The sequence below is a fragment of the Actinoplanes cyaneus genome, assembly GCF_016862095.1.
Lineage (GTDB): Bacteria > Actinomycetota > Actinomycetes > Mycobacteriales > Micromonosporaceae > Actinoplanes > Actinoplanes cyaneus.
Map to the genome: position 1 here is coordinate 57,672 of NZ_BOMH01000006.1, position 56,067 is coordinate 113,738.

At 72.0% G+C, this 56,067-nt stretch carries 52 protein-coding genes and 1 pseudogene (2 of these 53 running past the window's edge); 23 read left to right on the forward strand and 30 right to left on the reverse strand.

Annotated features, from left to right (window positions below):
* Both Acy02nite_RS04175 and Acy02nite_RS04180 read left to right on the forward strand, forming a co-directional pair.
* Positions 1–347 carry the 3' portion of a molybdenum cofactor biosysynthesis protein gene (locus tag Acy02nite_RS04175; RefSeq protein ID WP_203738441.1) on the forward strand. 154 nt of this gene lie to the left of the window's left edge, so only the last 347 of its 501 coding nucleotides appear in the window; its start codon lies beyond the left edge, outside the window; it ends in the stop codon at positions 345–347.
* Between the two features lie 73 nt (positions 348–420).
* Positions 421–2,475, forward strand: a complete 2,055-nt coding sequence (locus Acy02nite_RS04180; protein ID WP_239174194.1) for a sensor histidine kinase — start codon at positions 421–423, stop codon at positions 2,473–2,475.
* A gap of 28 nt (positions 2,476–2,503) precedes the next feature.
* On the opposite strand, the gene Acy02nite_RS04185 is transcribed toward Acy02nite_RS04180, so the two are convergent.
* Positions 2,504–2,698 carry a hypothetical protein gene (locus Acy02nite_RS04185; protein WP_203738442.1) on the reverse strand — a complete coding sequence of 65 codons (195 nt, stop codon included), beginning with the start codon at positions 2,696–2,698 and terminating at the stop codon, positions 2,504–2,506.
* 501 nt (positions 2,699–3,199) lie between these two features.
* Between Acy02nite_RS04185 and Acy02nite_RS47135 the strand changes: the two genes are divergently transcribed.
* Entirely contained in the window at positions 3,200–4,489 is a 1,290-nt protein-coding gene (locus Acy02nite_RS47135) for a methyl-accepting chemotaxis protein (protein WP_264653226.1), read from the forward strand.
* On the opposite strand, the gene Acy02nite_RS04195 is transcribed toward Acy02nite_RS47135, so the two are convergent.
* From Acy02nite_RS04195 to Acy02nite_RS04215, 5 genes are all read right to left on the reverse strand, one after another.
* A complete protein-coding gene (locus tag Acy02nite_RS04195) occupies positions 4,486–5,118 on the reverse strand; it encodes a TetR/AcrR family transcriptional regulator (RefSeq protein WP_203738443.1) in 633 nt (210 codons plus the stop codon). The genes Acy02nite_RS47135 and Acy02nite_RS04195 overlap by 4 nt on opposite strands.
* Positions 5,119–5,202: 84 nt before the next feature.
* Positions 5,203–5,931, reverse strand: a complete 729-nt coding sequence (locus Acy02nite_RS04200; protein WP_203738444.1) for an ABC transporter permease — start codon at positions 5,929–5,931, stop codon at positions 5,203–5,205.
* Entirely contained in the window at positions 5,928–6,650 is a 723-nt protein-coding gene (locus Acy02nite_RS04205; RefSeq protein WP_203738445.1) for an ABC transporter ATP-binding protein, read from the reverse strand. Before Acy02nite_RS04205 ends, Acy02nite_RS04200 begins: the two co-directional genes overlap by 4 nt.
* A gap of 68 nt (positions 6,651–6,718) precedes the next feature.
* Entirely contained in the window at positions 6,719–7,429 is a 711-nt protein-coding gene (locus Acy02nite_RS04210) for a phosphoribosyltransferase (protein WP_203738446.1), read from the reverse strand.
* A 6-nt stretch (positions 7,430–7,435) separates the two neighbouring features.
* Entirely contained in the window at positions 7,436–8,137 is a 702-nt protein-coding gene (locus Acy02nite_RS04215; RefSeq protein WP_203738498.1) for a dienelactone hydrolase family protein, read from the reverse strand.
* A gap of 143 nt (positions 8,138–8,280) precedes the next feature.
* Here Acy02nite_RS04215 and Acy02nite_RS04220 point away from each other — a divergent pair, with 143 nt between their 5' ends.
* A complete protein-coding gene (locus Acy02nite_RS04220) occupies positions 8,281–8,673 on the forward strand; it encodes a hypothetical protein (protein ID WP_203738447.1) in 393 nt (130 codons plus the stop codon).
* A 20-nt stretch (positions 8,674–8,693) separates the two neighbouring features.
* Here the strand turns inward: Acy02nite_RS04220 and Acy02nite_RS04225 are convergent, their stop codons facing one another.
* Together Acy02nite_RS04225 and Acy02nite_RS04230 are read right to left on the reverse strand one after the other, a co-directional pair.
* Positions 8,694–9,398: a GAF and ANTAR domain-containing protein gene (locus Acy02nite_RS04225; protein ID WP_203738448.1), complete on the reverse strand. Its 705-nt coding sequence runs from the start codon at positions 9,396–9,398 to the stop codon at positions 8,694–8,696.
* A 178-nt stretch (positions 9,399–9,576) separates the two neighbouring features.
* Positions 9,577–9,900, reverse strand: coding sequence for an STAS domain-containing protein (locus Acy02nite_RS04230; protein ID WP_203738449.1), 324 nt, complete (start codon positions 9,898–9,900; stop codon positions 9,577–9,579).
* A 193-nt stretch (positions 9,901–10,093) separates the two neighbouring features.
* Between Acy02nite_RS04230 and Acy02nite_RS04235 the strand changes: the two genes are divergently transcribed.
* Entirely contained in the window at positions 10,094–10,705 is a 612-nt protein-coding gene (locus tag Acy02nite_RS04235; RefSeq protein ID WP_307872272.1) for a GAF and ANTAR domain-containing protein, read from the forward strand.
* A gap of 378 nt (positions 10,706–11,083) precedes the next feature.
* Here the strand turns inward: Acy02nite_RS04235 and Acy02nite_RS04240 are convergent, their stop codons facing one another.
* The 3 genes from Acy02nite_RS04240 to Acy02nite_RS04250 all read right to left on the reverse strand — a co-directional run bounded on the left by Acy02nite_RS04240 (position 11,084) and on the right by Acy02nite_RS04250 (position 14,514).
* Positions 11,084–12,154, reverse strand: a complete 1,071-nt coding sequence (locus tag Acy02nite_RS04240) for a hypothetical protein (RefSeq protein ID WP_203738450.1) — start codon at positions 12,152–12,154, stop codon at positions 11,084–11,086.
* Positions 12,155–12,239: 85 nt separating this feature from the next.
* On the reverse strand, positions 12,240–13,157 hold the full coding sequence (locus Acy02nite_RS04245; protein WP_203738451.1) for a PrsW family intramembrane metalloprotease: 918 nt from the start codon (positions 13,155–13,157) through the stop codon (positions 12,240–12,242).
* 70 nt (positions 13,158–13,227) lie between these two features.
* Positions 13,228–14,514 (reverse strand): jacalin-like lectin, encoded by a 1,287-nt coding sequence (locus Acy02nite_RS04250; protein ID WP_239174197.1) that lies wholly within the window; start codon positions 14,512–14,514, stop codon positions 13,228–13,230.
* Between the two features lie 156 nt (positions 14,515–14,670).
* On the opposite strand from Acy02nite_RS04250, the gene Acy02nite_RS04255 reads away from it, so the two are divergent.
* Positions 14,671–16,518 (forward strand): phosphatase PAP2 family protein, encoded by a 1,848-nt coding sequence (locus Acy02nite_RS04255; RefSeq protein ID WP_203738452.1) that lies wholly within the window; start codon positions 14,671–14,673, stop codon positions 16,516–16,518.
* A gap of 106 nt (positions 16,519–16,624) precedes the next feature.
* Positions 16,625–18,064, forward strand: coding sequence for an alpha/beta hydrolase family protein (locus Acy02nite_RS04260; protein ID WP_203738453.1), 1,440 nt, complete (start codon positions 16,625–16,627; stop codon positions 18,062–18,064).
* 263 nt (positions 18,065–18,327) lie between these two features.
* On the opposite strand, the gene Acy02nite_RS04265 is transcribed toward Acy02nite_RS04260, so the two are convergent.
* Positions 18,328–19,230 (reverse strand): LysR family transcriptional regulator, encoded by a 903-nt coding sequence (locus Acy02nite_RS04265; protein ID WP_203738454.1) that lies wholly within the window; start codon positions 19,228–19,230, stop codon positions 18,328–18,330.
* 102 nt (positions 19,231–19,332) lie between these two features.
* On the opposite strand from Acy02nite_RS04265, the gene Acy02nite_RS04270 reads away from it, so the two are divergent.
* Positions 19,333–22,683 carry a bifunctional proline dehydrogenase/L-glutamate gamma-semialdehyde dehydrogenase gene (locus tag Acy02nite_RS04270; protein WP_203738455.1) on the forward strand — a complete coding sequence of 1,117 codons (3,351 nt, stop codon included), beginning with the start codon at positions 19,333–19,335 and terminating at the stop codon, positions 22,681–22,683.
* Here the strand turns inward: Acy02nite_RS04270 and Acy02nite_RS04275 are convergent.
* Together Acy02nite_RS04275 and Acy02nite_RS04280 are read right to left on the reverse strand one after the other, a co-directional pair.
* Entirely contained in the window at positions 22,680–23,303 is a 624-nt protein-coding gene (locus Acy02nite_RS04275; RefSeq protein ID WP_203738456.1) for a maleylpyruvate isomerase N-terminal domain-containing protein, read from the reverse strand. The two genes, Acy02nite_RS04270 and Acy02nite_RS04275, sit on opposite strands and share 4 nt — an antisense overlap.
* A gap of 45 nt (positions 23,304–23,348) precedes the next feature.
* Positions 23,349–23,792: a WapI family immunity protein gene (locus Acy02nite_RS04280; RefSeq protein WP_203738457.1), complete on the reverse strand. Its 444-nt coding sequence runs from the start codon at positions 23,790–23,792 to the stop codon at positions 23,349–23,351.
* 45 nt (positions 23,793–23,837) lie between these two features.
* On the opposite strand from Acy02nite_RS04280, the gene Acy02nite_RS04285 reads away from it, so the two are divergent.
* A complete protein-coding gene (locus Acy02nite_RS04285) occupies positions 23,838–24,440 on the forward strand; it encodes an HAD family hydrolase (protein ID WP_203738458.1) in 603 nt (200 codons plus the stop codon).
* An 11-nt stretch (positions 24,441–24,451) separates the two neighbouring features.
* On the forward strand, positions 24,452–25,066 hold the full coding sequence (locus Acy02nite_RS04290; protein WP_203738459.1) for an RraA family protein: 615 nt from the start codon (positions 24,452–24,454) through the stop codon (positions 25,064–25,066).
* Positions 25,067–25,081: 15 nt separating this feature from the next.
* Here the strand turns inward: Acy02nite_RS04290 and Acy02nite_RS04295 are convergent, their stop codons facing one another.
* Positions 25,082–26,059, reverse strand: a complete 978-nt coding sequence (locus Acy02nite_RS04295) for a DUF2804 domain-containing protein (protein WP_203738460.1) — start codon at positions 26,057–26,059, stop codon at positions 25,082–25,084.
* Positions 26,060–26,930: 871 nt separating this feature from the next.
* Here Acy02nite_RS04295 and Acy02nite_RS04300 point away from each other — a divergent pair.
* From Acy02nite_RS04300 to Acy02nite_RS04310, 3 genes are all read left to right on the forward strand, one after another.
* Positions 26,931–27,755, forward strand: a complete 825-nt coding sequence (locus Acy02nite_RS04300; RefSeq protein WP_203738461.1) for an aldo/keto reductase — start codon at positions 26,931–26,933, stop codon at positions 27,753–27,755.
* Between the two features lie 493 nt (positions 27,756–28,248).
* On the forward strand, positions 28,249–28,521 hold the full coding sequence (locus tag Acy02nite_RS04305; protein ID WP_203738462.1) for a YggT family protein: 273 nt from the start codon (positions 28,249–28,251) through the stop codon (positions 28,519–28,521).
* A gap of 205 nt (positions 28,522–28,726) precedes the next feature.
* Entirely contained in the window at positions 28,727–29,134 is a 408-nt protein-coding gene (locus Acy02nite_RS04310) for a nuclear transport factor 2 family protein (protein WP_203738463.1), read from the forward strand.
* Positions 29,135–29,295: 161 nt separating this feature from the next.
* On the opposite strand, the gene Acy02nite_RS04315 is transcribed toward Acy02nite_RS04310, so the two are convergent.
* The 3 genes from Acy02nite_RS04315 to Acy02nite_RS04325 all read right to left on the reverse strand — a co-directional run bounded on the left by Acy02nite_RS04315 (position 29,296) and on the right by Acy02nite_RS04325 (position 31,346).
* On the reverse strand, positions 29,296–29,949 hold the full coding sequence (locus Acy02nite_RS04315) for a hypothetical protein (RefSeq protein ID WP_203738464.1): 654 nt from the start codon (positions 29,947–29,949) through the stop codon (positions 29,296–29,298).
* Between the two features lie 96 nt (positions 29,950–30,045).
* Positions 30,046–30,312: a PadR family transcriptional regulator gene (locus Acy02nite_RS04320; RefSeq protein WP_203738465.1), complete on the reverse strand. Its 267-nt coding sequence runs from the start codon at positions 30,310–30,312 to the stop codon at positions 30,046–30,048.
* Between the two features lie 59 nt (positions 30,313–30,371).
* Entirely contained in the window at positions 30,372–31,346 is a 975-nt protein-coding gene (locus Acy02nite_RS04325) for an acetylxylan esterase (protein WP_203738466.1), read from the reverse strand.
* A 59-nt stretch (positions 31,347–31,405) separates the two neighbouring features.
* On the opposite strand from Acy02nite_RS04325, the gene recD2 reads away from it, so the two are divergent.
* On the forward strand, positions 31,406–33,598 hold the full coding sequence (gene recD2 / locus Acy02nite_RS04330; RefSeq protein WP_203738467.1) for an SF1B family DNA helicase RecD2: 2,193 nt from the start codon (positions 31,406–31,408) through the stop codon (positions 33,596–33,598).
* A gap of 50 nt (positions 33,599–33,648) precedes the next feature.
* On the opposite strand, the gene Acy02nite_RS04335 is transcribed toward recD2, so the two are convergent.
* A complete protein-coding gene (locus tag Acy02nite_RS04335) occupies positions 33,649–37,887 on the reverse strand; it encodes a caspase, EACC1-associated type (protein ID WP_203738468.1) in 4,239 nt (1,412 codons plus the stop codon).
* A complete protein-coding gene (locus Acy02nite_RS04340) occupies positions 37,884–38,264 on the reverse strand; it encodes an effector-associated constant component EACC1 (RefSeq protein ID WP_203738469.1) in 381 nt (126 codons plus the stop codon). The genes Acy02nite_RS04335 and Acy02nite_RS04340 overlap by 4 nt, the downstream gene beginning before the upstream one ends.
* A 357-nt stretch (positions 38,265–38,621) precedes the next feature.
* Between Acy02nite_RS04340 and Acy02nite_RS04345 the strand changes: the two genes are divergently transcribed.
* Complete coding sequence (locus Acy02nite_RS04345; protein WP_203738470.1) at positions 38,622–39,260, forward strand: DUF4360 domain-containing protein; 639 nt, start codon at positions 38,622–38,624, stop codon at positions 39,258–39,260.
* Positions 39,261–39,326: 66 nt separating this feature from the next.
* On the opposite strand, the gene Acy02nite_RS04350 is transcribed toward Acy02nite_RS04345, so the two are convergent.
* The 5 genes from Acy02nite_RS04350 to dhaK form a co-directional block, all read right to left on the reverse strand.
* Positions 39,327–40,595, reverse strand: coding sequence for a YibE/F family protein (locus tag Acy02nite_RS04350; RefSeq protein ID WP_203738471.1), 1,269 nt, complete (start codon positions 40,593–40,595; stop codon positions 39,327–39,329).
* Positions 40,596–40,657: 62 nt separating this feature from the next.
* Entirely contained in the window at positions 40,658–41,320 is a 663-nt protein-coding gene (locus Acy02nite_RS04355; protein WP_203738472.1) for an acetoacetate decarboxylase family protein, read from the reverse strand.
* Between the two features lie 23 nt (positions 41,321–41,343).
* Positions 41,344–42,912 carry a methyl-accepting chemotaxis protein gene (locus Acy02nite_RS04360; RefSeq protein ID WP_203738473.1) on the reverse strand — a complete coding sequence of 523 codons (1,569 nt, stop codon included), beginning with the start codon at positions 42,910–42,912 and terminating at the stop codon, positions 41,344–41,346.
* 59 nt (positions 42,913–42,971) lie between these two features.
* Complete coding sequence (dhaL, locus tag Acy02nite_RS04365; RefSeq protein ID WP_203738474.1) at positions 42,972–43,592, reverse strand: dihydroxyacetone kinase subunit DhaL; 621 nt, start codon at positions 43,590–43,592, stop codon at positions 42,972–42,974.
* Positions 43,593–43,594: 2 nt separating this feature from the next.
* Positions 43,595–44,587, reverse strand: coding sequence for a dihydroxyacetone kinase subunit DhaK (gene dhaK, locus Acy02nite_RS04370; RefSeq protein WP_203738475.1), 993 nt, complete (start codon positions 44,585–44,587; stop codon positions 43,595–43,597).
* Between the two features lie 66 nt (positions 44,588–44,653).
* Here dhaK and dhaM point away from each other — a divergent pair, with 66 nt between their 5' ends.
* From dhaM to Acy02nite_RS46325, 3 genes and pseudogenes are all read left to right on the forward strand, one after another.
* A complete protein-coding gene (gene dhaM, locus Acy02nite_RS04375; RefSeq protein ID WP_203738476.1) occupies positions 44,654–45,034 on the forward strand; it encodes a dihydroxyacetone kinase phosphoryl donor subunit DhaM in 381 nt (126 codons plus the stop codon).
* Positions 45,018–45,278 carry an HPr family phosphocarrier protein gene (locus Acy02nite_RS04380; protein ID WP_203738477.1) on the forward strand — a complete coding sequence of 87 codons (261 nt, stop codon included), beginning with the start codon at positions 45,018–45,020 and terminating at the stop codon, positions 45,276–45,278. Before dhaM ends, Acy02nite_RS04380 begins: the two co-directional genes overlap by 17 nt.
* A gap of 27 nt (positions 45,279–45,305) precedes the next feature.
* Positions 45,306–45,452, forward strand: a pseudogene (locus Acy02nite_RS46325) (transposase); the annotation flags it as partial.
* On the opposite strand, the gene Acy02nite_RS04390 reads toward Acy02nite_RS46325, so the two are convergent.
* The gene (locus Acy02nite_RS04390) at positions 45,449–45,814 is read right to left on the reverse strand and encodes a hypothetical protein (RefSeq protein WP_203738478.1); all 366 of its coding nucleotides are present in this window, start codon (positions 45,812–45,814) and stop codon (positions 45,449–45,451) included. The pseudogene Acy02nite_RS46325 and the gene Acy02nite_RS04390 overlap by 4 nt on opposite strands.
* Before the next feature lie 168 nt (positions 45,815–45,982).
* Here Acy02nite_RS04390 and Acy02nite_RS04395 point away from each other — a divergent pair, with 168 nt between their 5' ends.
* Complete coding sequence (locus tag Acy02nite_RS04395; protein ID WP_203738500.1) at positions 45,983–47,416, forward strand: alpha/beta hydrolase family protein; 1,434 nt, start codon at positions 45,983–45,985, stop codon at positions 47,414–47,416.
* Positions 47,417–47,423: 7 nt separating this feature from the next.
* On the opposite strand, the gene Acy02nite_RS04400 is transcribed toward Acy02nite_RS04395, so the two are convergent.
* The gene (locus Acy02nite_RS04400; protein WP_203738479.1) at positions 47,424–47,978 is read right to left on the reverse strand and encodes a TetR/AcrR family transcriptional regulator; all 555 of its coding nucleotides are present in this window, start codon (positions 47,976–47,978) and stop codon (positions 47,424–47,426) included.
* 85 nt (positions 47,979–48,063) lie between these two features.
* Between Acy02nite_RS04400 and Acy02nite_RS04405 the strand changes: the two genes are divergently transcribed.
* On the forward strand, positions 48,064–48,969 hold the full coding sequence (locus Acy02nite_RS04405) for an NADP-dependent oxidoreductase (protein ID WP_203738480.1): 906 nt from the start codon (positions 48,064–48,066) through the stop codon (positions 48,967–48,969).
* Positions 48,970–49,175: 206 nt separating this feature from the next.
* Here the strand turns inward: Acy02nite_RS04405 and Acy02nite_RS04410 are convergent, their stop codons facing one another.
* Together Acy02nite_RS04410 and Acy02nite_RS04415 are read right to left on the reverse strand one after the other, a co-directional pair.
* Entirely contained in the window at positions 49,176–50,036 is an 861-nt protein-coding gene (locus Acy02nite_RS04410) for a MaoC/PaaZ C-terminal domain-containing protein (protein WP_203738481.1), read from the reverse strand.
* A gap of 1 nt (position 50,037) precedes the next feature.
* Positions 50,038–51,378 (reverse strand): 3-oxoacyl-ACP reductase, encoded by a 1,341-nt coding sequence (locus Acy02nite_RS04415; RefSeq protein WP_203738482.1) that lies wholly within the window; start codon positions 51,376–51,378, stop codon positions 50,038–50,040.
* A 54-nt stretch (positions 51,379–51,432) separates the two neighbouring features.
* Between Acy02nite_RS04415 and Acy02nite_RS04420 the strand changes: the two genes are divergently transcribed.
* Entirely contained in the window at positions 51,433–52,710 is a 1,278-nt protein-coding gene (locus Acy02nite_RS04420; protein WP_203738483.1) for an acetyl-CoA C-acetyltransferase, read from the forward strand.
* A 58-nt stretch (positions 52,711–52,768) separates the two neighbouring features.
* On the opposite strand, the gene Acy02nite_RS04425 is transcribed toward Acy02nite_RS04420, so the two are convergent.
* Positions 52,769–54,124, reverse strand: coding sequence for a glycoside hydrolase family 10 protein (locus Acy02nite_RS04425; RefSeq protein ID WP_203738484.1), 1,356 nt, complete (start codon positions 54,122–54,124; stop codon positions 52,769–52,771).
* A gap of 305 nt (positions 54,125–54,429) precedes the next feature.
* On the opposite strand from Acy02nite_RS04425, the gene Acy02nite_RS04430 reads away from it, so the two are divergent.
* Positions 54,430–55,653 (forward strand): acyl-CoA dehydrogenase family protein, encoded by a 1,224-nt coding sequence (locus Acy02nite_RS04430; protein WP_203738485.1) that lies wholly within the window; start codon positions 54,430–54,432, stop codon positions 55,651–55,653.
* 1 nt (position 55,654) lies between these two features.
* Positions 55,655–56,067: the beginning of an AMP-binding protein gene (locus Acy02nite_RS04435; RefSeq protein ID WP_203738486.1), read on the forward strand. Its footprint extends 1,123 nt past the window's final position; 413 of the gene's 1,536 nt are visible here — the first part of the coding sequence; it begins with the start codon at positions 55,655–55,657; its stop codon lies beyond the right edge, outside the window.

The window sequence follows — 56,067 nt, forward strand, 5'->3', positions numbered from 1 at the left end:
CCCATCGGGACGCCTCGGTCACCGTCATCGCCCGCGAGTCCCTTCCAGACGGCGCCGGGCTGGCCCAGGTGCGGCGCAACATCCTGGTCGCGGGCCTGCGTCTCGACGACCGGACGATCGACGACCTGGTCGGGGAGACGCTCACACTGGACTCCGGGGATGGGCCGATCCGGCTGGCCGTGCGGCGGCGGGCGAACCCGTGCGCCTGGATGGACGTGACCGTCGGGCCCGGGGCGTTCAAGGCGTTGCGAGGCAGGGGCGGGGTCCGCTGTGTCCCGTTGGACGACGGCGTCCTGCGGATCGGGCCGGTCAGGGCCGCGATCGGGACGGCGACGGCCGTACCGTGATCGGCTTCTAAAAGCTCAGCGCGGGCGGGATCCGGCCGATAGGGGTAGGTCGGACGTCAGGCTGGAGGTCGCGGTGACGACGACTGGCTACCGGAGCTCGCTGGCCCGGACCCTGATGTTCGCCCTCCTGTACGCCGCAGCCGTCTATGCCGGGCGGCGCACCGCGATGGTCGCGGACGGCGTCACCCTGATCTGGCCCGCGGCCGGGGTCGCCGTCGTCTGGTTCTGCGCGCACCGCGACGCGCCCACGAGACGGCTCGACACGGTGCTGCTCGTGGTGATCCTGGGTGTGGGCAACTGGCGGACCGGCGCACCCTGGGACGTCAGCGTGGTCGCCGGGTTCGTCGGTCTGATCCAGGTCTCCCTCTTCCAGTGGGCGCTGCACCGATGGCGGCCGAACCTGTGGGGCGCCGGTGGTCACGAGCCGCTGCGCTCCCCGCGGGACCTGTGGGTGCTGTTCGCCGTGACCGTGTTCACCTGCGTCGGCACCCATCTCGCCAGCATGCTGGGACGGGTCCTGGTCACCGGGTCGCTGCCGGTCGCGGTCTCGGCGATGGCGCTGGCCCGGCACGTCGCGAGCATCCTGATCATCGGCGCGGCGGGGATCCACCTCGGCGCGCGGCTGAGCCGGTGGCGGGACGGGCCACCGCTGCGGCGACCCTCGTTCTGGCGGGCCGCGGAGATCGGCGGGATCTTCGCGCTCAGCATCGCCGGTCATCTCGGCGCCTTCGCCTACGAGCACGGCCTGCCGCTCTCGTTCGCGCTGCTGGGTCTGACCGTCCTGGCCGGCACCCGGCTGCGGACCCCCTGGGTCCTGCTGCACAACGCGGTGATCAGCACGATCGCGGTGCAGTGCACGCTGTCGGACAGGGGCCCGTTCGCGCAGGTCCCGGACGTCGGTCAGCGGGCCGTGATCGTGCAGCTCTTCGACATCCTGGTGGCGCTGGTCGGGCTCGCCCTGGCTCTCGGCCGCGACGAGCGGGTCACGCTGCTCACCGCGCTGGACGAGGAGAAGACCGCTCTCGACACGCAGAAGAACCTGCTCACCGCCGTAATCGACTCGATGGCCGACGGGCTCGCGGTGATCGGCGCAGACGGGCGGGTCACCCTGCGCAACCCGGCCGTGACCGAGCTGCTCGGCGGCTGCCGCAGCCCGGACGACGCGCTCGCCGGGTCGGACTGGTACGGCCTCTACCACGTGGACGGAACCCGGTACGCCGACGAGGAACTCGCCTACCTGCGGGCGCTCACCGGTGAGGACGTCCGCGGCGTCGACATGCTGGTCCGCAACCCCGCGGTGCCCGAGGGACGGGTGGTCCGGGTGACCGCCACCGCCCTGCCCCACCCGGACGGGACGCACAGCGCGGTGGTGCTGTTCCACGACGTGACCGCGGAACGCCGGCACCGTGACGAGCTGACCAGCTTCGCCGGGGTGGTCGCGCACGACCTGCTCAATCCGCTCGCCAGCGTCGAGGGGTGGACGGCGGCGACGCTCGACGCGCTGGACGGCGTGCCGGACCATCCGTGCCTCGACCAGGCGCACGCCGACCTCGCCCGGCTGACCCGCGCCTCGGCACGGATGCGAGGGCTGATCGACGGGCTTCTCGCCTACGCGACGGCCCGGGAGGCAGCGGTCGCGGCGTCACCGGTCGACCTCACCGAGGTGGTCGCGGACATCGCGCAGGCCCGCGCGGACGCGGCGGTCGCGGCCGGCAAGCCCGAGCCACGGTTCACGATCGCCGAGCTGCCACCGGTGCAGGCCGACCCGGTGCTGGTCCGGCAACTGGTCGACAACCTGGTCGGGAACGCGATCAAGTACACGGCGCCGGGAGTGGTGCCACGGCTGGTGATCACCGCGGCCACGACCGGCGAGATGGTCACGGTCCGCATCGTCGACAACGGCATCGGCATCCCGGAGGGCCAGCACGACGCGATCTTCGGGAACTTCCACCGGGCGCACGCGGGGAGCGCCTATGCGGGGACGGGGCTGGGGCTGGCCATCTGCAAACGCATCGTGGAGCGTCACGGCGGGGACATCTCGGCGGCGGACGATCCGGGCGGCGGGTCGTGCTTCACGTTCTCGCTGCCGGCTGCCGCGGCGGCTCATCCGCGCCTCGCACCGGTCTGACCACCTCGGTGGCACAGGGGCTCGGGGCTTACACCAGGATGTTGTCGCCACTGTTCGGGGCCATCCGGGTGGTCGCGTCGCGGCTCTCCAGGACGGCGGCCCCGTGATCCGCGTCCTCCAGGGCCTCGTCGAGCAGCTGCTGGCAGTCTCCCCGCAGGCGCAGCCAGGCGGCGTGCGTCTCCCAGGCGGAGGACGGGGTGGACGTGCCGATGCTGATGGTCATCTCGTCTCCTTGATCGTTGTGAGAGCCCCGACCATCGGCTGCTTCCGCTCGAGCTGAGGGTTTCGCCACACGAGTTCTCGCTCCGTTCCCGCAACCGGCTGCCGCGCGGGTCGCGCTCCCCGGCTGGCTCCCATGGTCGTTATGAGGCACGGATAACGATCATGAGAGCCAGCTGGAACCCGGCGGTGCGGGGCGGCCGGTGTGGGGGCGTGGCGGTGCGGAGGGCGTGGCGGTGCGGGCAGTGCGGGCGGTGCGGGGTGTAGCGGTGCAGGGCGGTGCGGGGGCGTGGCGGTGTGGGCAGTGCGGGCGGTGCCGGGTGTAGCGGGGCGGGGGCCGGGCGGGGCGGGGCTGCGCACGCGGAATCGGCTGCTGGGTGGTGGGCGGGGAGAAGCGCGTACGCGGGGATGCTTTGTCGGCTAATGTCAGCTCATCTGGTGATCGGGAAACTGCCGGGAGGGACCGTGGATCGATCGGCGCGTCCCGCGAAGCGCTGACCGTGGCGTGATTCCGGTGTGGTTCGCCCTGGTCGGTGTCCTCGTCCTGGCCGGTGCCGCCTTCGCGGTCCTCCGATGGCGGAACGCCGAGCCCAGCGCCGGTCTCCCGGTGGGCCGGCGACAGAACGCCGAGCCGGGCGCCGGCCTCCCGGTGGGCCGGCGACAGAACGCCGAGCCCGGCGCCGGTCTCCCGGTGGGCCGGCGGCGGAACGCCGATCCGGATGGCAGCGGCCCGGTGAACCTGGCCGACGCCCGGCGGGTGATCGCCGAGCTCACCGAGGCGCTGCGCGAGCGGGACGCCGAGCTCGACCGTCTCCATTCCGACCGGGACGTGCAGACGCAGGCCACCGCGCTGCAGCAGAAACAGCAGCAGCAGACGCTGCGCCGCCGGGCCAAGGAGGCGATCGACAGCACCGCCGCGGTGATCGGCGGCAAGCTGGAGGACGTCGTGACGCATGTCGGCGCGGCCCGGGACGCCGCGGCGGCGACCCACGAGCGGGTCACCGTCACCAACCACGCGGCCGAGGCGCTGGTGAAGCGGGCGCACATCGCCGGCGAGGCGGCCACCGCGCTGAACACCAGCCTGCATCAGGTCGCCGGGATCGCCAGCGTGATCTCCGGGATCGCGTCGCAGACCCGGCTCCTGGCCCTGAACGCGACGATCGAGGCGGTCCGGGCGGGCGCGGCCGGGAGCGGCTTCGCGGTGGTCGCCGACGAGGTGAAGGGCCTGGCGGACACCACGGCGGACTCGACCGAGCAGATCACGAGAACGATCGCGGCGCTGGAGTCGGACGTCGCGCAGATGGGTCAGACGCTCGCCGCGATCATCCACGACGTCGGGGACATCGAGGACGCGATGCGCCAGCTCGGCGGGATCGCGGACCGTCAGCACGACATCGTGCAGCAGCTGCACCGCAGTGTGGACGCGACGATGGCCCAGCTCGGCGACCTGTCCGACGTGGCCGAGCGCCTGGAACGCCGGCGCAGCGATCGGCTCGCCATCGAGGGCACGGTGACGGTGCGGGTGCCGTCCCGTCCGCAGCCGATCACGGCGCAGGTGGTCGACCTCAGCTCGGACGGCATGGGCTGCACGTTGCCGGCCGAGGTGCCGGTCGCGGTCGGGGATCTGATCCGCACCGAGTTCACGTTCGACGGGCTGAGCGGGACGGCGGACGCGAAGGTGATGCGCCGGACCACGCGGGACGGCCTCACCGAGCTCGGCCTGCAGTTCCAGAACCTGCCGGCGGTCACCCGGAACCAGATCGACACCTACCTGACCCGGCTGGGCACGGCTTAGGGTCTGTCCGGCGGGTCACCCAAGTGCGCGGCGAGGTCCAGGTCACCGGTCAGATACCGCTGCACCGACGGCCCGACCGCCGCCACGATCACCTCGGACGGCACCGACGCCAGCGGCTCCACCTTGATCACATAGCGCGCCAGCGCGACGCCCACCATGTGGCTGGCCGCGAGCGTGACCCGCAGCGGCCCCTGCTCGTCGTCGTCGAGACCGAGTTTCGGCACGGCCCGCCGCAGGATCTGGGTGACCACGAACTCGCGGAACAGCCGGGCCGTCCACTCCGTGCCGACCGCGGAGCGCAGCATCGCCACCCCGGCCGCGCCGCCCGGCCCGTCCCAGATGCGCAGGAAGAGCCGGACGAAGCGGACGCCCACCTCGTCCCGGTCCCCTTCGCCGACCGCGTCGATGATCTCCGCCGGGTCCATCGGGGCCTGCATCGCGGCCAGGAACAGCTTGTCCTTGGTGCCGAAGTAGTGGTGCACCAGCGCCGGGTCGACCCCGGCGCCGGTGGCGATGGCACGGATCGAGGCCCCGTCGTAGCCCTTGCCGGCGAACGCCTCTCGCGCGGCGGCGAGGATCGCTTCCCGGGTCTCCGGGTTGCCGGGTCGCCGACCGGTCCGTCGTGCCATTCAAGAGCCCCTTCCCGCGTACGGCCGTGGCCCCTTGCGGCGGCACGGCACGAACGGAACGCTAGCCGCCGTACGGGAAAATCGTCATGGTGTGCGACGGCGGAGTGTCGCGGCGCCCACCGCGAGCGCCACGATGATCGCGCCGAGGACGACGCCCAGGTCACGCCACATCGTGCCGGTCGGGTCGGGATGCGAGCCGACCTCGGTGAGCGCCTGCACCGAGTAGGACATCGGCAGCACGTCGCTGACTCCTTGCAGCCAGCCGACCATGCGCTCGCGCGGCACGAAGAGCCCGCAGAGCAGCAGCTGCGGCGCGACGACGAGCGGCATGAACTGCACGGCCTGGAACTCGGTACGGGCGAACGCGCTGCACAGCAGCCCGAGGGCCACGCCGAGCACGGCGTTGGCGACCGCGATGAGCACGACCAGGCCGAGCCCACCGGCGGCGCTCATGCCGAGCGCCCAGTAGGCGAACCCGGCCGCGACCGCGGCTTGCACGGCTGCCGCGCCGCCGAACGCCAAGCCGTACCCGAAGAGCAGGTCGAGCTTGCCGACGGGCGTGGTGAAGAGGCGCTCGAGCGTGCCGTTGGCGCGTTCGCGCAGCATGGCGATCGAGGTGATCAGGAACATCACGATGAACGGGAAGATGCCGAGCATCGTCAGCGCGACCCGGTCGAAGACGCGCGGCTGACCGTCGTACATGAAGTACATCAGGGTGATCAGGAGCGTCGGCACGACCACGATCAGCGCGATGGTCCGCGGGTCGTGGCGCAGCTGGGTGAGGATCCGCCTGATCGTGCTCAACAGGATCATGCCGGCACCTTCTCGTGGGCGCGGATGAGATTGAGGAATGCCTGGTCGAGGTCGTCGCTGCCGGCGGCCTTCTTGACCGCGGCGGGGGTGTCGTCGGCGATCAGCACGCCCTCGCGGATCAGCAGCAGCCGGTCGCAGCGGTTCGCCTCGTCCATCACGTGGCTGGACACCAGCACGGTCGCGCCGTCCGCGGCCATCCGGCGGAAGTGCGCCCACAGCTCGTCACGCAGCAGCGGGTCCTGCCCGACGGTCGGCTCGTCGAGCACGAGGATCTCCGGCCGGCTGACGATCGCGCAGGCCAGCGACGCGCGGCTGCGCTGCCCCCCGGAGAGGTCGGCGACGAGCTGGTGTGCGGCGCGGGTCAGGCCGACGGTCTCGATCGCCTCGTCGGCGGCGCTCGCGCCGAGGCGGTAGAGGGAGGCGAAGTAGCGCGCGTTCTCCCGGACGGTCAGGTCGGCGTAGATGCTGGGCGCCTGGGTCAGATAGCCGATCTTGCTGCGCAGGGCGGGTGAGCCGGCCGGGCTGCCGAGCACGGTGACCGTGCCGGACGTGACGACCTGCACGCCGACGACGGTGCGCATGAGGGTGGTCTTGCCGCTGCCGCTCGGGCCGAGCAGCCCGGTGACGCTGCCACGCGGGACAGCGCAGGTGAAGCCGTCGAGCACGGCTCTCTTTCCGCGGCGGACGACGAGGCCGGTGACCTCGATCGCGGTGTCCATGGTTCCTCCCCGGAACTCATCAAGTGTTGAAATCAACGCTAGATGAATTCCGGGGCGCGGTCGAGAGGCTATTTCAACGCATGGTGAAATCGGTGCAGCACCTCGTCCACGTCATCGTCGGTGAGTTGCCCGAAGTCCTCGTACCAACGGCCCACCGCCCGGAAATCCGCCGGAGCGTGCAGGCAGATCACGCCGTCGGTCTCCGGCGCGAGCAGGTCACGGGCCTGCGGCGCGCAGACCGGGACGGCGAGCAGCACCCGCGCCGGGTCCCGCCCGCGGATCCAGCGCAGGGCGGCGTGCGCGGTCACCCCGGTGGCCAGGCCGTCGTCGACGAGGACGACGGCCCGGCCGGTGACCGGTGGAGCCGGACGATCGCCCCGGTAACGGCGCACCCGCCGCCGCAGCTCCGCCCGCTCGTCCGCCAGCGTCGCCGCCATGCCCTCCTCGGTGACGCCCGCGTAGCTCAGGTTGTCCCGGTCGTAGACGGGCGGCCCGTCCTCGGCGATCGCGCCGACCCCGAACTCCGGATGACCGGGCGCACCCAGCTTCCGGGCGACCACGATGTCCAGCTCCGCGCCGAGCCGGGCGGCGACCGGCGCGGCGACCGGGAGGCCGCCGCGCGGCAGCGCCAGGACCAGGACCAGGTCAGTGTCGCCGGCCGCCCCGCCGAGACGGTCGGCCACCAGACGGTCCGCCACCAGACGGTCGGCCAGCAGACGGTCGGCCAGCAGACGGTCGGCCAGCAGACGCCCGGCCTCGGCCCGATCGCGGAAGATCACCCCGGCTCATCCCCAGCGCCGGGCGGTGGCGAGATGATCCAGGGCCGGGTGCCGCTTGAACGGGACCGGCGTGAGGAACGCCTCGAACCACTCCCCCGCCTGCTCGGCCACCGATTCCAGGGCGCCCGGCTCCTCGAACAGGTGCGTGGCGTCCGGGATGATCCGCAGCTCGGCGTGCACCCGCATGGTGTTGCGGGCCTCCTCGTTGAGCTCGAGCACCGCGTCGTCGCGCCCGCCGACGATCAGCAGCGTGGGGACGCGCACGTCGATCAGCGCCGGGCCGGCCAGATCGGGGCGGCCACCCCGGGACACCACCGTCCGTACGCCATCAGGCCGTGCCGCCGCCGCGACGAGCGCCGCCGCGCCACCGGTGCTCGCGCCGAACAACCCCAGCGGCAGTCCCGCCGTCGCCGGCTGCACGCGCAGCCAGTCCACGATCGCGACGAGCCGGTCGGCCAGCAACCCGATGTCGAACCGGTGCTCGCGGGTGTCCTCGCCCGGCGCGAGCAGGTCGGTCAGCATCGTGGCGAACCCGCGCCGGTTCAGCTCGCGGGCCACGGCCTGGTTCCGCGGACTGTGCCGGGAACTGCCGCTGCCGTGCGCGAACAGGACCACGCCCGTGGCGTGCCCGGCGAGAGTGAGATCGCCCTCCAGGCACACCTCGCCCAGGTCGATGCGTTCCGTTGTCGTCCAGGTGGTCACGTGCATCCCTTTCTGCTTGCCGAAGTGGGGCGTGCAGTCCGGGGAGACGCGTTCCACGGTACGCGTCCTGAGTTGCCCGGCGAGCGGTCCTCAGTTGCATTCACCGGTGGCCGATCGGGAGTACGAAGAGTGCAGGAGGTTCACGCCCGATGTCCGTTTCCCGGTTGAATCGCGCCCAGCAGGCGTACTCGGTGACACCGGCCCGGCCGTCCGCACGGGAGCGTCACCAGCACGCCCGGGACGACGCCGCCTCGCTCACCGAGCGGGACCGCGAGCTGATCTACCAGGCCACCGGCCAGCAGATCGGGGAGGGACAGCCGAACGCCGGGTGGATCAACTCACTCGCGGCGGCGATCGCGGCGGACCGGGCCGCCGGGCGGCTCGCACCCGGGCAGGAGGTGACCCCGGCGTACCTCAGAGATCTCTCCCGGCGCTGGGAGCAGGCCGCGCCGGGGCGCAACCCGGTGGCCGGCTACCTCGAACCGGCCCTGCGCTACCTCTCCCAGCGCGGCGACGGCAACCGCCTCGACGTGACGGCCTGACGGTACGCCTCAAAACCCGCCTAGCCGCGCTGGGTGCGTTCGACCAGCGCCGCGGCGACGTCGCGCACCTTGCGGTTGGTGTCCTGGGAGACCTTGGTGAGGATCGCGAACGCCTCGTCCGCGCTGCACCGCCGCTCGCCCATGATGATGCCCTTGGCCTGCTCGATCACCGCTCGGCTCTCCATCGCGGCCTGCATGTGCCCGGCCAGGGTGGCGGTGGTGTCGTAGAGGTGCGCGTTGGCGGCCGCGACCGCGGCGTACCGCCCGAACGTCTGCGCCAGCGCGATCACCTCCTCGTCGAAGGCGCGCGGCTCCTCGCCGTAGATGTTGAGCGCCCCGCTCACGTTCTCCACGATCGGCAGGCCGACCGACAGCATGCTGCCCACCCCGGACTTCGCGGCCCGGGCCGGCCAGTCGCCCCAGCGGTCGTCCTGCGCGGTGTCCGCGACGTACACCGTGGTCTTCGCGGCCGCCGCCTCCAGGCACGGGCCGCTGCCCTGCTCGTACTGCCAGGCGTCGAGCCGCAGCGCGGTCTCGCCGGTGTGCGCCGGCGTGTGGGCGGTGCCGCCCCGGATCAGGGTGACGGAGACCTGCGCGGCACCCGGAAGGGTCCGGCACGCCAGGTCGGCGACCCGGTCCAGGACACCGTTGAGATCGGTCTCGCCGAGCTTGATACGGCCGAACTCCGCGAACGCGGCGGTAGAGTCGGCCCAGTCGTGCGCCATCAACGTCAGTAGATTCCCCGCAGCGGAGCGCGAGCCCCCGGGGGGGCGACTCGCACGTGTTTAGCCGGTGGTGCTGCCCGGAGAGCCGCCGGACGACTCTCGGACCCGCGCCGCTGCTTGACGCTGGCAGGCCGCTGTCATTCCGACACCGGCCGCAGGAGGACGATAGTACCCAAACTCAGCCGGAGATCCGCAGCGTGGGGCCGAGTCCCGCGCCCAGCAGAAGGTCGCGGGCCGGGCCGTGCACCCCGGCGAGCTCCAGCCGGTGGCCCCGCGCGTTACCCCGTTCGACGGTGCGCGCGATCGCCTCCGCGCCGGCCGCGCCGAACGACGTCACCCCGCTCAGATCGCAGGTGACCAGCGGGTACGCCAGGATCGCGTGCTCCAGCGAGGTCATCAGCACGCTCATCGTGCCGGCGTCCACCCGGCCGCGCACGCAGACGATCGCGGAGTCGGGTGTGAGCTGCCGGAAGTAGACGGTCAGCGGCGGATCGGCAGGCACGGAACATCCCCAACCGTCGGCGGGCGAGGTTCGGGCACATGGCTTGACCCGCCGCCACCCTAACGCGTCGGCCTGCGGATTCCGGGTATCCGACCCCCATGACACCCGGGCAGGCAGATCCCGCCGCCGCTGCTCTTCGCGAGCTCGGCCGGATCAATCTCGGGCAGATCGACCTCGAGGGGTCCTCGCCATCGTGGCCGGCCTCGCCCGCCGCACCGTGCCCGGCGCCTGCGAGGTCTCCGTCACGCTGATCCACGAGCATCGCGCGCGCACCGCCGCCAGCACCGGCGCCGCCGCCGATCACATCGACGAATGGCAGTACGAGCGTGACTCCGGCCCCTGCCTGGAAGCCTGCCGCCGGCGGACCACCCTGCTCGTCGACGACGTCGGGGCGGAACGCCGCTGGCCCGGCTGGGAGACGGCCGCGGGAGCCGTCGGCGTCGGCAGCGCCCTCAGCGGCGGCCTTCCGATCCGCGACAGCGTCGACGGCGCCCTCAACATCTACGCCACCTCGATCCACAACTTCGACGACGACGCTGTCCGGCTCGCCGAGACGTTCGCCGGTTACGCCGCTGTCGCTCTCGCGAACGCGCACCTCTACGACACCACTGTCGCGCTCGCCGACCACATGGAGACCACGATGGCGAGCCGCGCCGTGATCGAGCAGGCCAAGGGCATCATCATGGGGCAGCGGCACTGCTCGGCGGACGAGGCGTTCACGATCCTGTCCCGCGCCTCCCAGGAGTCGAACCGCAGGGTGCGCGACGTCGCCGCCGACCTCGTCGACCGGACCCTGCGCGGCTGATCCGCGCTCCCCGCCGCCGGCTCTTCCTCCGGAAAAGGACGATTCGCCGTACGGCATGAGCCGCCCGCCTCGCGCCTGCCTCCGCGATGCCCGCGCCGCTCCCGGCCCTGCCGCGACTCCCGCCTCTCGGCTGGTTCTCATGGGCGTTATTCGTCCCGAATAACGCCCATGAGAACCAGCCGGCAACCGCGAGCCGCGCAACAAGCCCGGCCCGGCACCAGATCGCGCTCCGGCCGGTAACCGTGGGCGCGCGACACGGTGAGCCCAGCCCAGATCGCGGGCCGGCCGGCAACCGCGGGCGCGCGACAAGCCGGGCGGAGCCGCAGGTCGCGGCCCGGTCGGCGGGAGGCCCGGCGACAACCGCGGGCGCCGGCCGGGTCAGTGCGCGCGGTCGAGGAGGTGGCGCCAGTGCCGGATCAGCGGGGCGGGGCAGGAGATCTCGCGGACGCCGGCGGCGATCAGCTGCTCGTGCAGTTGCGCGCTGGGCCGCAGGTCGACGGCGACCCGGCACGGCAGCGAGCGGGCCGCGGCGACCGACGCCGACCATTCGACGAGCTGGATGACCACGTGCGGCAGGCGGTCCGGGGGCAGGAGCAGGTCGTTGCGGACGGTCCGGTCCCAGACCAGGATGTGCTGGGCCAGGTCACCGGTGCTGACGTGCAGCAGGTGACAGTCGTCGACCAGGTCGGCGACGCCGAGCGCGGCGGCCGGGGTGGCGATGTCCAGGCCCAGGCGCCACCGGCCGCCGGTGGCCGAGGCGAAGGCGGCGATCTCCGCGCGCACCGAGACCATCGGCAGGACGACCAGAGGATCGTCGTCCGGGGACTCGGCCACGAGGGCACGGAAATGATCGATGGCGTCCGGAAGCAGGACGCGGACGCCGCGCCGGCCGAACGAGGCAGCGGGCGGGCCGCCGACCGGCTCGTCGAAGTAGCGGATCGCCGGGAGCGGCCGGCCCGACTCGGCGAAGAAGCGCCACAGCTCGGCACGTTCCGCGGCGGGCAGGGCACGCAGGTCCTCGGCGCGCAGCGGCGACCAGCCGTCGGCGAGGTGCCCGGCCTCGTGCGCCTCGGCCAGATCGGAGACCTCGGCGTGCAGCCGCAGCTCGGTGGCGGCCGGGGGCGGTGGCGCGGTGGTCGCCGCGTCGAAGTCGACGATCACCTCGTGGCCGAGCCAGCTGTCGTCGACGCGGACGCCGGTGAGCACCGGCACCGGCAGGGACCAGAGCGCCCGCGCCTCCGGGGCATACGGGGTGACCGGCTCCTCGACGATCACCCCGGACAGGCGCGGCGCCAGCCCCCGGATCAGGTCCGTGTCGGGTTTCTCCAGGTAGAGCAGGACCCGGCCGTAGACGATCTCTTCGATGCCGTTGCGGTCCACGAGCAGGCCCCGGTGACGGCCGAAGCCGTACGCGATGCCTGATTGGTCTTTCTCGGTCCGGTCACTCATGCGCCCACCTCGCAAGTCCGCTACGGACAGTAGCCCGGCTGCGCCCGCACCGCAGCCCCCAAGGATGCCGGAACGGGCCGGGCGGTCAGTGGGCGATGGGGATGCGCCAGAGCGGGCGCTGCTCGCGGTCCGCGTGGCGGGCGACCGAGCGGAGCCAGAGCAGCGCGATCAGCGAGATCAGGATCAGCCCGCCCCAGGAGAGGACGGTGAACAGGTGCGTCTGGTCGGCCGTCGGCGTCGGCTGGTAGCCCTTCTCCAGCAGTGAGTACTGGTAGGGCGTGCCGGTCAGCACCAGCGTGACCAGCAGCGCGATGCTGTGCATGCTGTCCCAGAGCGCGTGCAGCACGGCGACCCCCAGGTAGGAGAAGAGCAGCCGCCGGGTCAGCGCGAAGTGCTGGCGTCCGCTGGCGGAGAAGAGCACGCCGCCGAGGATGGCGGTCCACAGGCCGTGGCCGAGCGGGGCGAGCAGCCCGCGCAGCAGTTCGGTCTGGACGAGCTGCATCAGCGAGAGGCCCTGTTCGGTGAAGAGGGCGGTGAACGCGTACCCGGCGGACTCGAAGGCGGCGAAGCCGAAGCCGACCGACGCGCCGAGGACCAGGCCGTCCACGGCGTACTTGTGGCTGAGCCGACGGGTGAGGAAGGCGAGCGCGGACAGCTTCGCGGCCTCCTCGATCAGGCCGACGCCGAGGAAGAAGACGGGCGACGGGTGCAGGAGGTACGTCTCGAGCAGCGACGCGGCGAGCACGCCCAGGATCCCGCCGGTGACGAACGTGCTGAACAGCAGTTCCGCGGTGACCTCCCCGGTGTGCCGGCGGCCGAACGCCCACAGCACGAACGTGACCGGGACCAGGAAGCTGCCGAGCAGGACCAGCGTGGGGATCAGGTTGGGGTTCCCGGTGAAGAGGGTGACCACCACGGTCAGGACCCAGAGAAGGAGCCCGGTGAGGAAGACCCGTAGCCAGGTGCGCTTACGGGTGGTGGGTGTCGCTGCTGCCTCGTACATGTCGCGCCTCCTGCGCCGATGGTGACGGCACCCGGGTACCCCGATCCCGGCGCCGTCCACACTGTGACGGTCAGCGCTCGGTATAGATGAACCCGAGCTTGTCCACCTCGTCGCCCGCGCGCCCGTGGAAACCGGCGATCTGCCAGCCCGTGGGGGCGGTCCGGGTCACGCAGTCCGAGGTGGTGGTCCCCCCGGCGAGCGTGTTGCCGAGATTGGTGGTGAACTTGGCGTAGAAGATGCGTGTTTGCGATTTGTAGCTGCCACGGCACAGATAGGCGCTGGTCACGTACTCGCCGGGCGCGAGCGTCAGCGACCTCGGTGTTCCGCCGGTGCCGCCGTGGGTCCCGACCCGGTCGACGCGCGAGCCGGCCCGCAGACCGAGCGACGTGGGCGTGGTGACCGAGTCGAGGTCGGTGAAGTAGGCGCCGTGCGGTCCGCCGAACTGCTCACTGAACCGGTACGCCGGATCGGTCGTCCAGCTGAACCCGGCGCTGACCGGGTCGTGGTCGCTGAGCATCAGCCCGTCGCCGGTGAGGAACGACGCGTGCTCGTTGTGGTAGGTCGTCGCGTTCAGCGTGACGAACCTGCTGCCGCGGTAGAGGATCTTGTCGACCACCTCGCAGGTGTCCTCGGGGCAGAGCAACGGGTCGCTGCCCTTGACCGGCGCCACTCCCCCGCGTTCCAGCCGCACCCACGCGTCGGTGAGCCCGTTGGCCGCGACGAATGCGGCGATCGTGTCCCCGGCGCGGGTGTACCGGGTGTTGGTGTCGCCCATGACGACGACCGCGTTGCCGTTCGAGTGGGAGCCGATGAACGCGGTCAGCTGGCTCAGATTGTCGGCGCGGGACGTCAGGTCGCCGTCGTTGGTCCCGGCGTTGGTGTGCAGGTTGTAGAAGTCGACGTAGACGCCCTCGGCGAGCCGGGTCCGCATGAACGTGAAGCCCTTGGGGGTCAGGCAGTCGCCGGAGTCCCACTGGCACGAGTTCCAGCGCACGCGCTCGAAGTCGTCGGTGTCCCACGCGTACGCGGAAAGGGTGTTGAGCCCGGACCCGACGCCGGCGCCTCCGCTGGTGGCGGTGCGGTTCGCGTGGCCGTCGGCGGCGTAGAGGTACGCGTGGTAGTTGAAGTCCTCCTGCACCTGGATCAGGTCGTAACCGCTGATCCGCCGGCCGATCTCGGTGGTCGAGGTGGCCCGGTCGGTGTCGGCGCTGGACAGGATGTCGGGGAGTCCGGCTACGTTGTAGGAAAGAACCTTGAAGGTGCCGCCGGGGGAAGCCGCGGGGGCGGCGGACACCGGGGACGCGGGGACGGCGATCAGCGCGGCGGCCAGGGCCGTGATCGTGAAGGGGATGCGCACGACCCGGACGCTAAGGCTCCCATCGATCGGACGGAACCTCGGCTACTCGCAAGTAGCATAATGTTCACGCTCACATCCGCGGGTGTTGACACCGGGTTGGCCCACCGCACGAAGGCTGGTCCGCGATCTTGCCCCCACCTGCACCGCGGAGTCCCCATGCCCTCGATCTCCCGCCGGACCGTGCTGAAGGCATCCGCCGCCGGTCTCGTCGCCACCCAGCTGAGGGCGGCTCCCGCGTCGGCCGCCACGAGCGGGGTCACCGACTTCGTCGACGCCTACCGGACGAACGTCACGGCGAACTTGACCCCGGAGACGAATGCCGCGGTCCGCATCCTCTCCGGCTTCTCCCGGGTGTGGGCCACCGGCGCCGCCTGGAACACCGGGACCGTGCTCGACCGGGCCTTCCTGCGCGCCAACATCAAGTACGTCGTCAAGGTCACCAGGACCCGCACCGCCGCCGAGGCCGCCAAGGCGTTCATCGTCGACCGGCAGCACCAGAGTTACTCCGTGATCGACGGCCTGGGCCCGCTCGCCGGCCTCTACCGCACCGGCGCGCTCGCGGTCACCAGCATCACCTCGGCGCCGGCCACCACCCCGGCCACCACGATCAGCGACGCCGTCCCGGCCGGAGCGCCCGCCGGGGCGGCGATCGGCGCCGGCTCGACGACCTCGCCGCTCGGCGCGGTGGCCACGCTGGTCAACACGCTGCGCGGCACCTACTCGTCGGGCAACCCGGCCAAGTACGCGTTCCAGTACCCGCGCCCGTGGCGCTCCACGACCGACAGCCGCGTCGTCGACACCGGCTCGGTGGACGAGTTCGGCTTCCCGATCTACGACTCCGAGGTCGTCGTCGCCCCGGCCCTGCTACGCCAGCGTTCGACCAGCCCGGCCGACGACGCCGGTTACGTCAGCGGCCACACCAACGCGCTGTTCCTGGCGTCGCTCGCCTACGCGTACGCGGTCCCGGAGCGCTTCCAGGAGATGATCACCACGGCATACGACCTGGCGCACACCCGGATCGTGGCCGGCATGCACTCCCCCGCCGACGTGATCGGCGGCCGGATCCTGGCGACCGCGCTCGCCGCGGCGATCCTGCGCGACCCGGCGAACGCCGCGATCAAGGCTGACGCCCGGGCGCAGGCGCTCGCGTACTTCCGGGAGAAGACCGGGACCGAGGACCTCTTCGCGTACGCCCACGACCCCGCCGACCGCAAGGTCAACGCCGCGATCGTCGCGCCCAAGCACACCTACGACCTCCCGGCGCACGGCAAGCGCGTCCCGGTGACGGTGCCGGCCGGGGCCGAGGTGCTGCTGGAGACCCGCCTGCCGTACCTGGACGCCGCGCAGCGCCGTGAGGTTCTGCGCACCACCGGGCTGACCTCGGGCCACCCGATCCTGGACGGCCCCGAGCAGTGGGGCCGGCTGAACCTGTTCGCGGCCGCCGACGGGTACGGCGCTTTCGACCGGACCGTCGCCGTCACGCTCGACGCCGCGCGGGGCGGGTTCCACGCGGCCGACGCGTGGCGCAACGACATCGGCGGCCGCGGCGGGCTCGTCAAGCTCGGCTCGGGCACGCTGACCCTGGCCGGCGACAACGACTACCGCGGCGGCACCACCGTCGCGCAGGGCACCCTGGTCGCGGCGTCGCGGACGGCGCTGGGCCGCGGCGATGTCACGGTCACCGGCGGGACGCTGAGCCTGGCCGTGGACGGCGTGCGGGTCCGCGGCGACTACCGGCAGAGCGCCGGGACGCTGGCCGTCACCGTCGACCCGAAGGGCAGGACCGCCCTGACCGTCGACGACGACGCCGTCCTGGGCGCGACCGTGACGCTGTCCGTCACTGTCGGCGCGGCCCGCAAGGGCCACTGCGACGAGCGGATCACCGTGCTCCGGGCCCGGCGGTTGCGGGGAACGTTCGCCAGGGTGGTGGTGACCACACCCGGTTATCGGGCCGACCTGATCACCTCCGGGGACACCGTCGCGATCCGCCTGCGCCACGCCTGAGACCGGTGCCGGGGCCTGCGATCGGGCCCCGGCATCTGTCCATGAGCTCGCAGTGTCCTTGACAAACGTCGATGTCCGGCCATTTCATGTGTCCGGGAGGTACCACATGACCATGCGCCGGAAGTGCCTTGCCGTGTTCGCCGCAGCACTCGCACTGGTCACCGCGCTGAGCGCGCCGGCCTCCGCGGCCCCGGTCGCGTGCGCCGCGCCCGCGCCCAGCACGACGCAGCCCGGCTACCTGGTCTTCGACCCGAACTGTGACGTCTCCGGCGCCGCCTTCACGCCGCTGGCCGGCGCGCGGACGTACACCGGGATCCGGGACGGCGCCGCGTTCCGGGTCGAGGTCCCGCAGAAGTGGAACGGCAAGCTGGTCGTCTGGGCGCACGGCTACCGGGGCACCGGCAACGTCGTCTACGTCGACAACCCCTCGCTGCGCGCGCACTACCTCGAGACCGGGTACGCGTGGGCCGCCTCCAGTTACGCGAGGAACGGGTACGACGTCGGGCAGGGCGTCCGGGACTCGTACGCGCTGATCGACATCTTCCGGCAGGTGACCGGGCACCGGGCCCGGTCCGTGATCATGAGCGGCGCGTCGATGGGCGGGCAGGTCACCGCCGTGGCGATCGAACGGTTCCCGCGGGCGTTCGAGGCGGCCATGCCGTTCTGCGGGGTCCTCGGCGACACCGAGCTCTACGACTACTTCCTCGACGCGAACGTGACCGCCGCCGCCCTGACCGACGTGCGGATCGACTTCCCGCTCACCCCCGGCCCGGAGTATCAGGCGCAGTGGCGCGAGCAGGCCGGCCGGATCACGGCCGCGCTGGGCGTGCGGGCGGGCAGCGCTCCGGTGCTCACCACGGCCGGGAAGAGCTGGTCGAACGCGGTCGAGCGGCGCAGCGGCGGGGAGCGGCCCGGGTTCGACTCGGCGTTCGCCTACTGGAACGCGGCGCCGTCCCTCGCGCCGCTGAACGACCTGCCGTTCCTGTTCGGCCTCTACCCCGGGCTGTCCGGCGGCACCGGCGGGATCGCGTCCGGCAACGTGACCGACAACCAGTACACGTACTACCGGCTCGCCGACAGTCCGCTGCCGACCTTCGCCGAGCTCAAGCTCAACGCCGAGGTGCTGCGCGTACGGCACACCGCGACCGCCGACCCCGGCCTGGCCGGCATCCCGCGCGTCAACGGCACCCCGGCCGTCCCGGTGCTGTCCCTGCACGACATCGGCGACCTGTTCGTGCCGTTCTCGATGGAGCAGGAGTACGCCAAGCGGGCCCTGCGCAACGGCCGCGGGCACCTGTTCGTCTCCCGCGCGATCCGCGGCGTCGGCCACTGCGACTTCACCCAGGCCGAGCTGGTCACCGCGTTCGACGACCTGACCACGTGGGTCCGCACGGGCCGGCGCCCGGCCGGCGACGCCATCCTGAACAGCCGCGCGGTCGCCGACGAGTCGTTCGGGTGCCGCTTCACGAACGGCGTCCACCCGAACTACGCCGCCTCCCCCTGCCCCGCGACGACCACGACACCCCCGGTCCCGCCCCGCATGTGACCGATCAGCCGCCGCCTCACCGCCGACGTGGAAACACTGGCTTCTGGAGCTGATCGGCGAGAGCCGCTCCGAGGCCGCGCTCCCCACGCTGGCCGAGCAGCTCTACTCGGGCGACTCGAGCCTGCGGTTCTGGGCCGCCCGGGGGCTGGAGAAGCTCGACACCAAACCGGCGCGCACCGAGCTGTGGAAGGCACGGGCAAACGCCGTTCGCCAGCAGTGATCAGGAGATCGCTCCCTCCGGCTGGTCGTGCAGCGCCGCCGTGTCACGTGTTGTTCCGGGTCACGACTTCGCCGAGGATCTCGCGCAGGGCTCGGGCGGCCGGGGACTCGGCGCCCGCCACGCGCTGGGCGGTGAAGAGGGTGCGGCGCGGGGCCTCGTCCAGCTCCAGCAGCCGGCACGACGTGGAACGGCCGGCCCAGACCAGGTCCGGGATCAGCGCGACCGCGTTCCCGGTCTCGACCAGGCGGATGTGCGCCTGCAGGTCGGCCGTCTCGTAGCGGACGTCCGGCTCGAACCCGGCCCGCCGGCACAACTGCTCGGCGAAGTGGCGGGACGCCGCGCCGCGCGGCTCCATCACCCAGGGCATGTCCCGGGCGGACGCGAGCGAGCCGACCGGGCGCAACGACTCGGACTCGGCGGGCAGGGCCAGCCGGATCGCGTCCGTCGTCAGGTCGCGCCGGTCCAGTCCGGGGTGGTGTGGCGCGGCGTGTGCCGGGTATTGCTCTGCGATAACCATGTCGAAGTCCCGCGCCCACGTCTCCCGCAGGGCCTCTTCCGGCTCCCGCTGGGTCATCTCCACGCGTACGTCGGGAAATCGAGCGGCCGTGAGGCGCAGCGCGGCCGGCATGAAAGCGAGCGCCGCGGACTGGAAGACCGCGAGCCGCACGGTTCCGGTGACCCTGGTGGCGGCCGCTTTGAGCCGCGCCTCGGCGCGTTCGAGCGTGTCGAGCACCTCGTCGACCGAGGCGACCAGCACCTCGGCCTGCGGGGTGAGCTGGACCCGGCGGCCGGCTTTGCGCAGCAGGACCGTGCCGGTCTCGCGTTCCAGCTGGCTGAGCTGCTGGCTGACCGCGGACGGGGTGAAGTTCAGCGCCTCGGCGACGGCGGCGAGCGTGCCGCGGACGGCGAGTTCCCGGAGCAGGATCAGACGGCGGATCTCCAGCATCCGCATACGTTAGCCGAACTGAAGATTATCGGTCACAAAGCATCGCTTTTCCTTACCCGACACCGGACGCAGACTGGCGCTCATACCGGAAGGAGCATCCCGATGTCTGAGATCGCCGACGAGACGATCACTCTCGTGCGTCGCTGGCTGAGCGAGGCGTCGACGGTCCCGGTCGGCGGTTCCGCCGCCCAGCTGGCCGGTCTGCTGCGCGACCCGAAGGGGCTGGCGTTCGCTGTCGGTTTCGTCGACGGCGTGGTCCGCCCCGAGGACCGCAAGGTCAGCGCCAGGGCCCTGCACGCCCTGGCCGGCGACGTGCCGAGCTTCCTGCCCATGCACCTGAAGGCCGCCGTCAAGCTCGGCGGCGCGCTCGCCCCGATCATGCCCGGCGTGGTGGTCCCGGTCGCGCGGCGCGCGCTGCGGCACATGGTGGGTCACCTGATCGTCGACGCGACCGACGCCCGGCTCGGCCGCGCGATCCGCAAGATCAGGAAGCGCGGCGTACGTCTCAACGTCAACCTGCTCGGCGAGGCGGTCCTCGGTCGCGGGGAGGCGTCCCGGCGGCTCGGCGACACCGAGCGCCTGCTGGCCCGGCCGGACGTCGACTACGTGTCGATCAAGGTGTCGGCCACCGTGGCGCCGCACAACCCGTGGGCGTTCGACGAGGCCGTCGACGACATCACCGAGAAGCTGCTCCCCCTGTTCACGCTCGCCGCGAAGACGCGCAAGTTCGTGAACCTGGACATGGAGGAGTACAAGGACCTCGACCTCACGATCGCGGTCTTCACCCGGTTGCTGGACCGGCCCGACCTGCTCGGCCTGGAAGCCGGCATCGTGCTGCAGGCCTACCTGCCGGACGCGCTGAGCGCCATGATCCGCCTGCAGGAGTGGTCCGCGGCGCGACGCGAGCGCGGCGGCGCCGGGATCAAGGTGCGCCTGGTTAAGGGCGCGAACCTGCCCATGGAGCGGGTCGAGGCGGCGCTGCACGGCTGGCCGGTCGCCACCTGCGACAGCAAGCAGGCGACCGACACCAACTACAAGCGGGTGCTGGACTACGCACTGCGGCCGGACCGGATCAGGAACGTGCGGCTCGGCGTGGCCGGGCACAACCTGTTCGACGTGGCGTACGCGTGGACGCTCGCCGGGCAGCGCGGGGTGCGCGACGGCATCGAGTTCGAGATGCTGCTGGGCATGGCCGAGGGGCAGGCCGAGGCGGTCCGCCGTGAGGTCGGCGGCCTGCTGCTCTACACGCCGGTGGTGCGGCCCGAGCAGTTCGACGTGGCCATCGCGTACCTGATCAGGCGTCTGGAGGAGGGCGCGAGCTCGGACAACTTCATGTCCGCGGTCTTCGAGCTCAACGACAACGCCGCGCTGTTCGAGCGGGAGAAGGAGCGGTTCCTCGCCTCGCTGCGCGACCTGGACGAGTCGGTTCCGTCGCCGAACCGGGTGGTGGACCGGTTCGCCGCGACGAAGCGCGCGGAGATCGGATACTTCGCGAACACCCCGGACACCGACCCGGCGGTCACCGAGAACCGCACCCGGATCCGGGCGATCCTGGAGCGCGTGCCCGCCTCGACGCTGGGTTCCGGCCTGCACACGATCGAGTCGCGGGCCGAGCTCGACGCCGCCATGGAGAAGGCCGCCGCCGCGAGCTGGGGCGGGGCGGACCGCCGCGCCGTCCTGCACCGGGTCGGCGAGGCGCTGGAGAGCCATCGCGACGTTCTCCTCGAGGTGATGGCCGCCGAGGCGGGCAAGACGATCGACCAGGCCGACCCCGAGGTCTCCGAGGCGATCGACTTCGCCCACTACTACGCGGAGCTCTCGGCCGACACGCCGGACGGCGCGACCCCGGTCCCGGCCCGCCTCACGCTGGTCACTCCCCCGTGGAACTTCCCGGTCGCGATCCCGGCCGGCTCGATGCTGGCCGCCCTCGCCGCCGGCTCCGCCGTCGTGATCAAGCCGGCCGCCCCCGCCGAACGCTGCGGGACGGTTCTGGCCGGCATCGTCCGGGACGCCCTCGCCGCGGCCGGCGCCGACCCCGACCTGGTCACGCTGCTCCAGGTCGACGAGGGCACGCTCGGCCGGCAGCTGATCGCCCACCCGCTCGTCGACCGGGTGATCCTCACCGGCGCCTACGAGACCGCGGAGCTCTTCCGCTCGTTCCGCGAGGACCTGCCGCTGCTCGCCGAGACCAGCGGCAAGAACGCGATCATCGTGACCCCCAGCGCCGACCTGGACCTCGCCGTCAAGGACGTCGTCTCCTCCGCGTTCGGGCACGCCGGTCAGAAGTGCTCGGCCGCGTCGCTGGTCGTCCTGGTCGGCTCGGTCGCGCGGTCCGAACGTTTCCGGACACAGCTGCTCGACGCGGTGTCGTCGCTCGAGGTCGGCCTCCCGACCGAGCTGCGCACCCAGGTCGGCCCGCTGGTCGAGCCGGCCGCCGGCAAGCTCCTCGAGGGGCTGACCACGCTCGGCGCCGGGGAACGCTGGCTGCTGGAGCCCGAGAAGCTCGACGACAGCGGCCGGCTGTGGCGCCCGGGGATCCGGGACGGCGTGCGGCGCGGCTCGGCGTACCACAAAACCGAGTACTTCGGCCCGATCCTCGGGATCATGACGGCGGACACCCTCGACGAGGCGATCGACCTGGTCAACGACGTCGACTACGGGCTGACCTCGGGCCTGCACTCGCTCGACGCGGACGAGGCGCGCACCTGGCTCGACCGGGTCCAGGCCGGCAACCTCTACGTCAACCGGGGCACCACCGGCGCGATCGTGCGCCGGCAGCCGTTCGGTGGCTGGAAGCGGTCAGCAGTCGGCGCCGGCACCAAGGCGGGCGGCCCGAACTACCTGGTCGGGCTGAGCGGCTGGGCTCCGGCTCCGGCGCTGATCCAGGAGGAGATCAAGGATTCGCGCGTACGGTCGTTGCTCGCGACCGCCGCGACCCACCTGACCCCGGAACAGCTGGAATCGGTCACGCGCGCCGCCGGCAGCGACGCCGCCGCGTGGGCCGCCGGCTTCGGCCGTGCCACCGACGTCTCCGCGCTCGGCGTCGAACGCAACGTCCTGCGGTACCTGCCCACGCCGGTGACCGTCCGCCTGTCCGCGGGCGCGCCGATCGCCGACCTGGTGCGGGTCGTCGCCGCCGGGCTCCTCGCCGGCGCCCCGCTGCGGGTGTCGTCGGCCACGGCGCTGCCCGCCGGCCTGGTCCCGGACGCGGTCGTGGAATCCGACGCCGACTTCGCGTCCGGGCTGGCCGGGGTGAACCGGGTGCGCCTGATCGGCGACTCGGCGACGGCGCTCGCCGCGGCCACCGGCGGCCGCCCGGACCTGGCGATCTGGGCCGGGCCGGTGGTCGAGGCCGGGCGGGTGGAGCTGCTGCCGTTCCTGCGCGAGCAGGCGATCAGCATCACCGCGCACCGCTTCGGCAACCCCCTGCCGATGGCCGCCGAGGTCCTCTAGACGACGGAGAAGCCGGGCGGGAGTGGTTCCCGCCCGGTCAAGGCCTTCAGGAGTGGGACTCCGGAGCCGACGCCGAGGGCCGTCCGGGACGCCAGGGCGAGGGACTCGGCGAGCGTCTCCACCGGCAGCTCGTACTCCACGCCGATCACCGCGGCCGCGTCGAGACCGTGCACGACCAGCTCGAACGTACGGGTCGGGATCCAGTCGCGGACCCGCATGCCGCCGGCCGCGCTGATGATCACGTCGTCGTCGTTGACCCGGGACAGCGCCTCGGTGGCCCGGCCGATCAGGGTGCTGACCTCCTCGGCCGGCTCGTCGCCGAGCTGACCGGCGCTGGCGCGGGCGTCCTCGGTCGACGCGGCGTGCGCGGCGGCGACCAGGTCGGCGGGCGCCGACCGCGCGTACGCGAAATAGCCCTCGGGGGTCGCGACCTCGATCACCGGCGCCCGGGTGGCGAGCACGCCGGGCACCTGGCGCAGGGCCGAGCTGACCGTGTGGCCGAGCAGTTCGCGCAGGGTCCACTCGCCGAGACCGGGGTCGTCGAGGCGGCCGGGCGGGACGGCGGCGACGAGCCCGGCGTACGCGATCGCGGCGGACCGGTAGGTGCGACGGAAATCCATCTCACCAATCTGCCAGATCCGCGGGACCCGGTCGCGGCCCGAAGATCACCAGTCGGCCAGATCCGCCCGCGGTGGGAAGGCCGCGATCTCGGCCGCCCAGTCCCCGGCGGCCCGGACCAGCATCTCCGGGGTGACCTCCAGCCGGATCCGGTGCACGCGGCCGGATCCGTTCCCCCGCAGCCACGGCGGCAACGTCTCCTGGGAGAACGCCACCTCCAGCAGGTCTCCGGGCAGCTGCCGGAACGCCACGTTCGGCTCGATGAACTCCAGCGCGGCAGCGACGTCGCGGCGCCCCAGCCAGTCGGCCAGGGTGATCGCCTCGGCCACGGTCAGGCACGGGGTCTCGGCCTGCCAGGTGTTGCCGTGGTGGTCGGCCGCCGCGACCGACACCACGAGCCAGTCGTCGAGCGGGCCGTCGGGCTCCTCCTCGAACTCGTAGCGCAGGGGCCGCATCGACAGCCAGCCACCGGTCTCCGAAGCGATCTGCATAACAGCATTGTCCCGGCTCAGAGGCCTGCCGGGTAACGTTCGAGCGTGCTTCTACCGCTTCCGCCGGGCGACTTCCAGGCCTACCTGTTCGACTGCGACGGCACCATCACCGACTCCATGCCGGTGCACTACCAGGCCTGGCAGGAGGCGCTCGCCGAGTGGGGCGCCGACTTCCCGGAGGACCTGTTCTACGCGTGGGGCGGCCGGCCGGCGGCGGACATCATCGTCGACCTGAACGCGCGGCAGGGGCTGGCCATGCCGGTCGCCACCGTGAACGAGCACCGGGAGTCGCTGTTCCAGTCCCGCCTGGCCACGGTCCAGGCGGTGCCCGGCGTGCTGCAGCACCTCCAGGACGCGTACGGCCGGGTGCCCTTCGCCGTCGTCTCCGGCAGCACCCGGGACTCGGTGACCGCGTCCCTGACCGCGCTCGGCCTGCTGGACCGCTTCCCGGTGCTGGTCTGCGCCGAGGACTACGCGAACCCGAAGCCGGACCCGGAGCCCTACCTGACCGCCGCCCGCCTGCTCGGCGCCGACCCGGCGACGTGCGTGGTCTTCGAGGACACCGAGCTGGGCGTCCAGGCGGCGAAGGCGGCCGGCATGGCGTACGTCAAGGTTCCACCGCCCTGGGAGCGCGCCGGCGCCGGTTAGGATCGGCGGCCATGAGCGCCTTCACCGAGATCCCCCCGACCACGCTGGCCGACGTCCTGGGGCGGGAGCAGGTGATGAACATCGGGATCCGGCCGCTCTGGGGCCCGGTGCCGCGCGTCGCCGGGCCGGCGTTCACGGTCCGCTGCGAGCCGGGCGACAACCTGATGCTGCACGCCGCGATCTACCGTGCCGAGCCCGGTTCGGTGATCGTCGTCGAGTCCGGCGACCTGGACTACGCCCTCGCGGGCGGCAACGTCTGCGCTGTCGCGCACCGGCGCGGGGTGGCGGCGTTCGTGCTGGACGGCCTGATCCGGGACCTCGGCGAGGTGCGCGAGATCGGCTTCCCGGTCTTCGCGCGGGGCGTCATCCCGATCCCGGGCACGAAGAGCCGGCTGGGCTCGCACGGTGACCGCGTGCGCTGCGGCGGGGTCACGGTGAACCCGGGCGACCTGGTCGTCGCGGACGAGGAGGGCATCGTCGTCGTGCCGGCCGGTCGCCACGACGAGATCCTGGCGTCCGCCCGGGCCAAACTGACCGCGGAGGAGACGACGACGCTCGACGACTGGGAGGCCGCGCACCGCGCCAGGATCGAGAAGACCCTCGGCGCGTACGGTTTCTCGCTCTGACCCGGGGCCCGGCGGCTACCAGCGGTTCCGGGCCTCCTCGGCCCAGCCGGTGAGCCCGTCCAGGTCGATCTTCTGACCGTCGGCGCCGCGGGCCCAGCCGGAGAACCGCCCGAAGCACTGGTGCGTCTCGCCGGCCACGACGCCGAGGTTCGTCCTGGCGACCCGCTCGTGGAACGGCTCGAACGTGACGTCGACGCCGTGGCCGGTGACCCGCCACGGTTTGAGCCGATCGGCACGGTCGTACTCCCAGCGCAGCTCCGCGCCGATCTTGTGGAGCCGGCCGTCCTCGAAGACGGCGTTCTCCGTGGTGCCGGTGCCGTCGGTCCACGTGCCACCGAGCTGGATCGCCCGCCCGGGGCCGGCGCCGGCGGCCCAGTTCCACGTCGCCGCGTACGGCCAGCGGCCCCGCCCGTGGTCCAGGGTCGCGAACGACCCGGGCGGCACCACGTGCTCGACGCCACCGGCCACGATGGTGCCGTGGACGGGGCGCCCGACGTCCTTCACCGTGTACTGGAAGCGGCTGCGGCTCCACGCGACCACGACACCGAGGGAGTCACGGCCCTCGACCGCCGGCATGGTGAGGTCGAGCGTCAGGTCACGGGAGTGGGCCTTCACGGTCGTACCGTCGGCGTTCTGATCAATCTCGATGCTTAGGCCGCCGCCGGAGGCCGCCACCCGGCCCGATCCGCTGCGGTCCGGGAGGATCACGCCGCGGGCCAGCGGGACTGTCGCGTCGACGACGGTCTCCCGTCCGCTGATCCGGTCGAGCAGGTAGAGACCGTGCACGCCGGCATAGTCCAGGCTGGACACGACGACCCCGGCGATGTGCGCGGGGGTCACGACGCCCCAGTACTCCCAGCGCTTGTTGCGGCCCCAGCCGCGCAGGTTGGCACGGTGCAGCGGCTTGCGGCTCCAGCCGACCGCCGCCGGGTTCAGACGGCCGTCCGGCAGGCACAGGTCGACCGGCTCGGTGATCTGGATCTCGTGCGTCACGCGCGCAGGCTACCGCCGGTCCGGTCCGGGATCCCGGCCAGGGATGGTCAGATGTCAAGCAGAACGGCCGGTGACCGGCGAGACGGTCGTTTCCGGCTCGTTACCATCCGTCCGGAAGCCTTGCCATCCATGCACACTCATCAATAATGAGCGCCATGAGAGGAGCCGAGAGCGGAGCCCGCGCCAAGGATTCACACCCGGCGGCGCAGCCCCGCCCACCCGACCAGACCTGCCCATCGACCCCGGCGGAGCGGGTGATGCCATGAACGAGGTGGCGCACCCAGAAGCCCTGGACCAACCCTCCCGCGTACGCCGGAGCCCCCAGCCCCGCCCCGCGAACCGCACCGGCCCGACCCGTCCGGCGGGCCGCAGAACCACGCGCACGGCCCCCTGCACGCGCCGTACCCCGGCCGGCCCGGCGTCAACCGCCGCACCCCGGGAAGATCCGACTCCGCCCGCCGCCCGGGAAACCCCCGTCGACGCCGTGGGCCGCGAATCGCCCCGTTCCGTGAGGTCCGCCCGTCCGCCGGCGTCGTCCTGCCCGACCTCCGCGAGACCCATCAGGTGCACGCCCCCGAGCTGTCCGCCGACGGGGGCGAGCCGGCCTCCCGTGGGGCCGGGTGGTCGCCGTACCACCGACTTCGATCGCGGAGCCGCGAGCGGCGGCAGTCACCGCGCGCCGGGCCTCGCCCGCCCGGCCGGACGCGCACCCCGCGCCGCCCTGCCGCCCAGCGCCACGCCGGTCGCCGCGGCCCGCCCACCACCTGCCCGCCCCGCGGCGCATTCCCGTGGTGATCAAGATCGACTTTGGTTGGCGAAGTGACGTCAGCGGGTAAAGGCTGGGGTCACAACGCCGACCACAGGGGGAAACATGCCCGTCATTCCCACCATCGAGCTGAACAACGGGATCGCCATGCCGCAGGTCGGTTATGGCGTGTTCCAGATCCCGGAGGACGAGACCGCGCAGGCGGTGACCCACGCGCTGGAAGCCGGTTACCGCAGCATCGACACCGCGGCCGCCTACGGCAACGAGTCCGGCGTCGGCGCCGCACTGAAGGCCTCCGGGATCGCCCGCGACGAGCTGTTCATCACGACCAAGCTGTGGAACAGCGACCAGGGCTACGACAGCACACTGCGCGCCTTCGACGCGAGCCTCGGCCGGCTCGGCCTCGACCACCTCGACCTCTACCTGATCCACTGGCCGACCCCGAAGCACGGGAAGTACCTGGACACCTGGCGAGCCCTGCAGAAGGTCCACGAGGAGGGGCGGGTCCGCGCGATCGGCGTCTCCAACTTCCTGCCGTCGCACCTGCGCGCGGTCGCCGACCTGGGCGGCGTCCTCCCCGCGGTCAACCAGATCGAGGTGCACCCGGCGCTGCAGCAGCGGGACGCGCAGGAGGCCAACCGCGCGCTGGGCGTGGTCACCGAGGCGTGGAGCCCGCTCGCCCAGGCCGGAGTGCTCGACAACCCGGCCGTCACCGGGATCGCCACGGCCGTCGACCGCACGCCCGCGCAGGTCGTGCTCCGCTGGCACGTCCAGCAGGGCCGGGTGATCATCCCGAAGTCCGTCACGCCGTCCCGGATCCAGGAGAACCTGGACCTCTTCGACTTCGAGCTGTCCGACGATCAGCTGGCGGCGATCGACGCGCTGGAGAGCGACGGGCGCACCGGCCCACACCCCGACTTCTTCAACTGACCTCGCGGGTACGGCGGGTGCCCGCCCCTTCGCAGGCGGCGCCGCACGCCCCGAACCCGCACCGCGGGTGCCCGCCCTTCACAGGCGGCGCCGCACGCCTCGACCCAGCACCGGGGGCCCGCCCCTTCCCGGGCGGCGCCGCGCGGCCCGGGCCCGGTGCGAGGCTGCGGCCGCGCCCCGGCTGCCCAGCTGGTGCTCATGGACGTTATTCGTGCCTCATAACGTCCATGAGCGCCAGCTGACACCGTGCGGCGCCTTGCCCGCCCGGCCATGCACCCGCCTCGCGGTGCGGGCCCTCAGGAGCAGCTGCCACGCGGCTCGGGGCAGCGGTGCCGGGCGCGCGGTGCGGTCGGCCACTTCCCTTGAGGTGGGCCGGTTGCTGCCGATGGAGGAGAACCGCCGTGGGCGGCCAGCTCACAGACGCCCCTCAGCAACCTCACAAGCTGGCGCGTCACAGTGGGTGCACATCCCCCGGCACACCTGGAGGTAAGTGATGGGTCTCCTCGGAATTCTCGACCTGGCCCTGCTGATCGTGCAGTTCCTGCTGATCGCCCGGGCGGTGCTGGACTGGAGCGTGGTGCTGGCCGGCCCGGCGATGCCGGGCTCGATCAGATCACGGGTCTCCGGCGGAGTGTTCGCGGTGACCGAGCCGATCCTGGCACCGGTCCGGCGGCTGGTCCCGCCGCTACGGGCCGGCGGGATGTCGATCGACCTGTCGTTCATACTGGTCTTCTTCGCGGTGGTTATCCTGCGCTCGTTCATCTGACCGGTCGTTGGCGAGGCGGTCGCCCACCTGACGGGTCACCGCCGAAGCGCCCGCTCACCCGATCGATCGCTGTCGGAGCGCCCGCTCACCTGACCGGTCGCTGCCGGAGCGCCCGCCGCTGACACGGCACGCCCGTCTGACCGGTAATCGGCAAAGGGCCGCGCACCCCGGGGTGCGCGGCCCTTTCGTGCATAGAGTGGGCCGGATGACGGATTCGCACGCCGACATCTACGGACGGTATCTCCACGCCGGCGCGATCAGCCGGGATCCGGATGCGTTCGCCGAGCTGTTCACCGAGGACGGGGTCTACGAGGCGCCACTGCTCCCCGAGGACGGTCCGCTGCCGAGACGGCTGACCGGCCGGGCCGCGATCCGGGGCGGCATCGGCGCGTTCCAGCAGGGCGAGCCGGGCGAGGTGGACCCGAGCCGCAGTGGTTTCGTGCTGCACGGGACCGCCGACCCGGACGTGTTCATCGCGGAGACGGACGCGGTCGTCGGCGGGGCCGCGATCGCGCTGGTGCAGATCTTCCGCCTGCGCGAGGGCCGGATCGCAAGCCTCCGCGACTACTTCACGCCCGCGCTGATGGACGGCACAGCAACGCCGCACCGATGAATGTCAGAGCAACGCCGCGCTCATGGACGTCAGGCCAACGGCGCGCTCACTGACGCCAGAGCAGCGCCGCCCACGCAAAAGCGCAGAGCAGCGCCGCGCTCACGGACGCCCATAACAGCGCCGCCCACGCGGACGCCCAGAGCAGGGTGGGCTGGCGGACGTCAGAGCAGGGCTGTGACCGAGTCGGCCACGGCGGCGTCCGCCGGAGTGGTCACCTCGCAGAAGCGCCACTTCTTGTCCGTCCCCCGGAACAGCGAGATCCGGACCGTGGTCGACTTCAACGCCGGCAGATAGGACAGAACCGTCGTGTCCTCGCCGGCGGTGCGCATGGTCACCGCCTCGGCCGGCCGGCTCGCCCGGATGGTCACCACGGCCTGGTCGCCGAGCGGCGCCGTGCTCGCCGACAGTGCCGGTGACGGCCACTGGACGGCGGTCACGGTCGGCAGGACGGTGGTGAGGCGGGCGCCCTGGTCCACCAGGGACCTGGTCTGGCGGATCAGGTCTTTGCTGGCCGCGCATCCGGGCGCCGCGACGTTGGCGACCCGGTCCGGGTCGGGGTTCGCGAGCAGCCACTGTCCGTACTTGATCAGTGAGGCGACCACCGTGGGCAGGGTGCTCCCGGTGTTCGCCAGCGTCGGCGGGGAGGTGTCGGCCGGCGGGGCTGTCTGCACGAACGTGCTGGTCGGCCCGGGTGTCGCGGTCGACGTCGGCGCAGGCGTGACGGTCGTCGACGTGAGCGCGGCACATCCGGTGAGCGCGCACGCCGAGGCGAGCGCGGTGGTGAGTCGCAGGGCACGACGGGGGGTCGGCTGCATGGGGGTTCCCTCCGGTACGACGTTTCGCGAAGAGTCCGTCGGTTCCGGAGGGTCCCGCTTGAGGAATCGGCGCCGTGAGAATCCGGCCGTAACCGGTCAGCCGTTCCGGGCCGCCGCCACGCCGCCCGCGGTGAGCCGGTAGTACTTCCGGGCCGGCCGCCCGGCCACCGCCGGATCGAGTTGCTCCCAGCGGGCCTCGATCCACCCGGCGCGTTCGAGCCGCGTCAGGATCGGGTAGAGGGTGCCGCTCGGATACCCACTGACCCTCATGAGGTCGAGCCCGTACCGGTCGGCGGCCGGATCCTCGAGGAACACGGCCAGCACCCGGCTCACCGCGGGAGTGGCCCGGACCGACTCGACCATGCGCTCACCGTAATGAGATTCACCACCGAGGGTCAAAGGCCGTTTCCCGTACGGCCGGATCAGCGCACGTGGGCAGCGGCGAACTCCAGTGCCTTGACGTCGAAGAAGGAGCGGCCGCCGTCGTGGCCGTCCCACTCGTAGACCTCGATGTCCTTGGGGCCGGTCACCTCGTTGAACGCCGCGAAGACTCCCGACGGCGGGCAGACCGCGTCCATCAGCGCCGTGGAGAACAGCGCCGGGGCGGTGATGCGGCGGGCCAGGTTCACCACGTCGAAGTGGTCGAGCGTGGCGAACGTCCGCGCGGCCCGCTCCGGGTTGGCGCGCAGGAACTGGACGATCTCCTGGAACGGGAAGCTGTCCGAGATGGTGACGGCGCGCCGGATGTCGCAGAGGAACGGGACGCCCGCGACCACGGCGGTCACCCTGTCCGGGACCAGCCCGGCGGCCGCGATCGACAGCGCTCCACCCTGACTCTTCCCGGTCGTCACCAGCCGGGACGCGTCGACGCCGGGCAGCTCCGCGGCGGTTTCGACGGCACGGGCGGCGTCGGTGAACAGCCGGCGGTAGTAGTGCGTCTCCGGAGAGCGCACGCCGCGGGTCATCTGGCCGGGCGTGGACGGGCCGGCGCCGTCGACGTCCTGGTCGGGGGTGTCGCCGCCGCGCCAGCCGCCGCCCTGGCCGCGCGTGTCCATAACCAGGTGCGCGTAGCCGGCCGCGCTCCAGAGCAGCCAGTCGACCGGCAGACCGCGGCCACCGCCGTACCCGATGAACTCGACAGCGATCGGCAGCGGGCCCGAAGCGCCGGCCGGGACGTTGAGCCACGCCTTGACCGGCTGGCCGGCGAAGCCGGTGAAGGTCACGTCGTAGCTGATGACGCCGCGCAACGGGGTCCGCTCCTCGACGAGGTCGACGGGTTTGGCGGCGGCGCGCGCCTCGTCGAGCGTGCGGGTCCAGAAGTCGCCGAAGCCGTCCGGCTCGGGGTTGCTCGTCCGGTACGTCCGCAGGTCCGGGAGCGGGAGATCAAAAAGCGCCATACCCGACACGCTAAGGGGGAAAGCTTGCGGAAACCACAGCGGCGTGGACGATGGTCGCCATGCCCGGCGCGCCACAGACCTCCCGCCCGGCGCCGCACGTTCTGGAAGCGGTGCTGGAGCGGCTGACCTACCAGAACGAGGAGACGGGCTACACGGTGGCCCGGGTGGCGACCGCCAAGTCCGGCTCCGATCTGCTCACCGTGGTGGGCGCCCTGCTCGGCGCGCAGCCCGGAGAGAGCCTGCGGCTGTCCGGCTGGTGGAGCTCACATCCGCAGTACGGGCGGCAGTTCGAGGTCGTCTCGTACACCACGGTGCTGCCGGCGACCGTGCAGGGCATTCGCCGGTACCTCGGGTCCGGCCTGGTCAAGGGCATCGGGCCGGTCTTCGCCGAACGCATCGTGGACCACTTCGGCCTGGAGACGCTGGACATCATCGAGGAGTCGCCGGGCCGGCTGATCGAGGTCACCGGCCTCGGCCCGAAACGCACTGCGAAGATCACCGCCGCGTGGGCCGAGCAGAAGGCGATCAAGGAGGTGATGCTGTTCCTGCAGGGGGTGGGTGTCTCCACGTCGATCGCGGTGCGGATCTACAAGAAGTACGGTGACGCGTCCATCTCGGTCGTCAAGAACAGTCCGTACAAGCTGGCGTCGGACGTGTGGGGCATCGGGTTCAAGACCGCGGACACGATCGCGCAGGCGGTCGGGATCCCGCACGACAGCCCCGAGCGGGTGAAAGCGGGCCTGCAGTACACATTGTCCCAGGCGACCGACAACGGTCACTGCTTCCTGCCGGTCGACGAGTTGACGGAGGACGCCGCGAAGATCCTCGACGTGCCGGCCGGGCTGATCCCGGCGTGTCTGGCGGAACTCGTCGAGGAGGAGGGCGTGGTCCGCGAGGGGGACGACGTCTACCTGGTGCCGTTCCATCGCGCGGAGATCTCGCTGGCCAACACACTGGTCAGCCTGTTGCGCGAGAAGTCGGACCGGATGCCGCACTTCCACGGCGTGGACTGGGCGAAAGCGCTCGACTGGCTGCACAAGCGCACCGGCTCCACGCTCGCCCCCGAGCAGGAGGAGGCGGTCAAACTCGCGCTGACGTCGAAGGTCGCGGTCCTCACCGGCGGCCCCGGCTGCGGGAAGAGCTTCACCGTCCGCTCGATCGTCGAGCTCGCCGCCGCGAAACGCGCCAAGATCCAGCTGGTCGCGCCGACCGGCCGCGCCGCGAAACGCCTCGCCGAGCTCACCGGTCACCCCGCCGCGACCGTCCACCGGCTGCTCAAGCTCCAGCCCGGCGGCGACGCCAGTTACGACCGTGACAACCCGCTCGACGCGGACCTGCTGGTCGTCGACGAGTCCTCCATGCTCGACCTGATCCTGGCGAACAAGCTGGTCAAGGCGATCCCGCCGGGCGCGCACCTGCTCCTGGTCGGTGACGTCGACCAGCTCCCGTCGGTCGGCGCCGGCGAGGTGCTGCGCGACCTGCTCGCCGCGGACGTCATCCCGCGGGTCCGGCTCACCCAGATCTTCCGGCAGGCGGCGGAGAGCGGCGTCGTCACCAACGCGCACCGGATCAACCAGGGCCGGCCGCCGCTGCTCGACGGCATGAAGGACTTCTTCCTGTTCCCGTGCGACGACACCGAGGCGACCGCCGGGCTCACCGTCGACGTCGCGTGCACCCGGATCGCCCGCAAGTTCGGTCTCGACCCGCGCCGCGACGTGCAGATCCTCACCCCGATGCACCGCGGCCCGGCCGGCGCCGGAGCGCTCAACACGCTGCTGCAGCAGGAGCTCACGCCGGCCCGCGAGGGCCTGCCGGAACGCCGGGCCGGCGGGCGGGTGTTCCGCGTCGGCGACAAGGTCACCCAGATCCGCAACAACTACGACAAGGGTGCGGCGGGCGTCTTCAACGGCACTGTCGGCGTCGTCACCGGGCTGTCGCCCGAGGAGCAGACCCTGACGGTACGGACGGACGAGGACGAGCTGATCGAGTACGACTTCGACGAGCTGGACGAGCTGGCGCACGCGTACGCGATCACCATCCACCGGTCGCAGGGCTCGGAGTACCCGGCCGTCGTCATCCCGCTCACCACGAGCGCGTGGATGATGCTCCAGCGCAACCTGCTCTACACCGCGATCACCCGCGCGAAGAGACTGGTGGTGCTGGTCGGCTCCCGCAGGGCGCTCGCCGCCGCGGTCCGCACGGTCGGCGCCGGCCGCCGGCACACCGCCCTCACCGAGCGCCTCGGCGGCTGAGGCGTGTTTCGGAATCCGGCCGAGGGCGAGGGCGAATTCCGAGACACGCCTCAGCACGGATTGTCTTGGGGAGCGCCCTCGGGGAGAGCGGCCCGTTCCGTCTCGGTGAAACCGGCCCCGAAGGCCCGGCAGAGCTGATCGCGCCAGGCCGCCGCGGTGAGCGCGACCTCGGTCGGCATGACCCGGTCGCCGCGGAGCGCCAGCGTGCTGGTGACGGCGGCCTCGTTCGGCCCGGTCTCCTCGTCGGTGAGCCGCAACGCGCCGCTCGACGTGCCCCGCTCCAGGTCCCAGAACTCGACGCGGCGTCCACCGTCGACGTCGGTGAACGTCACGACGTAGGCGCCGTCCTCCTCCGGCGTGATACCGAGCGGCGACCATGCGTCCGGCGCGGTGACCGGCGATCCGACCGGTCGGCCGGTGGCGACGTCCCAGACCTGGATGGTCTTGTCGGCCTCGAGGTGGATCAGCCGGTCACCGGTCGCGTCGAAGAGCATGCCACCCGTGTCAGCCGTCATCGGAAGCGTCGACAGCAAGGTCCTCGTGCGGTAGTTCCACAGTTGTGGCCGCTCCGTGTTGGTGTAGATCAGGACCTCGCCCGGATGACCGATGCGGAGCAGGACGTGCGGGTCGGACCGATACTTGCTGAGCAGCGCCTCGCCGGCCGGCACGGTCAGTTCCGACTCGGTCCGGCCGGAGCCGCGATCCCAGACCGTCACCCGGTTGCCGACGGCGACAGCCAGCAATCCGCCCTCGTCCCGATCCAGGATGTCCCACTCGTATCGCGCCCCTTGCTCCGCCGGGGCCCGGAAGACGCCGGCGGTGCGCAGGCCGGGCACCGAGTACTCGGTGAACACCCGGGCGCCGTCCTGCCACACCGAGGTCCACGGGATTCCGATGTTGCCGAAGCTCACCCCGGCCGGCGCGCCGAGGTGGGCGACGGACCGGCCGGTGCCCGGAGACGTCACCTCCAGCCGGTCGTAGTAGTGCGTCAGGACGTGCTCGCCGTCCTCGGTACGGCTGTTGCTGCCGGGCATGGCCAGCGGATCCCGGGCGATTGGGCGCAGCCGCAGGACGGCCGTGCCGATCCCCAGCAGAGCCATCGGCGGGCCGCCGGCCACGTCAATGACCGTGAGCCTGGTCAGATCGCCGGCCGACTCGTCCCGGGCGGAGCGGTACGGCAGCACGAAATCGTAGGACTCGCCGGTCACCAGCGACGTGATCCGCCGGATCGTGGCGGCGTCCTCCCGGACCGAGGTCACCTCGGGCAGAAGGTGGTTGCCGTCCGGTGTGGCCTCGGTGCCACAGTCGGGCTGCCGCGCCGCGACCCGCTCGTTGGGCTTTCCGGTGGCGGCCCGCACCACGCTGACCGTGGCCGGTGCCCCGTCCTGCGTGTTCTCGTCGACGCACCGGTGGACCCATCGCCCACCGCCACCGGGTGTCGCACCGGCCGGAAACCGCCGGACCGACCGCCCGCTGGTCAGCGACCTGACCTCCAGATGGTCGCTGCCCGAGACCGCGCGATTCACCAGGATCGTCGACGGGTCGTCGGTGAAGCCGATCCCCGAGATCGCGCCGTCGCCGAGAACCCGGGACGGCAACGGCATCCAGGTGAGGCCGGGAAGGCTCCACATCAGGGCTCCGGCGCCGTCCTCTCCGGCCACCAGCAGCCTCGCGCCGTCCCAGCTGAACGCCCAGGACTGCTTGTCGACGGCGGTGATCGGCCGGCTGCCCGGCAGCGACAGCGGCCTCCGCCGCCCCGCGACGTCCCAGAGGGACAGCGCCGTGCCGTTGCCGCCGGTGATCACCCACCGACCGTCGGGGCTCGGCATGGCACGGTTGTGCGAGGTGGGCAGCAGCCAGGTCGACGCCCGGCCGACGGTCAGGCCGGTCACCACGGTGAAGGTGCTGCCCGTGGCCGCCACCAGCACCATGTCACCGTTCTCGGACGCACTGAGACTCTTGATCGGCCCGGTCGCCGTGACACCGTCGAACACGTGCTCCACCGACCGCATCGCCATGTAGCGATTCGCCAGGGCGGCCCGCGCCGATGGGTGGGACGGCTCCAGGCGCCAGGCCGCGAGCGCCAGCCGGGTGGCGAAGGCCGGATCACCAGCCGCGGCCGCCTCGGAGGCAACCGCCAGATTGCCGGCGTTGGCCGTTCTCAGCTGCTTGTCGAGACGGTCACCGCGGTTGACCGCGAGCACCGCTGTCGTCGTCGCCAGGACCGTGAGCAGCACCAGCGCGGCCGCCGTGATCCGGCGGGTCCAGGCGGTACGCCGTTGCTGGCGTACCGAGGCGGCCAGGAACTCCCGTGCGTCGTCGCCGAGCCGGCCGGCCGTGTCCGGGTCGATCCGGGACCGGGCCTCGGCGAGACGCCCGGCCCGGTAGAGGTGGGCCCGATCGCCGGCCGCCGCACGCCAGCCGGCCGCGGCGAGTTCCAGTTCCTGGGCCACGAGCAGGCCGGCGCGGCTGTCGCCGACCCAGTCCCGCAGCAGCGGCCACTCGCGGATCAACGCCTCGTGGGCCAACTCGACGGAGTTCTCGTCCACCGTGACGAGCCGGTGATCGGCGAGCTTGCCGAGCGCGGCCTCGGCGTCGGCGCCGCTCACCGCGGCACGCTGGATTCGGCCCCGGGTGTCCGGCCGGCCGGCCGCGCCCACTCGGACCAGGCTGATCAGCAGACGGCGGGCCGCCGCCTTCTCCGGCGCGGTGAGGGCGGCGAACGCCGCGTCAGCGGTCTGCTGCACCGCCTGCCGCACCCCGCCGGTGGCCTGGTAGCCGGCCAGCGTGAGGGTGCGTCCGGAACGACGGTGCCAGGTGCTCAGCAAGGCCTGTGAGATGAGGGGCAGGGAGCCGGGGCCACTGCCGGCCGTGTCATCGGCGCCCAGGTCGGCCCCGGCGTCGATGAGAAGCCTCTCGATCAGCCCGGGTTCCAGACGGAACCGGCTGCGCCGTGCCGGTTCCAGGACGGCGGTTCGCAACTCACCGGTGGTCATCGGCCCCACCACGACATTCCGCTCCTGGAAGGCGGAGACCAGCTCGGGAAATCCGGCGCAGGGCCCGTCGAAGTCCGACCGCAGCCCGAGCACCACGAGCGCCCGCGGACCCCCCGGGCCCGGCCGGGAGAGGTCGTGCAGTGCGGACACGAACGCGCGCTGACGGGAGGGCGCGATGCCTTGGACGAACAGCTGCTCGAACTGGTCCACCAGAATCAGCAGCGGACTCCGGGCGGACGGGCCGGGCCCGCCGGCGAGTGCGGTGTTCAGCGCCTCGACCGGGTCGGTGGTGATCCGGATCCGCACCACATGGGAGTCCGGGACACCCGGTTGCACTACCGCTCCGTTGCGGATGGCCGGAACGACGCCGGCCTCGATCAGCGAGGTCTTGCCGTTCCCGGAAGGCCCGCTGACGACGGTGATCCCACCCGTGGGCAGGGCGGCGCGCATCTTCCTCAGCACCGCTTCCACCACGGCGTCGCGGCCGGCGAACAACCTCGCGTCCTCGGTGGTGTACGGCTGGAGCCCCTGGTACGGGCAGCTGTCGTCGCCACCGGCGGGCGGCTCGCCGGGGTCCTCGCCGGTCGGCCTGTCCATCGGATTGCGCCCGAGGACGACCTCGGCCGTCAGATCCCCGGCCTGCAGGATCGGGACCGGGTACCCCTGCTTCGCCAGACGACCGCGCAAATGCCGGAACAGATGCCGGAGCTGGAGATCACCGGGCTCCCCGGGGACACCGTCCCGAAGAGCCTCGATGAACGCGCCGCTGAACGTGGTGTGTTCCGCGCCCTGCGGCGCCCAGGCGAGCTCGTCGGCGCCTGCGGCCGCGAGCAGCACACCGTCCTCGGCCGGCGGCTCGGCCCGGCCGGCGAAGCAGCAGTCCAGGACCAGAATCGCACGGCGTCCGCCCCGGAGCCGCACCGTCTCCTGGATCTCCCGGACGGGCAGCGCCTGGTACGCGCCGACCGTCGCCGGGTCGACAGCGCCCTGGACGGCCAGGTGCAGCTCGCGTCGCCGGTTCAGGATCCCGTGCCCGACGTAGTAGATCAGCAGCACCTCGGTCGCCTCCTCGGCGGCCGCGGCGATGGCCCGCTGGAACTCGTTCGGCGTGGCCGGGTCCTCGACCGTCCTGATCTGCTCCTCGGCGACCCCGCACGCGTCCCGGAACACGGCCCGCAGGTCTCGCAGCGTCGTCGCGACGGCCGGCACCGACGACGGCCACCCCGCGCCGTCGTGCCGGCCGGTGCCGAGCAGCACGACGCGGGAACCGAGGGCGTCGAGGCGCGCGCTCACGCGCCCGGGTCCTCCGGCTCCGCGTCGCCGGCCGCCGTGAGCAGTTCGCGGGTGAGGTCGCTCAGCGCCGCAGCGTCCAGCGCCTTCACGGTCTTGGCGTCCAGCTCGATCTTCGCGCCGTTACGGCCGGTCACGACGACTTTGACGGCGCCCACCCTGGTCCGCAACCAGGCCACCAGCACGGCGACGAACGCGCTGCCCGCGGACGCGGCGACGATCTGGAGCGCGTCCCCTGCCGGGCCGAGCCGCTCGGCCGGAGCCGGCGCCTCGACCAGGCGCACAGCGCCACGCAGGGCATTCTCCTCGTTCAGCCAGTCACGCAGATCCAGCAGCCGGCCGTAGACGTCGTCCCCCACCACGGCCACGTACGCGTCCACGGCACGACCCCCAGGATTCCGCGGATCCACGATGGATCCGGACAGTCACAGTGCCACGAACGAACAGCGGCATCAACCGCCGTCGAACAGTGGGTCTCACCTGCCGCGGACCCGGTCCGCAACCGATCCGGGAATTGACCAGTGCGACCGTCCGGATCCGCCGACTCGAAAGTGGATTAGCACGTTTGCCTCGGAAGCGTGGCACAAACGTCTCGATTTCGGCCGAACAGCCGCCACCGGCAGACGGCCGGACAGCCGAAAACGGTAAACACGGTGAGTCGGAAACAATGGTTGCCGCAGCCCGGCGAAATAGTCTTTCCCGGTCAGCTCCGTACCGAATCACCGGGGGTTTCTCGCATGTTCCGACTTCTGACCGCCGGCGCCACCGCGCTCGCCGCCGTCGCGATCGCCGCACCGGCCCAGGCCCGCCCGAATCCCGTCCCGGACCAGCGGATGACCATCGGGGTGGTGAACGCCATCGGCTCCGGATGCCCGGACAAGACCGCGCGAATCGCCGTTTCGCCGGACAACACCGCGTTCACCGTCACGTACTCCGAATACACCGCCCAGGTCGGCCCGGAGGCGTCACCGCTCGATTTCCGCAAGAATTGCCAGCTCGCCCTGGACGTGAAAGTGCCGACCGGTTTCACGTTCGCGATCGCCAGCGCGGATTACCGCGGATATGCCAGCCTGGCGCGCGGCGCGTGGGCCATGGAATCGGCGAACTACTACTTCCAGGGCCATGCCACCACCACCCGCTTCGAGCACCGGTTCACCGGGCCGTTCAGCGACGACTGGCAGCGCGGTGACCAGGTCGGGATCGCGTCGCTGAGCTTTCTGCCGTGCGGCGAGCGCCGTTACCTGAACATCAACACCGACCTGCGGGTGAACCGTGGCACGTCGGACGCCCGCAAGGAGACCAGCTTCATCTCGATGGACTCGACGGACGCCGCGATCAACACGGTCTACCACGTCGCCTGGCGTCAGTGCCGATGAAGCCCCGGGCTGGCACTCACGGCTGCGTTCGGCGCTCGGCACAGCCGTGAGCACCAGCCGGTGCCACTACTTGTCGAAGGCGGCCCACGGGCTTTCCGCTGGTGGGCGGTGACGGCCGGCCGTCTCGTCGGCGGCCGGCCTCGACTCGGCGAGCGGCGTCGGCTCGGCGGGCGGCTGCACGGAACGGTGGGCGAAGAACGCGGCCAGCGCGGTGGTGATCGGCACCGCGGCGATCAGCCCGATCGTGCCGACCGCGCTGCGGACCAGCTCCTGCGCGATCAACGGGCCGGTGAGCAGCTCCCCGACCGGCGTGCCCCCGGTCGCGAAGAGCAGCATCAACGGCAGCGACGCGCCCGCGTAGGCGAGCACGATCGTGTTGATCACGGAGGCGATGTGCGCCCGGCCGATGCGCGTCGCGGCGCCGTAGAGGCGGCGGAACCCGTACGCCGGATTGGCGATCGCCAGCTCGGTGACGGTGGCCGACTGGGTGACCGTGACGTCGTCGAGCACGCCGAGCGAGCCGATCACGATGCTGGCCAGCAGCAGGCCCTGCATGTTGACCTCGCCCTGGCTGATCGACAGGAAGTTCGAGGTGTCGTCGACGACGCCGGTCAGATGCACCACGGCGACGCTGATCCCGGCCAGCACCGTCGTGATGATCAGGCTGGCCAGGGTGCCGGCCACCGCGATCGTGGTGGTGATGGTGAGCCCGTGCGTCAGGTAGAGCACGGTCAGCATGATCGCGGCCGAGCCGACCACCGCGACGAGCGTCGGGGACCGGCCGTCCAGGATCGCCGGCACGATGAAGAACAGCAGCACGCCGAACGTCACCGCGAGACCGGCCAGGGCGGTCACCCCGCGCCACCTGCCGAACGCGACCACGGCCAGGGCGAACGCGATGCCGAGCAGCCACAGCTCGCGGGAGCGCTGGTGGTCGGCGATCGACCAGGAGAGCCCGCCGTCCTGGTTCTCCAGGCCCATCACGACGACCCGGTCGCCCTTCTTGATCTCGGGGGCGCCCGGGCCGTACGGCAGCTCGGTGCTCACCACCTCGCCGGACTCCAGCTTCACCGTGGCCGTGCCGCAGCCGGTTGGTTGCTCCTCCCCGGCCGGGACGGGCGCGCACTCGGTGTGGGTCAGCGTCTGGACCACGCCGTTCGACTGTGCCGGGCCGTCGGGAGCGGACTCCGCCCGGGGCGCGTCCCGGGGCCAGAGCAGCAGCATCCCGAGCGCGGTGAGCAGGACCGCCGGGATCAGCAGCAGGAGCGTGAGGCGACGGGCCTTCGGGAGCAGGTCGGTGCCGTGCGCGTGGCTGTGGCTGTGCGGTTCGGGCATGCCGCACCCTAACCGGCCGGTGGCTGCTCGCGGCGAGCAAGCACCCCCCGGTCATCTGCTGGCTAGGGCCGCCGCGTACGGGCGGTGGCGCGATCCTCGGCCGTGCGGCCGAAGAGCAGCCAGAACTCGGTGATCGCGAGCGTCAGCACGGGACGGCGACCGGCCAGGTATCCCAGCGGGCCGGCCGGGTCGGGACGCCAGGCCGCCGCGGCCGTACGCACATTGCCTCTGCCTCTGACCGGGGTCCTTTTGACCCGGCCCTCCAGCGCCTGGGCGACCGTGAAACCCAGCGGGAAGCGGCCCGGAACCCGGCGTTTCAGCCGGACCAGCGCCGACGCGATCGGGGCGCCCTCCGGTGTCGCGGCGGTCGCGTCGAGCAGGTCCTCGTCCGCGTCGAGCGTGAACGTGGCCAGTTCCTTCGGGATGCCCCACAGCTGGCGGCCGCCCTCCCGCGAGGCGACGCTGTCCACCCAGATGTCGGTGATGCTGACCCGGGGCCGGCCGCGCTCGTGCGTGAGCACCGCGCTGAGCAGCTCCCGGTAGTGCAGGACGCCCCCGGGCTGATAGTCGACCCAGGCCGCGCCGACCGCGGCCCGGCCCCCGAACGACAACGGCCGTGCCGCCGCGCCCAGCACTTCGGGCAGCGGCGGCACGGCTCGCATCGGGACGAGGAAGACCGACAGGTACATCTGTCCGCGCAGGTGCCAGGGCTCGGGCGGGTACATGCTCCAAGACTGGCATCGATGGGTCAGTAACGGAAGCGGCTGACCACGCTCTGGAGCTGGGCGGAGGTCTCGGTGAGCTCCTCGGCGGCCCGGCGGGTGTCGGCGACCGTGTCGGTGGTGCGGCGGGTCGCCTCGGAGACCCCGGTGATCGTCGCCGCGATGTCCCCGGCGCCGCCGGCCGCCTCGTGCAGCGTCCGGTTCATCTCCTGGGTGGTCGCGGTCTGCTCCTCGACCGCCGACGCGATCGTCAGCTGCAGGCCGTTGATCCGCTCGATGATCTCGCTGATCTCCTCGATCGCGCTGACCGCGCCGCTGGTGTCGGCCTGGATCGACTGGACCCGGCGGGAGATGTCCTCGGTCGCCTTCGCGGTCTCCTGGGCCAGGTCCTTGACCTCGCCGGCCACCACCGCGAAGCCCTTGCCCAGCTCACCGGCGCGGGCCGCCTCGATGGTGGCGTTCAGCGCGAGCAGGTTGGTCTGCTCGGCGATGCTGGTGATCACCTTGACCACGGTGGCGATCTCCGCGGACGACTCGCCGAGCCGGGCGACGATCTGGTTGGTGGCCGCGGCGGCCTGCACGGCCTGCACCACCACCTGGGTCGCCTCGGAGGTGGAGACGCTGATGTCGCGGATCGCCGAGCCCATCTCCTGGGCGCCGGCCGAGACGAACTGCAGGTTGTTGGAGACCGTGTCGGCGGCCGCCGAGACCGTGCCGGCCTGCGCCGAAGCCTCGTTCGCCGCCGCGTCGACGGCGGTGGAGACCGAGGAGAGCTGACCGGCCGCGTGCTGCAGCGTGGACGCGCTGCCGGCGAGCTGCACGACGTCCTCGCGGAGGCGGGCGATGCCCCGGTCCAGCGCGGCGGCCATCTGGCCCACCTCATCCTGGCTGGTGACCCCGGAGGTCCGGGTCAGGTCGCCCTCGGCGAGCCCCTCGGCCAGCTTCGAGACGCTCCGGACGGACCGGCGCACGCTGCCCGCCACCCGGAACCCGATCAGCAGGCTGAGCAGCACCCCGGCGGCCAGCACCAGGGCGATGACCCAGGTCGCCCGGGTGGCCGCCGAGCCGGCGTCGGAGATCTGCGCCTCGGCCAGGGACGTGGCCCGGGCCTTCAGCGCGTTCGCGTCGTCACCGAGCGCGCCGTGCAGCTTGTTGTAGTCGATGAGGGCCTGGTTGAGCTCGGCCTGGGTGGCCTTGGTCAGATCCTTGCCCATGAACCCGAGGTACGCCGTCCAGTCCTCCTGGGCCTTGGCCACCGTGGCGTCGCCCGGCAGCGTCTTCTCCAGGGCCTTCAGGGCGTCGTCGACCGCCTGCTTGTTGAGGTCCATGCCCGCCTTGATGTCCTTGGCGATGGCGGGGTAGAGCTGGAGCGCCGACGCGTTGCCGGCGTACGCCTCGATGTTCTGGCTGAAGTCGGTGACCGACGACCCGATCGCCAGTGACTGGCGCTGGGCCGTTGCCGCCTTCTCGTTGAGGTCGTGCACCCGGTAGATGGCCATGCCACCGACGATCACGCCACCGATCGTCGCGGTCAGGGCCGCCGCGCCGATCTTCGTCCGCAGGGAACGGTTGTCGAACGCACCACTCAAGCCCATGGCCGTACCTCTCCTCAACAGTGTCTGACACCCGCTGAATCGGCACGGTCCGCTGCCGGTTAAGCAACCTCGGCAAGCGCTCCGAAGATGAGACTCGTGGAGGCGGCCCCCGGGTCCTGATGTCCGATGCTACGTTCCCCCAGGTAGGAGGCGCGGCCTTTTCGGGCCTGCAGGGGCACGGTGGCCTCCGCCCCGGCCTGCGCCGCGCGGGCCGCCGCCCCGGCCGCCCCGGCCAGATCCGCTCCCCCGGCGACCGCTTCCTCGAAGGCGTCCACAGCCGGGCCGTACGCGTCGATCAGGGTCTTGTCCCCCGCAGCGGCGCCGCCCAGCTTCCGGACCGCCGCCAGCCCCGCGCGCAACGCGGTCACCAGGTCGGCCGGCTGCACCTCGGGGGTCGCCGGCAACGCCTTCCCGGCCGCGCGCAGAGCACTGCCGTAGAGCGGGCCGGACGCGCCACCCACCCGGGACATCAGGGTGGCACCGGACTTCACCAGCACCTCGGACACGGTCTCCGGCGGCGACTTCTCCAGGGCGGCGACCACCGCGGTGAACCCCCGATGCAGGTTCACCCCGTGGTCACCGTCGCCGATCGCCGAGTCGAGGCGGGTGAGCCCGTCGGCGCCGGCCGCGATCGCCTCGGCGGCGGCGCGCATCCAGTCCCGGGCGAGCGCTGCATCCATGCTCAGGCACCCCAGCGCAATCCGGGGGTACGCACCGGCGCGTCCCACAGCCGGATCATCTCGTCGGTGGCCTGGCACAGCGTGACCGACATCCCGGCCATGTCCAGACTCGTCACGTAGTTCCCGACGAGCTGCCGGGCGATCGTCACCCCGCGCTCCTCCAGGTGGGCCGCGACCTCACCGTAGATCAGGTAGAGCTCGATCAGCGGCGTTGCGCCCAAGCCGTTGACCAGCACGATCACCGGGCCGGAGAACGACTTGGCGGTCAGGATCGCGTCCAGCGCCGACCGCACGAGCTCCTTGGCGGGACGCCACTTCTCCCGGCGGCGGCCCGGCTCCCCGTGGATGCCGACACCGGCCTCGATCTCGTCCGCCGGAAGGTCGAAGCCGGGACGACCGGCGGCCGGGGTGGTTACGGCCGTCAACGCGTACGCGAAAGAGCCGGAGGCCGCATTGACCTCGCGCCCCAGAGCGGCGACCTCGCCGAGCTTGCCACCCTCCTCGGCGCGCGCCCCGGTGATCTTCTCGACCAGCAGCGTCGCCCCGGTCCCCCGGCGCCCGGCCGTCCACGTCGAGTCCTCCACCGCGACGTCGTCGTCGACCAGCACCGTCTCGACGCTGATCCCCTCCTCGCCGGCCAGCTCCCCGGCGAGCTGGAAGTTCATCACGTCGCCGGTGTAGTTCTTGACGATGTGCACCACCCCGGCGCCACCGTCGGCAGCCTTCGTCGCGGCCAGGATCTGATCCGGCACCGGCGACGTGAAGACCTCACCCGGGCAGGCAGCGTCGAGCATGCCCGGCCCGACGAACCCGCCGTGCAACGGCTCGTGCCCCGATCCGCCACCGGAGACCAGGGCCACCTTGCCCGGCTGTGGTGCGCCGGCCCGGACGATGTACCCCTCCTCGACCTCCACCCGCAACTCCGGATGGGCGGCGGCGAGCCCCCTGAGGGACTGGGCCACCACGTCGGCAGGGTCGTTGATGAACTTCTTCACGGCCGGCTCCTCTCCGTGCTTCTCGGAACACCCACTGCATCCTCGCGCGGTCTAGAGTCGAGATCCATGGGGCTCGTGGGAATCGTGCTGGTTTCGCACTCCGAGCAGTTGGCGTCAGGCCTGCGCGACCTGTTGCGCCAGGTCGCGCCCTCGGTGCCGGTCCACGCCGCCGGCGGCACCGACGACGGTGACCTGGGCACCAGCCCCGACCGTCTCGCCGAGGCCATCACCGCGGCCGGCTCGGACGCCGGCGTCATCATCCTGGCCGATCTGGGCAGCGCCGTGCTGACCGCCCGGGCGGTGCTGGACGACATGCCGGGGCCGGTGCTCGTCGACGCGCCGTTCGTGGAGGGCGCGGTCGCGGCCGCGGTCACCGCCTCCACCGGCGCCGGCCTCGACGAGGTCGCCGAGGCCGCCCGGGAGGCCCGCGATGTCCCCAAGTTCTGAGATCGCGGTGGTGCTGCCGGCGGCGTTGCACGCCCGCCCGGCCGGCGAGGTGGTCAGGGCCGCCGCCGCGTTCCGGGCAACGATTGAGGTACGGCACGGGGAGCGCGCCGCGCCGGCTCGCAGCGCGCTGAAGCTGATGTCGCTGGGCGCGCCCGCCGGCGCCACGGTCACCGTCCACGCGTCCGGTGAGGACGCCGCCGCGGCCGCCGAATCCGTCGCCGAAACCCTCCGCGCCGCCACCTGACCGCTGTCGAGCCCCACGCCCCGGATCCGCGTCGTTCCGGAGTTTCCCGACCTGGTACGCCACTACTACCGGGCCAGCAAGCTCTGGTCGGGTTCGTACTTCGCCGGGTCTGTCGGCGGCGCACCGCTGAGCGTCATCAAGCAGTACATCGAGCGGCAGAACCGTCCCGGTTAAGGCACTGCTCGGGCCTGGCGGCCCTCCCAGCGCGGGCCTTCACCCCCGGCCTGAAGGCCGGAGCACTGGCCCGCATTCCGGTAGCGATCCGGATCGGTGAGCAGACCGCCGGCGAGCGTGACGACCTCCTCGGCCCGATCCCGGACCTCGGTGAGGTCACCGCCGTCGGCGAATCGTGCGAGCGCGAGGTTGAGGGTGGCGCGGCCGAGGGCGTGCAGCAGGCGCCCCGGGTCGGCGAGCTCACGGGCGGCGGCGACGGCCCGGCCGACGGCCGCCTCGGTGTCCGGGCCGAGCCCGCTGCGCGCGGTGCTCTCGTCGGCCGCGTCGAGCAGGCGGTCGACCTCGCCGGGGGTGCTCACCATGGGGTTGTCGCACGCCGTGCGGGCATGCCGCTGTTCTATCAGGACTTCGAGGGCCGCCGATACCCCTGATCCCTACGACCGGTCCTGGGCCGATTCCGCGGGTGACGGGCGGTTGCGGTTCTCAGCGTGCGCACAGCGAACGCCACGAATGCTGGGGCCGTGACGATCATGATCGCTGGTTTGCCGTTGACCGTCGCCGAGGCTGTGGCCGTGCTGGGCTCACTGGTGCTGGTGTTAGCCCGGTGGCTGCCGCCGCCGGCCCGCCGGCCCGCTGCCCTCGGTGCCGCTGCCGTGGTGCTCGCCGGAGCGGCGTTCACGCTGCCGGGAATCCGCTGGCAGATCCTGCTGGTGCTGGGCGCCGACCTGCTGGCCGTCCTGGCGACCGGCGGGGCGTGGCTCCTGGCCCGCCGGACCGGCCGCGGTGGGCGGACCCGCCGGCGTCTCGCGCTGCCGGGTTCGCTGCTCTGCGCCGCCCTGGTCGCCGGGGGCGGAGTCGCGGCCTGGGCCTTGCCGGTGCCGGTGTTCCCGCGACCGTCCGGGCCGTCAGCGGTCGGCACCACGGTGGTGCAGTGGACCGATCCGGCCCGCGACGAGGCCGCGACGCCGGAACCGGGCGACCGCCGTACCGTGGTCGTGCAGTTGTGGTACCCGGCCGAGCGGGTCGCCGGCGACGCTCCCCGGGCGCAGTACCTGGGCCGCACCCGCCGGGAGGCGCAGATCGTGGCCGGCGCCGAGGCGGCGTATCTCGGGGCGCCGGGCTTCCTGCTCGACGGGCCGGCCCGCTCCCGCACCCACGCGGTGGCCGGGGCGGCGCCGGCGGCCGGGCGCTTCCCGCTCGTGCTGTTCTCCCCCGGGCTGGGTGGGGTGCGCACGCAGAACACGGCGTGGGCCGAGGACCTGGCCAGCCGCGGTTACGTCGTGGCCGGGGTCGATCATCCGTACGACTCGGCCGCTGTCGTGCTCGACGACGGCCGTACCGTCCGGACCCGCATCGCGGCCGGCGGCGATCCGGACGAGGACGCCCGCCGGCGGATCTCCTGGACGACGCTGCGGGCGGCGGACCTCAGTTTCGTCCTGACCGAACTCGGCCGCCTCGACGCCGCTGATCCCGCCGGGCGTTTCACCGGGCGGCTCGACACCACGCGGGCCGCGGCGACCGGCCATTCCGTCGGTGGCGCCGCCGCCATGCGCGCCGCCCGGCTGGACCCGCGGTTCACGGCGGTGATCAATCTGGACGGCGGCCTCGATCCCGACCAGGGTCCGCTGCGCCAGCCCGTCCTGGTCCTGACCCACGAGGTCCGCGATCGGGCGGACGCCGACTTCGTCGCCAAGGTGACCAAGGTGCTCGACGGCGGCGGGGCGACCGGCTATCGGCTCAGCGTGCCGGGCAGCGCCCACCTCAGCTTCACCGATGCGCCGCTCTATCTGCCGCCGGTGCCCGCGCTGGTGGGTTCGCTCGGTCCGGCCGAGAGTCTGCGGATGACGATGGCCACCACCGCCGCGTTCCTCGACGCCACCCTGCGCACCGAGGCCGTCGACCTGCCGGCGTCGCTGACGGAATTCGGTGCGCTGTCGGTGCACCGGCCGGCCGCCGTCCGGTAACTCCGGCCTACATCACGGCGACTCTCAGAAGGTCCTGCCGCGCGGTGGCGAGCAGAACGGCGAAGTCGGAGTCGTCGCCGAGGATCCAGCGGCGGGTGGCCGACCGGAGGACGGCCAGGCCCACGTCGGCGGCCAGCTGCGCGGTCTGTTCGTCGTGTCCCCGGCGGACCAGGGCGGCGACCAGTTTCTCGGCGAGCGTCACCATCTTGATCAGTTCGCGCTCTCGCAGGGCCGGGCTGGCCGCGATCACCGCGGCTCGCTCGATCAGGAAGTCACGTGGCCGTAGCACCTGCGGGGTGGACGCGAAGGCCGTCAACAGTGTCGGCAGGGCAGCGAGCCCGTCCGGCGCGGCCTGGATCACGGGCAGGTAGCAGGCCTCCAGATCATCGTCGCCGAAGAGGACCTCGCGCTTGTCGGCGAACCAGCGGTAGAAGGACCGCTCGGTCAGATTCGCCCGCTGCGCGATCTGCGCGACCGTCGTGCCGTCATAGCCCTGTTCCCGGAACAGATCCAGCGCCGCCCGCTCCAGACGCCCTCGCGTGTTGCCCTCCCACCGTGCCATGCCCCGATCCTAGTGACGACAGAATCTGTCGTCACGGTGTAGCGTCAGTGACGACAGATTCTGTCGTCACGATAAGGGGATCATCATGCGTGCTCTGCGCTTCCACTCCTACGGCGATCCGGCCGACGTGCTGCGGCTTGACGAGACGACACCCCCGGATCCCGGCCCCGGGCAGGTCCGGATCACCGTCGAAGCGTGCGGACTGACCCCTGCGGACTGGGCTATCTGCGGCGGCCTGCACACCGGAGAGCTGCCCCGCGGCATCGGCCTGGAAGCCTCCGGAACGGTCGACTCACTGGGCCCCGGCGTGACCGGCGTCAGGATCGGCGAGCCCGTCTTCGGGCCGGTCGTCTACACCGGGTCGTCGGCGGGCGCGGCGGACCAGGCCGTGCTCCGCACATGGTTCCCACGCCCGGCCGCGCTGGGCGCGGCGAAGGCGGCCGCGCTCCCCATGGCGGTGGAAACCGCCTACCGGGGCCTCTCCGCCCTCGGCGACGTCTCCGGAAGGACAGTGCTGATCAACGGCGCCGGCACCACCGTCGGGTTCGCGGCGGCGCAGATCGCCGTCCGGCTGGGTGCGCACGTCATCGCCAGCGCCGGGAAGACGTACGCCGATGCGCTGCACGAAAGAGGAGCCGAGGTCCTGGCGTACGGCGAGGGCCTCGGTCGTCGGGTGACGGCCCTGGCCGGCGGTCCGGTCGATCGGGTCTTCGACACCGCACCGCCGGGCGCCATGCCGGAGTTGCTGACCACCGTCACCGACCCCGCCCACATCGTCACGGTGACGGACTTCGCCGCGATCGAGGCCCTGGGAGTTCGCACCACCGACATGAACCTGCGCTACGACGTCCTCGGCGAGTACGCCGAGTTGGCGGCCCGGGGCGGATTCACCATCCCGATCGCCGCGACCTACCCCCTCGACGACTGGCGCGAGCCCTTGGCTGTCAGCCGCTCCGGACAGGCGCGCGGCAAACATCTCCTGATTCCGTGACCGCACGACCGGCGCGACGGCCGTGCGGTCGTCGCGCCGGTAGGGACCCGGCCCGCTCACCCGGCGGGCGGCGATGCTCCATCGCGTGAAGCAGGCGGTGCTTTCCGCGTTCCGGAGGACCATGCCGGCGCCGGCGAGGGAGAAACCGGCTCGACTCTGAACCACCCGCGATGCGCATCCCGGCTCCGGCCTCTCCGGCGGCTTTGTCAACCGGTGACGGTGCCGGTGAGATGGGGGCGTTTCGAGTGGACGGCAAAGGTCCAGCCGGCGCCGGTCGCAGAGGAGGTGAAGCGGACCGTCGACGGCAGCAGGATGGGCTGTTTGAAGGCGACCTCCACCGTGTACGACTCCGGCAGCCGGCCCTCCAGCGCGGCCAGGCAGCGCGCCTTGGTCCACATGCCGTGGGCGATCTGCCGTGGGAAACCGAACAGCTTCGCGCCGAGCCGGGACGTGTGGATCGGGTTGCGGTCGGCGGAGACGGCCGCGTAGTCGGTGCCGACGCGAGCGGGAAGACGCCACACCGCACCGGCGGCCGGGGAGTCACCGGCGGCCGAAGAGGCGGGTGACGAGGCAGGTAACGAGGCGGCGGGTGACGAGGCGGCGGACTCCTTGCGGAGGTACGTCGAGACGCCGCGCCACACCTCTTCCCCGTCCACCGAAGCCGTCGCCACCATGTCGAACTGCCGGCCCCGCGCATGCGACCGCAGGTCCACGGCGCGCACGCTCAGGTCGAGGCGGCTGGACGCGTCGATCGGGCGGTGGAGCGTGATCCGGTTCGCCACGTGGACCAGCCCGATCATCGGCAGCGGGAACTCCGCCGCCGACATCAGCCGCATGGCCAGCGGAAAAGCGAGGACGTGCGGGTACGTCGCGGGGAGCGCATCGGTCAGCCGCATCCCGCACACCCGGTCGTAGCGGGCCAGGTGGTCCCGGGACACGCGGACCCCGCGGTGCACCAGCTCGACGTCCGGCAGGGCTGAGCCGGGCCGGCGCAACAGGCCGAGGGCCGCTCGCGCGTACGCCGCGCTGGTTCCCGGCCCTTCGCTCAGCTCGACGACGGCGACCATGTCAGGCTCCCAGCAGGCTCTGGCCGCACACCCGCACGACGTTGCCGGTGATCGTCGACGATCCGGGCGAGGCGAACCACGCGATCGTCTCGGCCACGTCGACCGGCAGGCCGCCCTGCGACATGCTGTTCAACCGGCGACCGGCCTCGCGCAGGCCGAGCGGCATCTTCGCGGTCATCGCCGTCTCGATGAACCCGGGCGCCACGGCGTTGATAGTGATGTCCTTGTCGAGCAGCGCGGGCGCGGTCGACTGGACGAGCCCGATCACCCCGGCCTTGCTGGTGGCGTAGTTGGTCTGCCCGCGGTTCCCGGCGATCCCGGCGATCGAGGCGACCCCGACGATCCGACCGCCGGGCTTGATCAGGCCCCGTTCGAGGAGCAGGTCGTTGACCCGCTCGGGCGCGGTGAGGTTGACGCCGATCACCGAGTCCCAGCGGCTCTCGTCCATCTTGAAGATCGTCTTGTCGCGGGTGATGCCGGCGTTGTGCACGACGATGTCGACGCCGCCGTGCGGGCCGGCCGCCAGGTATCCGGCGAGGCGCTCCGGGGCGTCGGCGGCGGTGAGGTCGAGCTGCAGCGCGCGGCCTCTGGCCTGGTTCGCGACGTCGGCGAGCGCGTCCCCGGCGCCGGGCACGTCGAGCGCGATCACCTCGGCGCCGTCGCGGGCGAGGATGCCGGCGATCGACGCGCCGATGCCCCGGGCCGCGCCGGTGACCAGGGCGAGCTTGCCGGTCAGCGGCTTGTCCCAGTCGGCGGGCGTGGTCACGGTGCCCGCGCCGACGCGGATGACCTGGCCGGACACATACGCCGAGCGCCCGCTGAGCAGGAACCGCAGCGTCGACTCGACGGCCTGCTCGCCGCCGGGCGCCACGTACACCAGCTGGGCGGTCACGCCGCGGCCGAACTCCTTGCCGATGCTGCGCGTCAGACCCTCCAGGCTCCGCTGCGCGGTCGCCTCCTTCGGGCCCGCCGTGGCTTCCGGCGGGGTGCCCAGCACGATCACTCTGCCGGAGACGTTCAGACTGCGCGCGTACGGATGGAAGAAGTCGAACAGGGCGCGGAGCCCCGTGGAGTCGGCGATGCCGGTGGCGTCGAAGACGAGGGCCGCGTACCGGGTGTTCGCCGCGTCGGTCTCCGTGACCTGCACCCCGGCGCTCGCCAGCAGTTTGCCGACGGGCTCGGCCAGCCGGCCGCCGGGCGCCGCGCCGAGCAGCACCGGACCGGGCGCGACGGGGTCACCCGGGCGGTAGCGTCGCAACCGGGGCGGGTCGGGCAGCCCGAGACGCTTGACCATGGCCCGGCCCAGACCGGAGTTGGCGAAGTTCGCGTACCTGTCAGCCATGCGAGTACCCTACCGGTCAGTAGCTTCGATGACGTCAATGTGTGGAGGATCGTCGTGCCGACCGTGCGCCGCGTCGCCGTCCTGGGCGGTAACCGTATCCCGTTCGCCCGGTCGAACAGTAAGTATGCCGCCGCCTCGAACCAGGACATGCTGACCGCCGCGCTGGACGGGTTGATCGCCCGGTTCGGCCTGGCCGGCGAGCGCCTCGGCGAGGTGGTGGCGGGGGCGGTCCTCAAGCACTCGCGCGACTTCAACCTGACCCGCGAGGTGGTGCTCGGCTCGCGTCTCGACCCTCGCACCCCGGCGTACGACATCCAGCAGGCCTGCGGCACCGGCCTGGAAGCGGCGATCCTGGTCGCCAACAAGATCGCGCTCGGGCAGATCGACGCGGGCGTCGCGGGCGGCGTGGACACCACGTCGGATGCTCCGCTGCAGGTCAACGAGGACATGCGGCAGGCGCTGCTGGAGCTGAACCGGGCGAGGACCCTCGGTCAGCGGCTCAAGGCCGTCGCCAGGCTGCGCCCGCAGCAGGCGCTGCAGCCGGAGATCCCCCGCAACGCCGAGCCGCGCACCGGCCTGTCGATGGGCGAGCACGCCGCGATCACCGCACTGAAGTGGAACGTGAGCCGCGAGGCGCAGGACGAGCTGGCGCTGGCGTCGCATCAGCACCTGGCCACGGCGTACGGCGCGGGCTTCTTCGATGATCTGATGACGCCCTATCTGGGGCTGACCCGTGATCAGAACCTGCGGCCGGACAGCTCCCTGGAGAAGCTTTCCACCCTCAAGCCGGTGTACGGCAAGGAGGGCGCGACGATGACGGCGGGCAACTCGACACCGCTGACCGACGGCGCGTCGACGGTGCTGCTGGCCTCCGAGGAGTGGGCGGCGGCGCACTCCCTGCCGGTGCTGGCGTACTTCGCGGATTCCGAGGCGGCAGCCGTCGACTACGTGCACGGCGACGAGGGGCTGCTGATGGCCCCGGCGTACGCGGTGCCCCGCATGCTCGCCCGCAACGGCCTCACCCTGCAGGACTTCGACTACTACGAGATCCACGAGGCGTTCGCGTCGCAGGTCCTGGCCACGCTCGCCGCGTGGGAGTCGCCGCAGTTCTGCAAGGAGAAGCTGGGCCTGGACGCGCCGCTGGGCTCGATCGACCGCGCGAAGCTGAACGTCAACGGCTCGTCCCTGGCCGCCGGGCACCCGTTCGCGGCGACCGGCGGCCGGATCGTGGCCACCCTGGCGAAGTTGCTGGCGCAGAAGGGATCGGGCCGGGGCCTGATCTCCATCTGCGCCGCGGGTGGCCAGGGCGTCGTGGCCATTCTGGAGCGCTAGATCCTGCCCCGCGGATCAGGTGAGAGCGAGCCGTGATCCGCGGGACAGGACCTGAACGTCAGGCGCAGGCCGCCGTGCCGGTCGGGGCCGGGCCGGTCCCCTGGAAGCCGAAACTGGTGCTGGCCCCGGCTGCGACGCTGCCGTTGTAACCGACGTTGCTGAACGTCACCGCGCCGCTGGAGCCGCTCGCGGTGGCGCTCCAGCTGTTGGTGATCGCCGCGCCGGACGGCAGTGTGAGCGCGACCTTCCAGCCGGTCAGCGCGGTGGCGCCGGCCTTCACCGTCACCGTCGTGACGAAGCCGCCGGTCCACGCGTTGTTCGTGAACGTCGCGGTGCAGGAGCCGCCCGTGCCGGTGCTCGGCGAGCTGCTGGCGCTCGGCGAGCCGCTCACGCTCCCCGACGGGCTGGTGGGGGTGGCGCCGAAAGCGGCGATGACCGCGTCGTACGCCTGCTTCGGGTTGCCGTTGTTGTCGAACAGCAGCGGGGTGTCGCCGGAACGCCAGGAGTCCGAGTCGCGGATGCCCCACACCGTGATCCCGGTGCACTTGGTCACCGCCAGACAGGCTTTGACCACGTTCGCGTACGTCGTGGCCTGCGCCGTGCCCGACCCGGCGATGTCCAGCTCGGTGATCTGCACCTCGACGCCCAGGTCCGCGAACCGCTGCAGGTTGGCCTGGTAGTCGCTGGGCAGCGGGGACGCCGAGTTGATGTGCGACTGGAAGCCGACGCAGTCGATCGGCACGCCGCGGGCCAGGAAGTCCTTGACCATGGTGTAGACGCCGGTCGACTTCGCGTTGACGCCGTCGGTGTTGTAGTCGTTGTAGCAGAGCTTGGCGCTCGGGTCGGCGGCCCGCGCGGTCCGGAACGCCACCTCGATCCAGTCGTTGCCGGTGTTCTGCAGGTTCGAGCTGCGCCGGGAGCCGTCGCCGTTGTCGGAGAACGCCTCGTTCACCACGTCCCAGGCGTACAGCTGGCCCTGGTAGTGGGTGGCGACGTTCGTGATGTGGTTGACCATGGCGTTGCGCAGCGCGGTGCCGCTCAGCGAGGACGTCCAGCCGGGCTGCTGCTGGTGCCAGGCCAGCGCGTGCCCGCGGACCCGCTGCCCGTTCGCCTTGGCGCGGGCCACGATCGTGTCGGCACTGGAGTAACTGAACGAGTTCTGCGACGGCTCGGTCGCGTCCCACTTCATCTCGTTCTCCGGCGTGACCATGGTGAACTCGCGGTCCAGGATGCCGGTGTAGACCGCGTCGCTGAACTTGTACGCCGCGGCGGCCGTACCGAAGTACCTGCTCTTGGCGGCGGCGGCGGAACCGAGCGTGGTGGCAGCGCTCGCGCTGGGAGTGACGGTGAGGACGGCGGCGGCGGCGAGGGCTCCGGTCGCCAGGGCGGCGAGGAGGGCGTGCGTGCGTCTCATGGGGAGCTCCAGTCGGGGATCTGGAGGCATCGACAGTCATCGACACCGTTCGGAACGCTACCGACATGTATCGGAAACCTCAACCGGTTCAGGCAGTGAATCCGCAGTTGGCAGCCTTCGAAACTTTCGGAAGATCGATCTGTGCGTCGCCTGTGAAGGACGCTCGCCGCTCGCGATCAAGCGCCACGTCCGGCACGCTGACAGGAGGCGCGACTCACCGGGCAGTGGAAAACCCCGGGGGGTTGTGATGCGGGTTACCCGCCCCTAGAGTTACCGACGAGTTAAGCAAGCGTCACCCCGGCAGAATGGGCACCGCTGTGGAGTTCTGGCTCGATCTCAACGAGGAACAATCGGACCTGCGCGACTGGGTGCACGGCTTCGCCGAGCAGGTCGTCCGCCCGGCCGCCGCGGAATGGGACGAGCGCGAGGAAACACCCTGGCCGATCCTGCAGGAAGCCGCCAAGATCGGCCTCTACGGCTTCGAGTTCCTGATCAACACCTGGTCCGACAACACCGGCCTGTCCCTGCCGATCGCCAACGAGGAGCTCTTCTGGGGCGACGGCGGCATCGGCATGGCGATCTCCGGCACGTCGCTGGCGGTCGCCGCGATCTACGGCTCGGGCACGCCGGAGCAGCTCGTCGAGTGGGTGCCGCAGTGTTTCGGCGACGCCGACGACCCGAAGGTCGCCGCGTTCTGCTCGACCGAGCCGGAGGCCGGCTCCGACGTCGCGTCGATGAAGACCCGCGCGGTCTACCACGAGGCCACCGACGAGTGGGTGCTGACCGGCCAGAAGGCGTATGCGACGAACGGCGGCATCGCGAACGTCCACGTCGTCACCGCCAGTGTCGACCCGGCGCTGGGCTCGCGCGGTCAGGCCGCGTTCGTGGTCCCGCCCGGCACGGCGGGGCTGGCCGGCACCAAGAAGCTGAAGAAGCTCGGGCTGCGGGCCTCGCACACCGCCGACGTCTTCCTGGACGACGTGCGCATCCCGGGCAGTTGCCTGCTCGGCGGCAAGGAGGCCCTCGACGAGCGGCTGGACCGGGCCCGCAACGCCGCGCCGAAGAACAAGAACGCCGCGATGCGTACGTTCGAGCTGTCCCGCCCGGCCGTCGGCGCACAGGCGCTGGGAATCGCGCGGGCGGCCTACGAATACGCGCTGGAATATGCGAAGAATCGCGTCGCCTTCGGCCGTCCCATCATCGAGAACCAGGCGATCGCGTTCGCCCTGGCCGACATGAAGACCGAGATCGACGCCGCCCGGCTGCTCGTCTGGCGGGCCGCCTGGATGGGCCGCAACGACAAGCCGTTCACCGCCGGCGAGGGCTCGATGTCCAAACTGAAAGCGGGCGAGGTGGCCGTCGCGGTCACCGAGAAAGCGGTGCAGATCCTCGGCGGCGCGGGCTATCTGCGCGAGCACCCGGTCGAGCGGATGTTCCGGGACGCGAAGATCTACACGATCTTCGAGGGCACCTCGGAGATTCAGCGACTGGTCATCTCCCGCGCCATCTCCGGCATGCAGATCCGCTGACATGGACGCGCTTTTCGTCGGCGGCACGATGCTGCGGCGGGGACTGCTGACCCCCGGGAATCCGGTGCGGATCGTGCGGCAGTTCGCGGCGCTCGGCCGGTGGGGTTTCGGGCTCGCCGGCGAACTGCGGCAGGCCGCGGCCCGCAGCCCGCGGCGGATCGCGGTCATCGACGATCAGCGCCAGGTCACGTACGCGCAATTGCTGCATCGTGCGGAACGGCTCGCGCGCAGCCTTCCGGTGGCGCCGGGAGAGAGAATCGGTCTGCTGTGCCGCAATTCGGCGCGCATGATCGAGGCGCTGATCGGCGCGACGACGCTGGGCGCCGATCCGGTGCTGATGAACACCGGCCTGTCGGCGGGTCAGCTGGCCGCGGTCGCGAAGGATCAGGGTCTGCGGGTGCTGCTCCACGACGA

Bases quoted from the DNA above. Each gene is read 5' to 3' on its own strand.
- Acy02nite_RS04380 (WP_203738477.1), top strand. From the start codon at position 45,018: ATGTCCCCAAGTTCTGAGATCGCGGTGGTGCTGCCGGCGGCGTTGCAC.
- Acy02nite_RS04215 (WP_203738498.1), bottom strand. From the start codon at position 8,137: ATGCACGTGACCACCTGGACGACAACGGAACGCATCGACCTGGGCGAG.
- recD2 (WP_203738467.1), top strand. From the start codon at position 31,406: ATGCCCGGCGCGCCACAGACCTCCCGCCCGGCGCCGCACGTTCTGGAA.
- Acy02nite_RS04415 (WP_203738482.1), bottom strand. From the start codon at position 51,378: ATGGCTGACAGGTACGCGAACTTCGCCAACTCCGGTCTGGGCCGGGCC.
- Acy02nite_RS04280 (WP_203738457.1), bottom strand. From the start codon at position 23,792: ATGCAGATCGCTTCGGAGACCGGTGGCTGGCTGTCGATGCGGCCCCTG.
- Acy02nite_RS04395 (WP_203738500.1), top strand. From the start codon at position 45,983: ATGATCGCTGGTTTGCCGTTGACCGTCGCCGAGGCTGTGGCCGTGCTG.
- Acy02nite_RS04290 (WP_203738459.1), top strand. From the start codon at position 24,452: ATGAGCGCCTTCACCGAGATCCCCCCGACCACGCTGGCCGACGTCCTG.
- Acy02nite_RS04185 (WP_203738442.1), bottom strand. From the start codon at position 2,698: ATGACCATCAGCATCGGCACGTCCACCCCGTCCTCCGCCTGGGAGACG.
- Acy02nite_RS04430 (WP_203738485.1), top strand. From the start codon at position 54,430: ATGGGCACCGCTGTGGAGTTCTGGCTCGATCTCAACGAGGAACAATCG.
- Acy02nite_RS04345 (WP_203738470.1), top strand. From the start codon at position 38,622: ATGTTCCGACTTCTGACCGCCGGCGCCACCGCGCTCGCCGCCGTCGCG.
- Acy02nite_RS04355 (WP_203738472.1), bottom strand. From the start codon at position 41,320: ATGTACCCGCCCGAGCCCTGGCACCTGCGCGGACAGATGTACCTGTCG.
- dhaL (WP_203738474.1), bottom strand. From the start codon at position 43,592: ATGGATGCAGCGCTCGCCCGGGACTGGATGCGCGCCGCCGCCGAGGCG.
- Acy02nite_RS04300 (WP_203738461.1), top strand. From the start codon at position 26,931: ATGCCCGTCATTCCCACCATCGAGCTGAACAACGGGATCGCCATGCCG.
- Acy02nite_RS04325 (WP_203738466.1), bottom strand. From the start codon at position 31,346: ATGGCGCTTTTTGATCTCCCGCTCCCGGACCTGCGGACGTACCGGACG.
- Acy02nite_RS04320 (WP_203738465.1), bottom strand. From the start codon at position 30,312: ATGGTCGAGTCGGTCCGGGCCACTCCCGCGGTGAGCCGGGTGCTGGCC.
- Acy02nite_RS04315 (WP_203738464.1), bottom strand. From the start codon at position 29,949: ATGCAGCCGACCCCCCGTCGTGCCCTGCGACTCACCACCGCGCTCGCC.
- Acy02nite_RS04240 (WP_203738450.1), bottom strand. From the start codon at position 12,154: ATGAGTGACCGGACCGAGAAAGACCAATCAGGCATCGCGTACGGCTTC.
- Acy02nite_RS04310 (WP_203738463.1), top strand. From the start codon at position 28,727: ATGACGGATTCGCACGCCGACATCTACGGACGGTATCTCCACGCCGGC.
- Acy02nite_RS04200 (WP_203738444.1), bottom strand. From the start codon at position 5,931: ATGATCCTGTTGAGCACGATCAGGCGGATCCTCACCCAGCTGCGCCAC.
- Acy02nite_RS04195 (WP_203738443.1), bottom strand. From the start codon at position 5,118: ATGGCACGACGGACCGGTCGGCGACCCGGCAACCCGGAGACCCGGGAA.
- Acy02nite_RS04425 (WP_203738484.1), bottom strand. From the start codon at position 54,124: ATGAGACGCACGCACGCCCTCCTCGCCGCCCTGGCGACCGGAGCCCTC.
- Acy02nite_RS04205 (WP_203738445.1), bottom strand. From the start codon at position 6,650: ATGGACACCGCGATCGAGGTCACCGGCCTCGTCGTCCGCCGCGGAAAG.
- Acy02nite_RS04405 (WP_203738480.1), top strand. From the start codon at position 48,064: ATGCGTGCTCTGCGCTTCCACTCCTACGGCGATCCGGCCGACGTGCTG.
- Acy02nite_RS04305 (WP_203738462.1), top strand. From the start codon at position 28,249: ATGGGTCTCCTCGGAATTCTCGACCTGGCCCTGCTGATCGTGCAGTTC.
- Acy02nite_RS04400 (WP_203738479.1), bottom strand. From the start codon at position 47,978: ATGGCACGGTGGGAGGGCAACACGCGAGGGCGTCTGGAGCGGGCGGCG.
- Acy02nite_RS04390 (WP_203738478.1), bottom strand. From the start codon at position 45,814: ATGGTGAGCACCCCCGGCGAGGTCGACCGCCTGCTCGACGCGGCCGAC.
- Acy02nite_RS04225 (WP_203738448.1), bottom strand. From the start codon at position 9,398: ATGGCGCACGACTGGGCCGACTCTACCGCCGCGTTCGCGGAGTTCGGC.
- Acy02nite_RS04265 (WP_203738454.1), bottom strand. From the start codon at position 19,230: ATGCTGGAGATCCGCCGTCTGATCCTGCTCCGGGAACTCGCCGTCCGC.
- Acy02nite_RS04220 (WP_203738447.1), top strand. From the start codon at position 8,281: ATGTCCGTTTCCCGGTTGAATCGCGCCCAGCAGGCGTACTCGGTGACA.
- Acy02nite_RS04350 (WP_203738471.1), bottom strand. From the start codon at position 40,595: ATGCCCGAACCGCACAGCCACAGCCACGCGCACGGCACCGACCTGCTC.
- Acy02nite_RS04360 (WP_203738473.1), bottom strand. From the start codon at position 42,912: ATGGGCTTGAGTGGTGCGTTCGACAACCGTTCCCTGCGGACGAAGATC.
- Acy02nite_RS04275 (WP_203738456.1), bottom strand. From the start codon at position 23,303: ATGGATTTCCGTCGCACCTACCGGTCCGCCGCGATCGCGTACGCCGGG.
- Acy02nite_RS04260 (WP_203738453.1), top strand. From the start codon at position 16,625: ATGACCATGCGCCGGAAGTGCCTTGCCGTGTTCGCCGCAGCACTCGCA.
- Acy02nite_RS04410 (WP_203738481.1), bottom strand. From the start codon at position 50,036: ATGGTCGCCGTCGTCGAGCTGAGCGAAGGGCCGGGAACCAGCGCGGCG.
- Acy02nite_RS04245 (WP_203738451.1), bottom strand. From the start codon at position 13,157: ATGTACGAGGCAGCAGCGACACCCACCACCCGTAAGCGCACCTGGCTA.
- dhaM (WP_203738476.1), top strand. From the start codon at position 44,654: ATGGGGCTCGTGGGAATCGTGCTGGTTTCGCACTCCGAGCAGTTGGCG.
- Acy02nite_RS04270 (WP_203738455.1), top strand. From the start codon at position 19,333: ATGTCTGAGATCGCCGACGAGACGATCACTCTCGTGCGTCGCTGGCTG.
- Acy02nite_RS04255 (WP_203738452.1), top strand. From the start codon at position 14,671: ATGCCCTCGATCTCCCGCCGGACCGTGCTGAAGGCATCCGCCGCCGGT.